The sequence below is a fragment of the Kribbella pratensis genome, assembly GCF_004365355.1.
Lineage (GTDB): Bacteria > Actinomycetota > Actinomycetes > Propionibacteriales > Kribbellaceae > Kribbella.
Map to the genome: position 1 here is coordinate 332,704 of NZ_SODP01000003.1, position 56,095 is coordinate 388,798.

The 56,095-nt window shown below is 68.4% G+C and carries 56 protein-coding genes (2 of these 56 running past the window's edge); 27 read left to right on the forward strand and 29 right to left on the reverse strand.

Features of this window, described 5'->3' with window-relative positions:
• The 3 genes in view from EV653_RS29345 to EV653_RS29355 are tightly spaced (each overlapping or abutting the next) and all read right to left on the reverse strand, a layout consistent with a single transcriptional unit that may run on beyond the window.
• A protein-coding gene (locus tag EV653_RS29345) for a carbohydrate ABC transporter permease (RefSeq protein WP_134107468.1) crosses the window boundary here: on the reverse strand, positions 1–343 show its start. Its footprint begins 545 nt before the window's first position; the window shows 343 of its 888 coding nt (coding positions 1–343); its start codon is at positions 341–343; its stop codon lies off the left edge, out of view.
• Positions 340–1,284: an ABC transporter permease subunit gene (locus EV653_RS29350; RefSeq protein WP_134107470.1), complete on the reverse strand. Its 945-nt coding sequence runs from the start codon at positions 1,282–1,284 to the stop codon at positions 340–342. The genes EV653_RS29345 and EV653_RS29350 overlap by 4 nt, the downstream gene beginning before the upstream one ends.
• Positions 1,284–2,906: an extracellular solute-binding protein gene (locus EV653_RS29355; RefSeq protein ID WP_134107472.1), complete on the reverse strand. Its 1,623-nt coding sequence runs from the start codon at positions 2,904–2,906 to the stop codon at positions 1,284–1,286. Before EV653_RS29355 ends, EV653_RS29350 begins: the two co-directional genes overlap by 1 nt.
• A gap of 47 nt (positions 2,907–2,953) precedes the next feature.
• Between EV653_RS29355 and EV653_RS29360 the strand changes: the two genes are divergently transcribed.
• The 3 genes from EV653_RS29360 to EV653_RS29370 all read left to right on the forward strand — a co-directional run bounded on the left by EV653_RS29360 (position 2,954) and on the right by EV653_RS29370 (position 5,872).
• Positions 2,954–4,018 (forward strand): sialidase family protein, encoded by a 1,065-nt coding sequence (locus tag EV653_RS29360; protein ID WP_134107474.1) that lies wholly within the window; start codon positions 2,954–2,956, stop codon positions 4,016–4,018.
• 14 nt (positions 4,019–4,032) lie between these two features.
• Positions 4,033–4,968, forward strand: coding sequence for a dihydrodipicolinate synthase family protein (locus tag EV653_RS29365; protein WP_134107476.1), 936 nt, complete (start codon positions 4,033–4,035; stop codon positions 4,966–4,968).
• Between the two features lie 193 nt (positions 4,969–5,161).
• Entirely contained in the window at positions 5,162–5,872 is a 711-nt protein-coding gene (locus EV653_RS29370) for a FadR/GntR family transcriptional regulator (RefSeq protein ID WP_238160520.1), read from the forward strand.
• A 322-nt stretch (positions 5,873–6,194) separates the two neighbouring features.
• Here the strand turns inward: EV653_RS29370 and EV653_RS29375 are convergent, their stop codons facing one another.
• The 5 genes from EV653_RS29375 to EV653_RS29395 form a co-directional block, all read right to left on the reverse strand.
• Positions 6,195–7,868 (reverse strand): DNA repair helicase XPB, encoded by a 1,674-nt coding sequence (locus EV653_RS29375; protein ID WP_370358832.1) that lies wholly within the window; start codon positions 7,866–7,868, stop codon positions 6,195–6,197.
• A gap of 18 nt (positions 7,869–7,886) precedes the next feature.
• Complete coding sequence (locus tag EV653_RS29380; RefSeq protein ID WP_166679614.1) at positions 7,887–8,393, reverse strand: AAA family ATPase; 507 nt, start codon at positions 8,391–8,393, stop codon at positions 7,887–7,889.
• A gap of 188 nt (positions 8,394–8,581) precedes the next feature.
• Positions 8,582–10,864 (reverse strand): helicase-associated domain-containing protein, encoded by a 2,283-nt coding sequence (locus EV653_RS29385; protein ID WP_134107484.1) that lies wholly within the window; start codon positions 10,862–10,864, stop codon positions 8,582–8,584.
• 2 nt (positions 10,865–10,866) lie between these two features.
• Positions 10,867–11,400: a kinase gene (locus EV653_RS29390; protein WP_134107487.1), complete on the reverse strand. Its 534-nt coding sequence runs from the start codon at positions 11,398–11,400 to the stop codon at positions 10,867–10,869.
• Complete coding sequence (locus EV653_RS29395; protein WP_134107489.1) at positions 11,397–12,179, reverse strand: GNAT family N-acetyltransferase; 783 nt, start codon at positions 12,177–12,179, stop codon at positions 11,397–11,399. The genes EV653_RS29390 and EV653_RS29395 overlap by 4 nt, the downstream gene beginning before the upstream one ends.
• Before the next feature lie 105 nt (positions 12,180–12,284).
• Between EV653_RS29395 and EV653_RS29400 the strand changes: the two genes are divergently transcribed.
• Complete coding sequence (locus tag EV653_RS29400; protein WP_166679615.1) at positions 12,285–13,052, forward strand: alpha/beta fold hydrolase; 768 nt, start codon at positions 12,285–12,287, stop codon at positions 13,050–13,052.
• On the opposite strand, the gene EV653_RS29405 is transcribed toward EV653_RS29400, so the two are convergent.
• Positions 13,039–13,416, reverse strand: a complete 378-nt coding sequence (locus EV653_RS29405; protein WP_134107493.1) for a DUF427 domain-containing protein — start codon at positions 13,414–13,416, stop codon at positions 13,039–13,041. The genes EV653_RS29400 and EV653_RS29405 overlap by 14 nt on opposite strands.
• A 55-nt stretch (positions 13,417–13,471) precedes the next feature.
• Here EV653_RS29405 and EV653_RS29410 point away from each other — a divergent pair, with 55 nt between their 5' ends.
• Both EV653_RS29410 and dmpI read left to right on the forward strand, forming a co-directional pair.
• On the forward strand, positions 13,472–14,341 hold the full coding sequence (locus EV653_RS29410; protein ID WP_134107495.1) for a LysR family transcriptional regulator: 870 nt from the start codon (positions 13,472–13,474) through the stop codon (positions 14,339–14,341).
• A 45-nt stretch (positions 14,342–14,386) separates the two neighbouring features.
• Complete coding sequence (gene dmpI, locus EV653_RS29415) at positions 14,387–14,608, forward strand: 4-oxalocrotonate tautomerase DmpI (protein WP_255511216.1); 222 nt, start codon at positions 14,387–14,389, stop codon at positions 14,606–14,608.
• Here the strand turns inward: dmpI and EV653_RS29420 are convergent.
• Positions 14,592–15,644, reverse strand: a complete 1,053-nt coding sequence (locus tag EV653_RS29420; protein ID WP_134107499.1) for a saccharopine dehydrogenase NADP-binding domain-containing protein — start codon at positions 15,642–15,644, stop codon at positions 14,592–14,594. The two genes, dmpI and EV653_RS29420, sit on opposite strands and share 17 nt — an antisense overlap.
• A gap of 85 nt (positions 15,645–15,729) precedes the next feature.
• On the opposite strand from EV653_RS29420, the gene EV653_RS29425 reads away from it, so the two are divergent.
• Positions 15,730–16,302, forward strand: coding sequence for a TetR/AcrR family transcriptional regulator (locus tag EV653_RS29425; protein ID WP_134107501.1), 573 nt, complete (start codon positions 15,730–15,732; stop codon positions 16,300–16,302).
• Here EV653_RS29425 and EV653_RS29430 read toward each other — a convergent pair.
• From EV653_RS29430 to EV653_RS29455, 6 genes are read right to left on the reverse strand one after another with little or no spacing between them, the layout of a single operon-like run.
• Entirely contained in the window at positions 16,267–17,043 is a 777-nt protein-coding gene (locus EV653_RS29430; RefSeq protein WP_238160521.1) for a metallophosphoesterase, read from the reverse strand. The two genes, EV653_RS29425 and EV653_RS29430, sit on opposite strands and share 36 nt — an antisense overlap.
• Before the next feature lie 19 nt (positions 17,044–17,062).
• Positions 17,063–18,298 carry an Nramp family divalent metal transporter gene (locus EV653_RS29435; protein ID WP_134107505.1) on the reverse strand — a complete coding sequence of 412 codons (1,236 nt, stop codon included), beginning with the start codon at positions 18,296–18,298 and terminating at the stop codon, positions 17,063–17,065.
• Between the two features lie 60 nt (positions 18,299–18,358).
• Complete coding sequence (locus tag EV653_RS29440) at positions 18,359–18,973, reverse strand: SIMPL domain-containing protein (protein WP_134107507.1); 615 nt, start codon at positions 18,971–18,973, stop codon at positions 18,359–18,361.
• A gap of 41 nt (positions 18,974–19,014) precedes the next feature.
• Positions 19,015–19,392 carry a HEPN domain-containing protein gene (locus EV653_RS29445; RefSeq protein ID WP_134107509.1) on the reverse strand — a complete coding sequence of 126 codons (378 nt, stop codon included), beginning with the start codon at positions 19,390–19,392 and terminating at the stop codon, positions 19,015–19,017.
• Positions 19,392–20,021 (reverse strand): nucleotidyltransferase domain-containing protein, encoded by a 630-nt coding sequence (locus EV653_RS29450; protein WP_166679616.1) that lies wholly within the window; start codon positions 20,019–20,021, stop codon positions 19,392–19,394. Before EV653_RS29450 ends, EV653_RS29445 begins: the two co-directional genes overlap by 1 nt.
• Before the next feature lie 58 nt (positions 20,022–20,079).
• The gene (locus tag EV653_RS29455) at positions 20,080–21,537 is read right to left on the reverse strand and encodes a restriction endonuclease (RefSeq protein ID WP_134107513.1); all 1,458 of its coding nucleotides are present in this window, start codon (positions 21,535–21,537) and stop codon (positions 20,080–20,082) included.
• A gap of 229 nt (positions 21,538–21,766) precedes the next feature.
• Between EV653_RS29455 and EV653_RS29460 the strand changes: the two genes are divergently transcribed.
• Positions 21,767–23,389, forward strand: a complete 1,623-nt coding sequence (locus tag EV653_RS29460; RefSeq protein WP_134107515.1) for an AMP-binding protein — start codon at positions 21,767–21,769, stop codon at positions 23,387–23,389.
• On the opposite strand, the gene EV653_RS29465 is transcribed toward EV653_RS29460, so the two are convergent.
• Positions 23,325–24,482 carry an MFS transporter gene (locus EV653_RS29465; protein WP_134107517.1) on the reverse strand — a complete coding sequence of 386 codons (1,158 nt, stop codon included), beginning with the start codon at positions 24,480–24,482 and terminating at the stop codon, positions 23,325–23,327. The two genes, EV653_RS29460 and EV653_RS29465, sit on opposite strands and share 65 nt — an antisense overlap.
• 49 nt (positions 24,483–24,531) lie before the next feature.
• On the opposite strand from EV653_RS29465, the gene EV653_RS29470 reads away from it, so the two are divergent.
• The 9 genes from EV653_RS29470 (at position 24,532) to EV653_RS29510 (ending at position 32,921) form a co-directional block, all read left to right on the forward strand.
• Positions 24,532–24,957, forward strand: coding sequence for a winged helix-turn-helix transcriptional regulator (locus EV653_RS29470; protein WP_134107519.1), 426 nt, complete (start codon positions 24,532–24,534; stop codon positions 24,955–24,957).
• Positions 24,958–25,086: 129 nt separating this feature from the next.
• Positions 25,087–26,343: an MSMEG_0569 family flavin-dependent oxidoreductase gene (locus EV653_RS29475; protein ID WP_134107521.1), complete on the forward strand. Its 1,257-nt coding sequence runs from the start codon at positions 25,087–25,089 to the stop codon at positions 26,341–26,343.
• A 1-nt stretch (position 26,344) separates the two neighbouring features.
• Entirely contained in the window at positions 26,345–27,163 is an 819-nt protein-coding gene (locus tag EV653_RS29480; protein ID WP_134107523.1) for an amidohydrolase family protein, read from the forward strand.
• Between the two features lie 15 nt (positions 27,164–27,178).
• A complete protein-coding gene (locus EV653_RS29485; RefSeq protein ID WP_131286158.1) occupies positions 27,179–27,700 on the forward strand; it encodes an MSMEG_0572/Sll0783 family nitrogen starvation response protein in 522 nt (173 codons plus the stop codon).
• An 11-nt stretch (positions 27,701–27,711) separates the two neighbouring features.
• Positions 27,712–28,782: an MSMEG_0568 family radical SAM protein gene (locus EV653_RS29490; protein WP_134107525.1), complete on the forward strand. Its 1,071-nt coding sequence runs from the start codon at positions 27,712–27,714 to the stop codon at positions 28,780–28,782.
• Entirely contained in the window at positions 28,752–30,185 is a 1,434-nt protein-coding gene (locus EV653_RS29495) for an MSMEG_0567/sll0787 family protein (protein WP_238160522.1), read from the forward strand. The genes EV653_RS29490 and EV653_RS29495 overlap by 31 nt, the downstream gene beginning before the upstream one ends.
• Before the next feature lie 8 nt (positions 30,186–30,193).
• Positions 30,194–31,009 (forward strand): carbon-nitrogen hydrolase family protein, encoded by an 816-nt coding sequence (locus EV653_RS29500; protein ID WP_134107527.1) that lies wholly within the window; start codon positions 30,194–30,196, stop codon positions 31,007–31,009.
• The gene (locus EV653_RS29505; RefSeq protein ID WP_134107529.1) at positions 31,000–31,818 is read left to right on the forward strand and encodes a carbon-nitrogen hydrolase family protein; all 819 of its coding nucleotides are present in this window, start codon (positions 31,000–31,002) and stop codon (positions 31,816–31,818) included. The genes EV653_RS29500 and EV653_RS29505 overlap by 10 nt, the downstream gene beginning before the upstream one ends.
• On the forward strand, positions 31,818–32,921 hold the full coding sequence (locus tag EV653_RS29510; protein ID WP_134107530.1) for an MSMEG_0565 family glycosyltransferase: 1,104 nt from the start codon (positions 31,818–31,820) through the stop codon (positions 32,919–32,921). Before EV653_RS29505 ends, EV653_RS29510 begins: the two co-directional genes overlap by 1 nt.
• Here EV653_RS29510 and EV653_RS29515 read toward each other — a convergent pair.
• Complete coding sequence (locus tag EV653_RS29515; RefSeq protein WP_202871887.1) at positions 32,903–33,805, reverse strand: LysR family transcriptional regulator; 903 nt, start codon at positions 33,803–33,805, stop codon at positions 32,903–32,905. The genes EV653_RS29510 and EV653_RS29515 overlap by 19 nt on opposite strands.
• A 37-nt stretch (positions 33,806–33,842) precedes the next feature.
• On the opposite strand from EV653_RS29515, the gene EV653_RS29520 reads away from it, so the two are divergent.
• Positions 33,843–35,051, forward strand: a complete 1,209-nt coding sequence (locus EV653_RS29520) for an MFS transporter (RefSeq protein ID WP_238160523.1) — start codon at positions 33,843–33,845, stop codon at positions 35,049–35,051.
• On the opposite strand, the gene EV653_RS29525 is transcribed toward EV653_RS29520, so the two are convergent.
• Genes EV653_RS29525 through EV653_RS29535 form a run of 3 tightly spaced genes read right to left on the reverse strand, consistent with a single transcriptional unit; the run spans position 35,025 to position 37,565 of the window.
• Positions 35,025–35,972, reverse strand: coding sequence for a R2-like ligand-binding oxidase (locus EV653_RS29525; protein WP_134107533.1), 948 nt, complete (start codon positions 35,970–35,972; stop codon positions 35,025–35,027). The two genes, EV653_RS29520 and EV653_RS29525, sit on opposite strands and share 27 nt — an antisense overlap.
• On the reverse strand, positions 35,969–36,580 hold the full coding sequence (locus tag EV653_RS29530; protein ID WP_134107535.1) for a TetR family transcriptional regulator: 612 nt from the start codon (positions 36,578–36,580) through the stop codon (positions 35,969–35,971). The genes EV653_RS29525 and EV653_RS29530 overlap by 4 nt, the downstream gene beginning before the upstream one ends.
• Before the next feature lie 55 nt (positions 36,581–36,635).
• The gene (locus tag EV653_RS29535) at positions 36,636–37,565 is read right to left on the reverse strand and encodes a TauD/TfdA dioxygenase family protein (RefSeq protein WP_134107537.1); all 930 of its coding nucleotides are present in this window, start codon (positions 37,563–37,565) and stop codon (positions 36,636–36,638) included.
• A 112-nt stretch (positions 37,566–37,677) separates the two neighbouring features.
• On the opposite strand from EV653_RS29535, the gene larE reads away from it, so the two are divergent.
• Together larE and EV653_RS29545 are read left to right on the forward strand one after the other, a co-directional pair.
• Positions 37,678–39,153 carry an ATP-dependent sacrificial sulfur transferase LarE gene (gene larE / locus EV653_RS29540; protein ID WP_134107539.1) on the forward strand — a complete coding sequence of 492 codons (1,476 nt, stop codon included), beginning with the start codon at positions 37,678–37,680 and terminating at the stop codon, positions 39,151–39,153.
• 126 nt (positions 39,154–39,279) lie between these two features.
• On the forward strand, positions 39,280–39,663 hold the full coding sequence (locus EV653_RS29545; RefSeq protein ID WP_134107541.1) for a cold-shock protein: 384 nt from the start codon (positions 39,280–39,282) through the stop codon (positions 39,661–39,663).
• On the opposite strand, the gene EV653_RS29550 is transcribed toward EV653_RS29545, so the two are convergent.
• Positions 39,660–40,385, reverse strand: a complete 726-nt coding sequence (locus EV653_RS29550; RefSeq protein ID WP_134107543.1) for a TetR/AcrR family transcriptional regulator — start codon at positions 40,383–40,385, stop codon at positions 39,660–39,662. The two genes, EV653_RS29545 and EV653_RS29550, sit on opposite strands and share 4 nt — an antisense overlap.
• 100 nt (positions 40,386–40,485) lie before the next feature.
• Between EV653_RS29550 and EV653_RS29555 the strand changes: the two genes are divergently transcribed.
• Positions 40,486–42,039 carry an MFS transporter gene (locus tag EV653_RS29555; protein ID WP_134107545.1) on the forward strand — a complete coding sequence of 518 codons (1,554 nt, stop codon included), beginning with the start codon at positions 40,486–40,488 and terminating at the stop codon, positions 42,037–42,039.
• Between the two features lie 214 nt (positions 42,040–42,253).
• Here EV653_RS29555 and EV653_RS29560 read toward each other — a convergent pair whose 3' ends face one another.
• Positions 42,254–44,089 (reverse strand): MFS transporter, encoded by a 1,836-nt coding sequence (locus EV653_RS29560; RefSeq protein WP_238160524.1) that lies wholly within the window; start codon positions 44,087–44,089, stop codon positions 42,254–42,256.
• Positions 44,090–44,622: 533 nt separating this feature from the next.
• On the opposite strand from EV653_RS29560, the gene EV653_RS29565 reads away from it, so the two are divergent.
• Complete coding sequence (locus tag EV653_RS29565; RefSeq protein WP_134107547.1) at positions 44,623–45,444, forward strand: DUF3027 domain-containing protein; 822 nt, start codon at positions 44,623–44,625, stop codon at positions 45,442–45,444.
• 65 nt (positions 45,445–45,509) lie between these two features.
• On the opposite strand, the gene EV653_RS29570 is transcribed toward EV653_RS29565, so the two are convergent.
• On the reverse strand, positions 45,510–46,412 hold the full coding sequence (locus tag EV653_RS29570) for a LysR family transcriptional regulator (RefSeq protein WP_134107549.1): 903 nt from the start codon (positions 46,410–46,412) through the stop codon (positions 45,510–45,512).
• Between the two features lie 120 nt (positions 46,413–46,532).
• On the opposite strand from EV653_RS29570, the gene EV653_RS29575 reads away from it, so the two are divergent.
• Entirely contained in the window at positions 46,533–47,555 is a 1,023-nt protein-coding gene (locus EV653_RS29575; RefSeq protein WP_134107551.1) for a DUF4331 family protein, read from the forward strand.
• A 42-nt stretch (positions 47,556–47,597) separates the two neighbouring features.
• Here the strand turns inward: EV653_RS29575 and EV653_RS29580 are convergent, their stop codons facing one another.
• Entirely contained in the window at positions 47,598–48,137 is a 540-nt protein-coding gene (locus EV653_RS29580; RefSeq protein ID WP_134107553.1) for a class IV adenylate cyclase, read from the reverse strand.
• A gap of 21 nt (positions 48,138–48,158) precedes the next feature.
• Positions 48,159–48,470 (reverse strand): DUF2530 domain-containing protein, encoded by a 312-nt coding sequence (locus EV653_RS29585; protein WP_134107555.1) that lies wholly within the window; start codon positions 48,468–48,470, stop codon positions 48,159–48,161.
• 87 nt (positions 48,471–48,557) lie between these two features.
• Between EV653_RS29585 and EV653_RS29590 the strand changes: the two genes are divergently transcribed.
• On the forward strand, positions 48,558–50,030 hold the full coding sequence (locus EV653_RS29590; protein ID WP_134107557.1) for an NCS2 family permease: 1,473 nt from the start codon (positions 48,558–48,560) through the stop codon (positions 50,028–50,030).
• Here EV653_RS29590 and EV653_RS29595 read toward each other — a convergent pair.
• Positions 49,991–51,097, reverse strand: coding sequence for a hypothetical protein (locus tag EV653_RS29595; RefSeq protein WP_134107559.1), 1,107 nt, complete (start codon positions 51,095–51,097; stop codon positions 49,991–49,993). The genes EV653_RS29590 and EV653_RS29595 overlap by 40 nt on opposite strands.
• 211 nt (positions 51,098–51,308) lie before the next feature.
• On the opposite strand from EV653_RS29595, the gene EV653_RS29600 reads away from it, so the two are divergent.
• Both EV653_RS29600 and EV653_RS29605 read left to right on the forward strand, forming a co-directional pair.
• Positions 51,309–51,758, forward strand: coding sequence for a MarR family winged helix-turn-helix transcriptional regulator (locus EV653_RS29600; RefSeq protein WP_134107561.1), 450 nt, complete (start codon positions 51,309–51,311; stop codon positions 51,756–51,758).
• Positions 51,755–53,101, forward strand: a complete 1,347-nt coding sequence (locus tag EV653_RS29605) for an MFS transporter (protein ID WP_134107563.1) — start codon at positions 51,755–51,757, stop codon at positions 53,099–53,101. Before EV653_RS29600 ends, EV653_RS29605 begins: the two co-directional genes overlap by 4 nt.
• Positions 53,102–53,128: 27 nt before the next feature.
• On the opposite strand, the gene EV653_RS29610 is transcribed toward EV653_RS29605, so the two are convergent.
• Positions 53,129–53,833, reverse strand: coding sequence for a DUF4429 domain-containing protein (locus EV653_RS29610; RefSeq protein ID WP_166679617.1), 705 nt, complete (start codon positions 53,831–53,833; stop codon positions 53,129–53,131).
• A 172-nt stretch (positions 53,834–54,005) separates the two neighbouring features.
• Here EV653_RS29610 and EV653_RS29615 point away from each other — a divergent pair, with 172 nt between their 5' ends.
• Positions 54,006–55,409, forward strand: a complete 1,404-nt coding sequence (locus tag EV653_RS29615) for a mycothione reductase (RefSeq protein ID WP_134107567.1) — start codon at positions 54,006–54,008, stop codon at positions 55,407–55,409.
• Here EV653_RS29615 and EV653_RS29620 read toward each other — a convergent pair.
• On the reverse strand, positions 55,392–56,095 hold the 3' end of the coding sequence (locus EV653_RS29620; protein ID WP_238160525.1) for an LLM class flavin-dependent oxidoreductase. Its footprint extends 745 nt past the window's final position; the window shows 704 of its 1,449 coding nt (coding positions 746–1,449); its start codon lies off the right edge, out of view — the gene reads right to left on this strand; its stop codon occupies positions 55,392–55,394. The two genes, EV653_RS29615 and EV653_RS29620, sit on opposite strands and share 18 nt — an antisense overlap.

Consider the following 56,095-nt stretch of genomic DNA (forward strand, 5'->3'; position numbering starts at 1 on the left):
GCCGCCCGGCCGTGAACGCGGGCCGCGCCAGCGCGTACGCGAGCAGACACGACACGGTCAGACTGAGCAGCGTGCCGACGACGGTGACGAAGATGCTGACGAACAGCGCCTGGGTCACCACGCCGCCGGCGAACAGCGATTCGTACGCCGCGAAGTTCACCGACTTCGGCAACAGCACCAGGCCGCCGGACTCGTTGATCTGCTTGTTCGGCGCCACGCTGGTCGAGATCACGCCGACGAACGGGATGATCACGACCGCGCAGAAGACCAGCAGCACGAGACCCTTGAAGATCCGCATCGGCCAGCCGGGCATCGGCACGCCCTGGACGATCTTGGTACTCATCGCTGGTACACCCCTTGCTCGCCGAAGATGTGCGCGACCTTGTTCGCGGTGAGGACGAGGACGACGCCGACGACGCCCTTGACCAGTCCGACCGCGGCCGCGACACCCCAGGCGCCACCGAGTACGCCGTTGTTGTAGACGTACGTGTCCAGTACTTCGCTGACGTCCCGGCCGACCGCTTGTTGCTGCAAGATGATCTGCTCGAACCCGACGGTCAGCGAGTCACCGAGCCGCAGGATGAACAGCAGGATGATGATCCCGCGCAGTCCGGGCAGCGTGACGTGCCACAGCTGTTTCATCCGGCTCGCGCCGTCCACACTCGCCGCCTCGTACAACTGCGAGTCGATCTGCGACAGCGCGGCCAGGAACAGGATGGTCGCCCACCCGGTGTCCTTCCAGATGATCTGCGACGTCAGCAGCACGTGGAACAGCTCGGAGTTCCCGATGATGTTGATCGTGGCCAGGTCGTGGGAGCGCAGGTAGTTGTTCAGCAACCCGCTGCCGCCGAGCATCTGCTGGAAGAGCGCGACCACGATCACCCAGGACATGAAGTGCGGCAGGTAGAGGATGCTCTGCGCGATCCGTTTGATCCGCTCGGAGAACAGCGAGTTCAGCAGCAGCGCGAGCAGGATCGGCGCCGGGAACACGAAGATCGACTGCAGGCAGGTGAGGATCAGCGTGTTCTTCAGCGCCCGCAGGAACGCCGGGTCGCCGTTGAAGATCACGCTGAAGTTCTCCCAGCCCGACCAGTCGCTGCTGGTGATGCCGAGGAACGGTTGGTAGTCCTTGAACGCGATCACGTTGCCCAGCAGCGGCACGTAGTGGAAGACGATGATCAGCGCGCAGCCGGGCAGTGCGAACAGCAGCAGGACGCGGTCGCGCAGCAGCCGCCGGCCGAGGCTCAGCTGCTGCTGCGGGCCCGTCTTGGATCGTTGCAGCATTACTTCCCGCCTGTCGCGGTGAAGGCGTCCTGCAGCTCGCCGCGGATCTTCTCACCGCCCGAGGACAGGAAGGTCTTGACCGCGGGCGCCCACTCCGACACCTGCTTCTTGCCCTGCACGATCTGGTTCTCCAGGTCGGTCAGTACGCCGGTCAGCTGACCCCACTGCTTCGACATCGTCTCGGAGTACAGGCCGTACGACGCGTCGTACAGCAGCCGGTCCGCGATCTTCTGCTGGATCTTGTGCTGGTTCTGCGGTACGTCGGGCTTGCCGGCCCAGTAGAGCGCCAGCGTCGAGTCGGAGATGTACTGCAGGCCGATACCCGTCTCCACGACACCGGTCTTGGTCGGGACCGGGTCGGTGCCCTGCAGGGTGTAGTGCCGGCCCGCCACGCCGTATTTGCGGAACAGGTACTCCTCCGTGCCGAACGGTGCGGCCATCCAGTTCGCCACCTTGAGCAGCGTCTCGACGGAGTGCTTGGTGGACTTGTTGAACGCGGTGACGTTGTTCAGCGCCGCACCCATCCACACCTTGCCGTCACCACTGCTGAAGCCCGGTACGTCGAGCATGTTGACGCCGAACGCGTCGCCCGCGGTGTTGTCGGAGTAGTACTGGTTCCAGGCCACGAAGCTGTCGTAGTCGAACGCCGCGGTGCCGCCGTTGAACCACTGCTTGCGGGCCGCCGCCTTGGCGCTGAACGTGTCCGGGTTGATCACGCCGGCGGCCACCATCTTGCGGGCCGCCTCGAGCGCGTCCTCGTTGCCGTCCGCCTCGAATACCGAGGTGAACTTGCCGCCCTCCTGCTTCCAGTTGTTCGGCAGCCCGAGCATCATCCGGATGTACGACGTGGGCACCCGCGTCCACGCCCAGCGGTTCTCCTTCGCGGCCGTCATCTCCTTGCAGATGTCGAAGAACTCCTCGAAGTTCTTCGGCGCCGGGTCCTTGATGCCCTTCGCGGCGAGCAGGTCGGTGCGGTACAGCGGCAGCGACGTACGGGACATACCGCGCGGCACCGGGACGCCGTAGATCGCGCCGTTGAAGACGCAGCCCTTCCAGAACTCGGTCGGGATGTTCGCCAGGAACGGGTACTTCTTCACCGCGTCGCCGGACAGGTGCTCGGTCAGGTCCATCGCCTTGGCCTTGAGCAGTCCGGGGATCTGCGGCGTGCCCGGCGGGACGTTGAGGATGTCCGGCAGGTCGCCGCCGGCGATCCGGGTGGCGAACTTGTCGTTGTACTCGTCGTTCGACGCCATGCTGATCTGCAGCTCGGAGCCGAGCCGCTTGTTCAGCTCCTGCCAGAACTGGTTCTTGTCGACCGACGGCGGGATCGCGCCCGGGATGTTGGTCATGAACGTGATCGGCTTGCCGTCGCCGGGCACCTCGGAGATCGCCTTCACCGGGTTGGCCGGGTACTTCAGGAACCCGTCCAGCACCACGTCGGTGCCGGGCAGATCCGGCTTGATCTCGCCGTACTTCGTGTAGGTCGGGAGCTTCACCGCCGAGTTGGCGGCCGCGGTGTTCTTCTTGTCCGACGCGCACCCCGCCAGCAGCGGCGTACCGGTGACCGCGACAGCGGCGGCGGCCAGGCCACCGCCGAGGAAAGATCTTCTGCTGACTGGCATTGGGCCTCACTTCCATCGGAGGGCCACACCATGACATAGTACGTCCTATGTCTTCAAGAGTCGGCGCGATGGAAATCGTCTTCGACCCCGCCGGGAGCGGCTATCACACGTTCCGGATCCCGTCCGTGGTCGCGCGGGATTCACTCCTGCTCGCGTTCTGCGAGGGACGGCTGCACGGGTCCGGCGACGCGGGGGAGATCGAGATCGTCCTGCGGCGTTCGCTGGACGGCGGGCAGACCTGGCTGCCCACGCAGGTGGTGTCGGCGAAGGCCGGCAAGACCTGTGGCAATCCGGTGCCCCTGTCCGACCCCGTGTCCGGCGATGTCGTCCTGGTGACGGTGGAGAACGGCGCGGACGCTGTCGAGATGTCGCTGGCTCGTGGCACCGATCCGGAGTCTGGGCGGCGTGTGTTCGTGCAGCGGTCGTCGGACGACGGCGCGACCTGGAGTCCGGCGGCGGAGATCACGTCGCAGGTGAAGCCGGCGGACTGGGGCTGGTACGCGACCGGGCCGTGTCACGGGATCACGCTGCGCTCGGGGCGTCTCGTCGTACCGGCCAACCACTCGTACGTGCCGTCGGAACCGGTGGAGGATCTGATCCGGCTCAACGGCGGACACTGCATCTACAGCGATGACGGTGGTGTGAACTGGTCCGTCGGCTTCGTCGATCGCAACGACGGCGCGGAGATCAACGCCAACGAGACCACTGTCGCCGAGCTGCCCGACGGACGGCTCTACTTCAACGCCCGCAACCACCAGGGCACCGGACCCGCCCGCGTCCACGCCTGGTCGTCCGACAGCGGTCAGACCCTCGATGCGCCGTACGCCGGGATTCCCGAGATCACCGCACCGGGTATCCAGGGCAGCGTGCTGTGCCTGCCGGACGGACGGTTGCTGCTGTCGACTCCGGTGAACCCGTCTTCGCGGCGGGAGCTGACCGTCTTCGTGTCCGAGGACTCCGGTGCGTCGTGGCAGCTGGCTCTGGTCGTGCACGAGGGCATGGCCGGCTACTCCGATCTCGTGCTGCTGCCGGACGGCTCGGTCGGCATCTTCTACGAGGCCGGTGAGACGTCCTCGTTCGCGACCCTGCGCTTTGCCACATTCGCCCTTTGAGGTTGGGAGACCCCTTGACCGCATCCGCCCGTCTGACCGGCGTCGTACCGCCGCTCGTCACTCCGCTCACCCCGTCGTACGACGTCGACACCGCATCGCTGGCGCGGCTGATCCAGTACCAGCTGGCCGGGGGTGTGAACGGGGTGTTCGTGCTCGGCACCTCCGGTGAGGGCACGTTCCTGACCGACGAGCAGCGGCAGGTCGTGCTGGAGACGACTGTGGCGGAGGTGGCCGGACAAGTGCCGGTGCTGGCCGGCGTCATCGACACGTCAACCAACCGCGTCGCCGCGCACGTCTCCGCCGCTCTGAAGGCAGGTGTCGACGCACTGGTCGCCACAGCGCCCTTCTACGCAGCCACACATCGCGCCGAGATCGAACGCCACTTCGCTCGTCTCGCGGCTCTGGCAGGAGACACCCCGCTCTACGCGTACGACATCCCGTCCCGGGTCGGCACCAAGCTCCCCGCCTCCGTTGTCATGGCTCTGGGCGAGCAGGGCGTGATTGCCGGAGTCAAGGATTCGTCCGGCCAGGAGACGTCGTTGCGTGAGCTGGTGCTGTCCCGCCGCGAGAAGCAGCTGGACGACTTCGCGATCATGACCGGCTCCGAGGTGACGGTCGACTCCGCACTGGCCTTCGGCGTGGACGGCGTCGTACCGGGCCTGGGCAACGTGGACCCGGCCGGCTACGTCCGGCTGTTCAAGGCGGCTGTCGGTGGTGACGCGGCGGCTGCCCGGGCCGAGCAGGACCGTCTGTTCCGCCTCTTCGACATCATCAACGTCGCGGACCGGAAGCGAATGGGCGCGAGCTCGGCCGCACTGGGAGCGTTCAAGGCCGGCCTGCACCTGCTCGGCGTGATCGACTGCCCGGTGACGGCGTACCCCTGCATCCCTTTGAACGACACGGAGATCGCCGCGCTCCGGCCGCTCCTGGACCGCGCCGGATTACACTGAGCGGTTTGAGGGGGTGTCTGATGGCTCCACGCCTACTGCGGGGCACTCGGCACGGCACCTCGCCGCACGGGTGCAAAGGCCACGATGAACCCCGCATCGAGGCCTTCGCCCCCGCGCGCCGATGCACCGCACCGAGCACCTCCTCGCTACGGCGTGGAACCATCAGACACCCCCGAACCAAGGGAGGCCGGCAGTGACGACGGGTGGGCTCAGCCGGGCACGCGGTGCGGCAGGGAACCAGTCCTTCATCCGGGATGCGATGAAGTCGTACATCCTGGAGCGTGGGCTGAAGGCGGGTGACCCGCTGCCCAACGAGCAGGAGCTGATGGCGCAGCTCGGCGTCGGCCGGCACCCGCTGCGCGAGGCGATGAAGGCACTGCAGGCTGTCGGGATCATCGAGATCCGGCACGGGTACGGGACGTACGTCGGCGAGGTGAACCTGCAGTCGCTCGAGGACGGGCTGGCCTTCCGCATGTCACAGTCGATGGCCGGCGACCTCCGCGACGTACAGAACGTGCTGGAGGTCCGCCAGGCCATCGAGGTCGGCCTGGCGGACGACGTGGTCGCACACTTCAAGCAGTACGGGTACGACGCGTTGGAGCCGATCGTCCAGCGCATGGAGGCCAAGGCCGCCGAGGGCCAGTACTTCCCCGACGAGGACTGGGCCTTCCACCAGGCGCTCTATGAGCCGCTGGGGAACGCCTTGGTCATCGACCTACTGTCGGTCTTCTGGCGCACGTTCGCCCAGGTCGACGCCCGCCTCCCCGGCGCCCGCTACACCCCCGCGGACGCCGCAGCCTGGCACCGAGACCTGCTCAACGCCTTGGAGTCCGCCAACCCAGACACCTACGCCCACTCGATGAAAAGCCACTTCAACGGAATCCACACGCGCCTAGGCGAATAGTCCGTCAGGGAAAGAGAAAGACAAACAGAGAAAAGAAGAGATTTAGAGTGGTGGCTGCCTTCGGCGGTTGGCCGGAGGTTCGACTGTGCGACCGCGCACAGCCGTAGGCCTGCGTCATCCCAACCCCACCGAGTCGTGGCGAATGGTTCCAACCCCGAACATCGAGTCGTGGATCACGGCAGATTTTCTGAACCACTCTCCACGACTCGCCGGACGGGGTCGGAGCCGGTTGCCGCGACTGGGAATCTCCGGCCCGCCAACTCGCGGCTGATCACCGAAGCCAGCCGCTGCTCTAAAACTTCTTTTCTCTTCTTTCGTTTGGTCAGGCGAAGAGGTTTTCGGCGTCGACGATGGTGTAGGCATAGCCCTGCTCGGCTAGGAAGCGTTGGCGGTGGGCGGCGAATTCGGCGTCGATGGTGTCTCTGGCGACGATGGAGTAGAAGCGGGCTGTGCGGCCGTCGCCCTTGGGACGGAGGACCCGGCCCAGCCGCTGGGCCTCTTCCTGGCGGGAGCCGAAGGTGCCGGAGACCTGGATGGCGACCGACGCCTCGGGCAGGTCGATGGAGAAGTTCGCGACCTTGCTGACCACCAGCCGGGTGATCTCGCCGTGCCGGAACGCGTCGAACAGCCGCTGGCGTTCGCGGACCGTCGTCTCGCCCTTGATCACCGGGCATTCGAGGCGTTCGCCGAGCTCGTCCAGCTGGTCGATGTACTGACCGATGACGAGCAGCGGTTCACCCGCGTGATGGTCGGCGATCTGTCGTACCAGCCGCGACTTCGCCGGTGTGGACGCGGCCAGGCGGTACCGGTCCTCGGGCTCGGCGGTCGCGTACACGAACCGCTCGGTCTGCTCGAGATCCACCCGTACTTCGATGCAGTCGGCCGGCGCGATCCAGCCCTGCGCCTCGATATCCTTCCACGGAGCGTCGTATCGCTTCGGGCCGATCAGCGAGAACACGTCGCCCTCGCGGCCGTCCTCGCGGACCAGCGTCGCGGTCAGACCGATCCGGCGCCGGGTCTGCAGGTCGGCGGTCATCCGGAAGATCGGCGCGGGTAGCAGGTGCACCTCGTCGTACACGATCAGGCCCCAGTCGCGGGCGTCGAACAGCTCCAGGTGCGTGTAGACGCCCTTCCGGCGCGTCGTCATCACCTGGTACGTCGCGATCGTGACCGGGCGGATCTCCTTGCGCGCACCGGAGTACTCGCCGATCTCCTCCTCGGTCAGGCTGGTCCGCCGGAGCAGCTCGTCCTTCCACTGCCGTGCGGACACGGTGTTCGTGACGAGGATCAGCGTGGTCGCGGACGCCTGTGCCATCGCAGCAGCGCCGACGATCGTCTTGCCGGCTCCACAGGGCAGTACGACGACACCGGAGCCGCCGTGCCAGAACGAGTCGACCGCCTGCTGCTGGTACGGACGCATCTCCCAGCCGTCGAGCGCCAGCTCGATCTTGTGTGCCTCGCCGTCGACGTACCCTGCCAGGTCCTCGGCCGGCCAGCCGAGCTTCAGCAGGGTCTGCTTGAGGTGACCGCGCTCGGACGGGTGCACCAGAACGGTGTCGTCGTCGATGCGCGCGCCCAGCATCGGCTTGACCTTGTTGCTGCGCAGCACCTCCTCCAGCACCGGCCGGTCGGTCGTCACCAGCACCAGTCCGTGCTGCGGGTGCTTCTCCAGCCGCAGACGTCCGTACCGGTCCAGGGTCTCGGCGATGTCGACCAGCAGCGAGTGGGGGACCGGGTAGCGGCTGTAGCGCAGCAGTACGTCGATCACCTGCTCCGCGTCGTGCCCCGCGGCCCGCGCGTTCCACAACCCCAGCGGCGTCAGCCGATAGGTGTGCACATGCTCCGGCGCCCGCTCCAGCTCGGAGAACGGCGCAATAGCCTTCCGACACTCGTTGGCGTCCGCATGTGCGGTCTCCAACAACAACGTCTTGTCCGACTGCACGATCAGTGGACCGTCTGTCACCCGTTGCTCCTCAATCTCGCCCCGACCCTCCATTGTGCCCGAGCGGTCAATTCACAGCCCCGCGGTCACAACCTCGAGCTGCTTCTCAAGACTCCAGCTCGCTTCGAGCACCACCGCACTGCCCTCCGCCGGCGGCTGAAACCGGCGCTGCACGCGCTGCAGCACCTCATCGGAGAGGACGTGTCGATCCGGCCCCGCGACAGCCGCACCGCGCCGCGCATCGAGCAACTCCTGGTCAGCGGCGAGGTACACAACCTGACAACGCATCCCCCGCGCCCCCGCGAAGTCCCGCCACCGCTGCCGATCCCGCTCCGTCGGATTGACCCAACTGAGCACGACAACCTCCGCGCTGCTCTCCGCGATCCGCACCTCCGCCCGCCGAATCGTCTCCCCCCACTCCGCCACCGGCACACCATCCTCGATCCGGAACCCCCGCTCCCGATTAATGCGATCCAACTCGACCACGTCGGCGCCCACCCCTTCGAGCCCCCGCCCCAGGGTGGTCTTCCCGCAGTACGGCAACCCAGTCAGAACAATCAGCAAAGGACTGTCTGTCACCCGCAGCTCCTCGGTCTCGCCCCGACCTTCGATTGTGCCCGAGCACGCCACGAACAACCCGACCGCTGTAGATCCGGGGGCCGAGGTGCTGGCTGCGGGAGCTGCTCGAGCTCTGGCAGAGTGCCGAGCCCGCTGACTACGAGGCCTGGCAGGCAGCGGCAGCTGACTTGCTGACCCGGTTGGGCTGACTACTCCACTGCCCTCGCCGCGGAGATGCGGTGGAGGGCGTAGGTGCGGGGGGTGTTGGTGGTGTCGTCGTAGGCGGTTAGCCAGCCGTCGGCGACGCGGACGGGTTCGACGATGCGTTCGGACGAGGTGCCGTTGTGGTCGACGTACGCGATCCAGGTGCGGCTATGGGACTCCGCGGCGTTGGTGAGTACGGCGATTGTCTCGGCGGGGGCCGCTGGTTCGACCAGGCCCTGGTCGCCGGGGCGTTCGGCGGCGATGCGGTCGCCGGCGCGAACCTTCTCGATGACGGCCTTCACCTGGTCGTCGGTCAGGTCGAACGCGCTCTCGTTGAAGTCCCTGCTGGTACGGCGACGTGGAGCCTCACCGCGTCGCGGCGTACCCGTCACATGCAGCGCTCCGTCGAACGTCTCCGCCAGCGGCGCCAACCCGGCGTCACGCAGTCGGCTCAGCACCATGTCCGGCGGGGACGGCGACACGACCACGGTCGGCGCCAGCCGACGGAAGCGGACACCAGGCAGGTTCGAGTTGATCAGCTGGGTCAGCACGGTCTCGTCGTCACACCGCAGGTACGTCGACGCGGTGCCAATTCGCAGTACACCGTGGCGTCGCGCAACGTCGTCGATGAGGTACGTGAGGGGCTGCGGCACCGGAGTACGCGAATGCTCGGCCAGCCAGGCGTGCAACTGCTCCGCAGTACGTCCGAGGTCGAAGGCACGCCGCACCGAACTCTCACTGAACCGGTAGACACCCGCTCCGCCATCGGACTCGACATCTGCCATTGCGGACAGCTCGTCCTGCACAACGCGTACCAGCGGACCAGGAGCGATTGCGGTGAGGTCTGCCTGCAGCAGCACCTCCGACACCGGCTCCGGCATCAGCGGACTGATCGCCTCGGCCAACTCGTCAGCCGTCGGCTCAGCACCGAGGAGCGGTTGCGCATGACTCGCCAACGCACCCAGACCGGTCAGTCCGAGCAGGGCTGCTTCAGACACGCTCCACTCGACCAGGTCGTCGCGGAACTGCCCGCCACGCCGAGGCCGATGCCACGCGACCCAAGTGACCACAGTCTCCGGAGCAGGCGCAGTGCCAGCACCGGCTCCGGCCAACGCCTGCAACGCGAGTACGCGGATCTCGGGCGCAAGCAACCGCTCCAGATCCGGAGCCAGTGCGTTGATCAGCCGCTCTCGTGCAGCCGCCGTACCAGCGCCACTGTCCCGTCGTCCGATCAGTCCGATCGCTCTGAGTCCGGAGAACCAGGCAATGACGAGCTGGGCCCACCGATGTGCCAGATCGAGCTCCAGCCAGTCGTCGTACGCACCGGTGGGCAACCACAGCTCGCTGGTGCCAACCTCGACCGCTGCAAGGAGCCCAGCGGCGTACGCGATCTCCAGAACCGCTGCGGTGTTGTGCTCCTCCGCACCGATCTTCCCGGCCACGTTGCGCAGCTCACGGACCCCGATGCCACCAGTCCGCAGTACGGGTGGCGGCTCGGTCCCCAGCTGCTCCAACGCTCGGTCAACCAACCGCACGAGGTCGAGCGCGGCGCCAGCGGCAGCCCGGTCGGCGATCGTGGCGGACACCTTCTTGCCGTCCAGCGGAGGCGGCACCGGCCTGGTCGACGCCAGCACGCGTCCACCGCGCAGATGCAGCCCGATCTGCCGCGGGAGGACGACCGTGTTCGCGTCCTTCGGTACGACGAGACCGCGCGCCAGCAACCGCTCTACCGGGGTACGGGCCGATGCGATCGTTACCGGACGCTCGGCCTTCTCCACCGAGCCGGTCGGCGGACCCCAGGTCAGCTTGTCGAGTACGGCCCGCGCATCCGGACCGGCCTCGTCGATCAGCTTGTCCAGATCGCCGAAGTGCCGTGTGGTGATCGGGCCCAGTCCGGCGGGCGTCGGACCGAGTAGCTCGTGCACCGCACGGATCGGCCGCAGGTCGTCCTCGGTGCCCCAGACCAGGGCGAGGTCCAGCAGTTCGGCCACTCGCGGCCGGACTACCTCCACCGGCTGGCCCACACCCCGCGCCAGCGCCTCCAGGTCGACCGGCTCGGGCAGTGCGGACAGCGACTCCAGCAGGTCCACACCGAACTCGTCCAGGCGGTTGACCGCCCGCGCAGCCGACGCATTGCTCGTCGCCCGCGCCGCCAACTGGCCGGTGTCCGCAGGAATCGGCAGCGCCAGATCGGGCCGCCGTCGCAGCAGCTCACCGAGCCCGGCGTCGTCCCAGGTCCGTAGCGCCTCAGCGAGGGTACGGGGGCGGGTCGGCTCGGTAGTGCTCATCCCTACAACGGTACGGCCCCGCTGGTCTCCACCCCAAGGTCGGTCAGGATCTGGCCCACGGTTTTGTCGAGTGCGCTGTCCGGACCGATCACTGTCTGCTCGACACCGTCCAGCAGGTCCCGCTCGCGATACCACTCCCGCATGTCCTCAACACCGAACTCCCGAGCCAGCTCCCGCGTCGCATGCCGGACGGCAGTCTCCTCGAACGGTATGTCGAAGTAGTAGTGCAACGTGATGCCGAGGTGATCGGCCGTGAGCCGGCGGAGCATGTCGCCGTACCGGCCGGCATGCATGATGCCTTCGAGCACGACGTCGTACCCGTGGTCCAGCGCGTAGCGCGCGTTCAGGTCGATCAGTCCGATGTTCACGCCGCCGGGGAGGTCATGCTCGCGGAGCAGGATGCGGCGGAGGTGGTCCTGTTCGATCCAGGCTGTGCCGCGGCCGAGGCGTTCGCGGAGGGCCTTGGCCGTGGTGGATTTGCCGGAGCCCGAGTTTCCGCGCAGTACGACGAGGCGCGAGGTCGAGCTGCCGGTCACTCGGCTGCCCCAGCGCTCCCGATCCGGTGGAAGCCGACCCGCTCGTAGACGGCTGCAACGGCGTCGGACTCGGCCGAGAGCAGCACGAGGTCCACTCCGTTGGAGAAGGCGTGCTCGACCAGCTTCGACGTCACAGCCGCACCCAGACCGCGGCGGCGTGCCGATGGGAGCGTGCCGACGCCGACGATCTCAGTGGTGGAGTCGACCGGCTGATGCGTTCCGCTGGCCACCATGCCATCGTCGGTGAACGCTCCGGCGCTGACTGCGACCCCTCGGAGCGCCCGGTCCCGGAGCGTCGCCACCATCTTGTCCGACGTCTCCGCGGCCGCCACGTCCCGCTCAGCCGGACCGGCCATGCCGACCGCGGTACCCGGCTCGCTGAACGCCAGGTTGGCGACCGCACGACACTGCCGGACCACGTCCTCGTCCGCGGACAGAATCTCCACGCGAGCATCCGCTACGACAGGCCGGAAGTCGTCGCGCTCCAGGACCAGCAACGGATGCTCGACCACAGTCAGGCCCGCAGCAGCCGCAGCCGGTCCCAGCGACGGACAGGTGTCCACGACCCACTCGAAGCTCAGCGGGAGCTCCAGCTCGGCGCAGCGTTCCCGCACGAGCTCGACGTCGTCCGGCTTGATCGTGACGCCCGAGCCCGGCACAGGACGGGCGTAGTACGGCCACACCGTCGTACTGCGGAACAGGGTGAACGGTCCGACCTGTTCGGCGACTGCACCGGACAGCGGGACGCTGTGAAGGTAGGTGTCGACTCTGGTGATCATCGCCAGGCAGTGAATCACCCAGACCGGTCAACCGCCAGTGGATATGTCGAAAGCTGCACAGCGGCTCCGACGTCACATCCGTCGACACCACATTGGAGGACAGACATGGAGACAGCGACGTCTACGGACGGTACGGCGATCGCCTACGACCGGCTGGGCAGGGGGCACCCCTTGGTCCTGGTCGGGGGAGCGTTGTGCGACCGCCAGTCACTCCGGCCGCTGGCCGACGTACTGGCAAGCGACTTCGAGGTGGTGACCTACGACCGCCGCGGCCGCGGTGACTCCGGCGACGGTACGCCGTACGCGGTCGAGCGCGAGGTGGACGACATCGCCGCACTGGTGACGGCCCTCGGTGGTACGGCGGCCATCTACGGCCACTCGTCGGGTGCGGGACTCGCAGCGATCGCGGCGAGCACCAGGCTGCCGTTCACCCACGTCATGCTGCACGAGCCGCCGTACGGGCCGGATGACGTGGATCCGTCGGACGACGGCGAGCAGGTGCTCGAACTGATCCGCGAGGGGCAGAACCGGGAGGCGGTCGAGCTGTTCCTGATGATGACGGGCATGCCGAAGCAGGAGGCGCTCGAGTACGCCCCGAGCCTGGCGAGCCGCGCGCCGACGCTCGCCTACGACTTCGCAGTGATGGGACACGGCCTGACCGACACCGGTATTCCGGTCGAGCTGCTGCGCGCGATCAAGCCGGAGACGCTCGTGCTCGCCGGGACCGCGTCAGCGCCGTTCATGGTCGACGCGGCGCACCGAATCGTGACGATCCTGCCCGCGGCTGAACTCGTCGAGCTCGCGGGCCACCACCACGTCGTACCCCCGGAGCTGCTCGCTCCGGTGCTCACCGACTTCGTCAGTCGGCGATGATCTCGATCGACACCTTGTCGGGGTAGAAGGCGACGTGCTCGCGGATGTCCGCGACCGCGTCGTACGGCTGCTCGTAGGTCCAGACCGCGTTCACCCCGTCCGCCCCGGCGGGGAGAACGCTGTAATACGCCGCGTCGCCCTTGTACGGGCAGTACGACTCGTGGTCGGTCCGCTCGAGCTGGGTGAGGTCGACGTCCTTCCGCGGGATGTACTGCACCGCGGGGTAGTTGGCCTCCTGCAGCGACAGGGCGTCGCGCGTGTCAGCGATCACCTGGTCGCCGACCTTCACGACCACACGGTCCGGATTCTTCCCGACGGTGATCGGGTGGTCCGGCCCAGGAATCTTCACAGTCTTGTCCGCCATACCCGCTCACAACCCCGCCCGCCCCGGGGTCATTCCCAGGTAGATCATGTTCAGCGTGGAGCTACGGCAGATCCAGTACTTCGTAACCGTCGCCGAGGTGCTGAACTTCGGCCGCGCCGCCGAACAGCTCGGCATCGGCCAGCCCGGCGTGAGCCAGCAGATCGCCCGACTGGAACGCGAGCTCGACGTACTCCTCTTCGACCGATCCGCCCGCGCCATCCGCCTCACCGAAGCCGGCCAACGCTTCCTCCCTGCTGCCCGCGCCGTCCTCGCCTCGGTGGAGTCCGCTCGCGCCGCGGCAATCGGTGAGGCCAGAACGCTCCGCCTGGGAACCAGCACAGGCCTGGGAGAACGCCTCGAGACCGTGGTCGCGGAGCTCTCGTCCCAGGACCTGCATGTAGATCTCGTCAGTACCTCGACCCGCGCGAGACTCGACCGAGTCCGCAGCGGCCAACTCGACGCGGCTTTCGTCCGCGGCCTCGACGAAGCAGCCGGTCTGGAATTCGTCCCGGTCTGGGAAGACGATCTGCTGATCTCCCTGCCGGCCACGGTCGCTGAGGGGCCCGAGGTGGAGCTGAAAGACCTCCGGGACCTCCCACTCCGCATCACCCAGCGCCGTACCAATCCACCGCTGGTCGACCTGGTCATGTCGGCCTGCGCCGCCGCTGGCTTCGAGCCCGTCCTCGGCCCCCGCTCCAGCAGCCTCCAGGACACTCACGCCGCCATCGGCGCAGGCAGCCCCAGCTGGACGGTGATCTACGAATCGCACGCCCGGCTGCTCCGCGAAGGACGTGTCGTGTTCCGTCGACCAAGACCGCGGCTCGCGTTGACAACGAGCCTCGCGGTCCCAGCCGGCACCACGGTCGGCGGCGACCTCGCCGTACTGCTCGAAGCCTGCCGGAAGGCGTCCGATCAGTTCGAGTGATGACTGCAGATCGGATGTGCGTCTCGTTCCCGGCAGCGATGACGGCTGGGATGGGCTCAGAACCCCACAGAGAAAGGGAATCAGATGCCCATCGTCACCGTGCTGCAAGGCCCGCGGACCCCGGAGCTCAAGCGCGAACTCGTCCAGAAGGTCACCGACGCGTTCGTCGACAGCCTCGGCGTCCCGGCCGAGAGCGTCCAGGTCTGGATCCAGGAGACGCCGCCGGACAGCTGGGCCATCGGCGGCACGCTCACGGCTGACAAATAACGAACGTCCCGCCGGCGGCTTCCGCGAGCTCGGCGCCGAGGGCCTGGGCCGGCGTGTACGCACCGGCCCGGCCCTCGCCACGCGCCAGCCGTACTGCGGTCTCCGCGGCAGCGCTCGACGTGAAGTCCATGGCGTCCCCGGCCCGCAGCCATCCCTCCCGCGTAGTGCCGTCCGCCCACGTCACGACCGCATGACCCCACGAGTGTTCCCGCGGGCGAGGCGCCGGCTTCGCCTCGATCGCCGCCATCCGGCGTACGGCGAAGCGTCGTAGCGCCGGGATCCGCAGCAAGGACCCGGCCAACGGCAGCACCGCCCGGACGACCCGTGCCGTCGGCATCAAACCGGATGTCGCCACGACGTCGGGGGCACCGCTCGAGAGGTGGGCCGCGAGCAGTTCACCAGTGGGAGCGCCGGCGGACTTCGCGGTCTGGCCGTCCGGCAGCGCGTGCTCTCGCGGATCGGCGGCGAGTCGTGTCGGGATCATCTGCCCGTTCTCGAACCGAAGTCCTCCGCTTGTCAGACCAGACACGATCGACTGTGCCAGGGCCTCGCCCAACCGCCCGCCCTCGATCGCCACCGAGGGCAGCGCATCCACCCGCACCTGGCTCGGGGTCGGCCGGGCGGCGCTGAGGTATGCGACCACCGCCTCGGTCCCCAGCACGCCGAACCCCGCGCCGGTCACGAACGTGCTGCCCGCCGCGACCGCTTCCTCGTGCAGCGCCAGCAGCCGCGGCATCGCGACCAGATCGTTGGCCAGGTCAACGTAATGCCCGCCGGGCAGGCAGGCACGGGCGATCGGTACGGCGGTCTCGGCGTACCCGCCGATGGTGTTGACGACCACCGTCGGCCGGTACTTCGCGATCGCCCCGGGCAGGTCGCCGGTCACGAGCACGTCGTCGAGCCCCAGGTCGGCAGCGGTCTTGCCGAGTCGGTCCGCGTTCCGCCCGACCAGCACCGGCGTACCGCCGCGGGCGGCGACGCGGGTGGCGATCTCGCGGCCGGTCCGGCCGGTCGCGCCAAGAATCCAGATGGTCATCAGCTCTCCAGTGATGTCTCAGGGTGTCATCATTGACCGTAGCACGGTTGATGACACTGTGGGACGTCACGCTAGGCTCGGGTCCATGGCGCGATGGGATCCCGGTGCGGAGGAGCGGCTCCGCAAGGCCGCGCTGGAGCTGTACGCGGCGCACGGGTACGACGCTGTCACCGTGAACCAGATCGCCGAGCACGCCGGCCTGACCCGGCGCTCGTACTTCCGCTACTTCCCGGACAAGCGCGAGGTCCTGTTCGCCGGCTCGGAACGGCTGGCCCCGGCCGTCGTCGAGGCGATCCGGTCCGTGGACCCGGAGGTCGCCCCGTGGCCGGCCGTGCTCCAGGCCGCCGAGGTGATCGGTGCGCAGTTGGCCGAGATCGCCGAGAACTCCGACGTACGGCGTGCCGTCATCGCCGCCAGTCCGGAGCTGCAGGAGCGCGAGCGGACCAAGCTGGCGGCGCTCACTGACGCGCTGCGCGCTGGCCTCGAGGAGCGCGGGTTGTCGGCCGAGGACGCGACTCTGGTCGCACAGGTCGGTTCAGCGGTGTTCCAGAACGCCTTCAACCGTTGGATCGACGGCGGCGGGCAGCGGACCTTCCGGTCCTGCCTGGACGCCGTGGTCGGGTCACTCCGCGGTGAGGTCTTCCAGCTCGACGACTAGGCATGGTCCGCCGTCGAACGCGCCGCCGTCGATGCCGAGCACCAGACCGTCGGCGTACAGGAGCGGCTCGGTCAGGTACTGCGGGTCGATGCCGAGCTGGTCCGCCACGATGCTGTGGCCGTGAACGATCCGCTGACCGCCGAGGTGTTGCAGCATGATGCGGGCGATGTCCGGCCCGCCGGCACCGCGGAACGCGTACCGAGACGTCATCCGGCGCCAGATCTCCCACCACACCTCGATGTCGTCGGAGTGCAGCTCAGTGCTGGCCGCGGCGTTGATGGCGTCGAGCGAATCGCCCCACTCGACGTACTCCGAGGTGTCGGAATGCATCAGCAGATGGCCCACGTCCAGGGCCAGCATCGGCCGGTCGAGCAGCCAGGCGGTTTCGTCGTCGGTGAGCAGTTCCTGGTCGCGGTCCTGCCCGCCGTTCAGGGCCCAGGATCGCTCGAAGCTGCGCAGGGTGAGTCCGTCGTGCGGGACGAACGTGTCGCCGAACTTGCGCATCCCGAGCGCGAGGATCTCGTGGTTGCCGAGCAGCATCTGGATCGCGCCGTCCGGCGCCTGCTCGATCAGCTCGCGGACGTACCGCAGTACGCCGATGCCGTCCGGGCCGCGGTCGAAGAAGTCACCGAGGAACCACAGCCGGGCATCCTCGCCGGCCCAGTTGCCGTCGGCATCGGTGAGGCCGGCGTCGTGCAGGGCGGCGGTCAGTTTCTCCAGGTGGCCGTGGATGTCACTCACGGCGAACACCCGGGTCACGTCATCCCCGAATGGTCAGCACGATCAGTAGGACGTTGAGGGCCGTGACGGCGGTCGCTACCAGGCATGCCGCGAGAGTAGTCGCCCAGCGGTTGACAAGGTTACCCATGACGCGCCGGGATGCGGTCAATCTCACCAACGGCCACAGCGCGCACGGGATGCCGAAGCTCAGGACCACCTGGGAAACAACCAGTGCCCGGCTCGGGTCGATGCCGATCGCGAGGACCAGCAGGGCCGGGACCAGCGTGATCAGGCGGCGGGCCGCCAGCGGGACGCGCCGCTGCCAGAAGCCGTCGAGAATCACGGATCCGGCGTACGTCCCGACCGAGGATGACGCGAATCCACTGGCCAGCAGGGCGAGTGCGAACAGCAGTGCAGGCAGCTGGCCGAGGCGGTCGCCGATCGCGATATGGGCCGCATCGAGCGAGTCGGCGCCGGTGCCCTTCAGCGCGGCCGCGGCCAGGACGACCATCGCCAGGTTGACCGCGCCGGCCAACGCCATCGCGATCGCGACGTCCACGCGGGTGGCACGCAGTACCCGGGATTTGCCTTCCTGGGAGCGGATGCTCTTCCAATGGCGGTCGGTGACCAGGGCGCCGTGCAACCAGATCGCGTGCGGCATCACGGTCGCGCCGAGCATGCCGGCCGCGAGCACGAGCGACTGCGTCCCGTCCAGGCGGGGCACGAGGCCGCCGACCACGGCGGTCGCGGACGGGTCCGACTTGGCCGTCGACACGACGAAGCCGATCAGTACGACGGCGAGCAGGCCGATGATCGCTGCCTCGAACGGGCGTTGACCGCGTTTCGACTGGTAGATCAGCAAGGCGAAGGAGACTGCGCCGGTGATCGCACCGCCGAGCAGCAGGGGAATCCCGAAGAGCAGGTTGAGCGCGATCGCACCGCCGACGACCTCGGCCAGGTCGGTCGCGATGGCGACCACCTCGGCCTGCGCCCACAGCCCGGTCGAGGTCGACCGCCGGAAGTGGTCACGGCACAGCTGCGGCAGGGTCCGCCCGGTCGCGATGCTCGCCTTGGCCGCGAGATATTGCACCAGAACGGCCATCAGGTTGGCGCCGACGACGACCCAGCAGAGCAGGTAACCGTACGTAGCGCCGGCCGCGATGTTGGTCGCGAAGTTGCCGGGGTCGACGTACGCAACGGCCGCAACGAAGGCCGGCCCGAGCAGTAACAGCCCGGACCGACTCAGTTGCCGCCGAAGCGGCGCCGGTGCGTACATGAGAGAAGTCTCTACGAAGCCACCGACAACGCAACACCTGTTCTGCTTTTGAGACGCGCCTTACGCCCAGGCGAAGTGCACTTCCAGTGTGACCTCGACGCTGCTGTCCCCTGGAACGACGTTGATCGCGGAGTCGAAGGCGGCCTTGCTGGCGCTATACGCCCGGTGGATCGGGAACTGGTTCTGGTTCTCCGAGATCGCGGAGACCGAGCCGAGCGAGAAGCCGGCCAGTCCGGCCAGGTGCTCGGCCTTCGCGCGCGCCTGCTGGAAAGCGAGTTCCCTCGCCTGCGTCAGGAGCTCGGACTTGTCCTCGATGTCGAACTGCATTCCGTTCAGAGTCAGATTGTTGCCCGCAGCATCAACTGCCGCGTTCAGCAGCGCCCCGAACCGACTCAGGTCCTTCGACTCGACCTGGATCGTGTGCGACGCCTGATACCCGACGTCAGTGCCAGGCTCCCGGTAATGCTGGAACACGTTGACCGCACTCGTCCCCAGCTGCGACTCCTCGATCCCGTGCGCACGCAGGGCCGCGATCACCGTGTCCGTCCTGTCGCCGACGCGGGCGACCGCCGACGCGACATCCGGCGCAAAATGCTCAACCCCGAACGTAACCCGCAAGACATCCGGCGCCCCACTAACCCGCCCCGACCCGACAACCGTCACCCCTGTATCCATAACCGCCAGTCTGGCATTACCTAGAAGTCATTCGGGCGCGGCTAACCGGAGGCGACAGTCTGGGCTGTCTCGAACAATCGAGCGGCCCAGTCGATGCTCTTGGCGGCGTCCGCGGCAGACACCGAGGCGGCCTGGCACTGCGACTTGGACTTGAGCCTCAACAACCGGGACAGCGTCGTACTGCTGTCCCGGCCGGCCGATCCGGCGCCCTTCAATTCCGCGATCGCCTCGGCGTGGTTGTCAGACTTCTTGGTCCGGCCGGTGAGGGCGAGACAAATGGCGTCCTTGGAGTTGATGCCTGAGGTGACGGCGTTGGATGCTGCCGCGTTGTAGAGCTGGAGGTCGTACGTCAGATCGGCGGCTTCGAGGAACTCGCGAGCCTTTGCCAAATGCGCTCGGGCTTCGTCGAGTGCGGTCACTAGCCGGCCTTTCGGTTGAGGGTTTGTTGTGGTGTGCGGCCTGCGATGGGAAGTGCGTCACGGCGTAGCTCGGTCACGATGCGCTCGCCGTGGCTGATGAGGTCGCGGATCTCTTGGGCGCTGTACTCAACGACTTCACATGAGTTGCCGGACCACAGACTTGCGTGCGCTGACAGGGTTTCGACTTGCTCGAGCCAGCCCGGCTCCGAGTCGTCGACGTCATCCGGCCGGACGATCAGCAGATCGAGGTCGCTGTCGGCATCCCCCTGTCCACGAGCCGTCGATCCGAACAGCCAGATCGCCTTCGCTGGTATCGTCCACGACTCGGCTTCGGCCTTGATCCGTTCGAGCAGTACGTCGCGGAGTCGCGCGAGCTGGTCGATTGCCGCAGCGGCCACGTGATCCCGGTTGAGCGTGTAGAGCCGAGCACGACCAGCCGGCTCGGCGATCACAACACCGTTGCTCACAAGGTCATCCAGTACCTTCTGCACCCCGCTCGGACTTGCCGGCGAATGCAGTAGCGCGGCGACGGAGCGCCCGGTCAAGGCACGATCGGTCCGCGCGAGGACGCCGAGGACCCGGCCGTGCAGCCCGGGAACGACACTGGACATCGGCTCTGAGAACCGCATGGACACCCCACCTCCAGTGCCCACTATATCAGGCATATGCCCACTTTTTAGAGCATAGTCAGCTCGCTCGGGGGATGATGCGGGCGGGGATGTTGTGGAGGTGGCAGAGGGAGAGTAGGGCTGTGCCGTCTATTAGTTGGAGGGGTTTGCCGTTGGCGAATTGGTAGCTGGTGGGGCCGAAGCCGGAGGTGGTGATGAGGATGCCTTTGGTGGCGCCGGCGTCTATTACGGTGCCGAAGAGGTCGCGGACGGCGGACGGGGGGACGGTGCGGGTCCAGAGCTTCGCCTGTACGACGAATTTGCCGCCGGTGATCGGCCTCGGGTCGTACGCGACGCAGTCGATGCCTCCGTCCGTGCCGCGGCGGAACAGGCGGGTCTCCAGGCCCATGCGGGTGAGCAGGTTGTGCACCAGGTGCTCGAAGGACTCCGGGGTCAGGTCCAGCAAGTTGGGGCGGGCGTCGATCTCGCTGATCACGTCGACTGCCTCGATGGTGCGTGGATCGGCCAGGTCGAACTCCAGCACCGGCTCCACTGGCTGCAGCTCCTCCGGGTGTCGTGACACCTCCGCAGCGAAGTAGTGCCGGACGCAGGCCACCGGATCGAGCTGGTCGAGCACCAGCGCCTCGAACTGCTCCCGCGTTGCGCGCAAGGTGATAAGGCACGGCCGCACGGTCTGCCCGGTGGTGGGGTCTACCGACTCCACCATCCCGTTGAACACGACGGTGTCGACCACGCCGTACCTGTCACTGCCGAAAACGAGGTGCAGAGCCCGCAACGCCAACTGCGCCACCAGCTGCTGATACAGCCGCCGTAGCTCGACAGGATCGCGCGGTACGGCGAGCACCGCGTCGACAGCACGGTCATAGCGGTACGACGCCTCGGCCGGCACCACGCTGACGTCGGGGAGGTCCCACTCCACCGCCAGCAGCGTCGACTCGGGCACGTACCCGACCTTGCGCCGGCGCGGGAAGTCCAGCGGTTCCGGCACGCGGTCCAGCGCCTTGGTGAAGTAGCGCGTCACTGCCGCGCGGCCGCGGTTCTGCACTGCGCGCTCGTACGCGTCGATCCGTGCATGCTGTTCCGCGGTCGCCTCGTCGAGCCGGCGCTGGTGCTCGACCTGCTCCCGCAGCGCCTTGGCGACCCGCTCGCGACGGGTCTCCTCGGCGGCCCGGTGCCGTTCGATCGCCTCCGCGAACCGGTCCTCCGCGTCGGCGAGTCGCCGCGCGAACCGGCGCTGGGCGCCCCACCAGCGAAAGGGCGGGTGGGGCACGAACGCATCCCAGACAGGTCCGGGATGCGCTTCGAGATCGGCCGGCGACACGGTCGGTGGAGCCCGGCGGGGAGCACGTTTGAGGGTCTGCAGATCGGTGCCGTTGACATCGACAGCCAGCGCGTCGGCCAGGACGTTGCCCAGGAGCTGGACGCGTTCCTGTACCGCAGCGGTACGTTGGGCCGCCTCGGCGGTTCGCCCGGGCGGACGGTCGCTGCGGGCGTGACCTTCCATCGATCGGCCCATCGCCTCACACCTCTCCTCACCACTGTAACGGTCCAACCACACAGCGCGACCGGTGTGACGGAGAGTTGGTAAGGACATTGCTTGCCGTCCACCCCCTGTTTCCTGCTGCACGTGCATCTTCCCGTGACTCGTCTTCAAGGAAGAAAAGAAGAAAGGAGGAGGTAGGAGACCCCTGTTTCCTGCTGCACGTGCACTTGCAGAGCCTTCTGAGCGAGGTGACGATGAGCAGATGAGCCTTTCGTCGTACGCGTCCGGGGTGTCCGAGGTTCCGTTGCTGGGTGAAACGATCGGGGCCAACCTGAGACGGACGATCAGCGAGTACGGCGATCGCGAGGCCCTGGTGGAGGTCCAGACCGGAAGGCGCTGGACGTACGACGAGTTCGGCGCGGAGGTCGAACTCGTCGCCCGCGGCCTGATGGCGCGGGGGATCGCGAAGGGCGACCGGGTCGGCATCTGGGCGCCGAACCAGGCGGAGTGGACGATCACGCAGTACGCGACCGCGTTGATGGGCGCGATCCTGGTGAACATCAACCCGGCGTACCGGACCCACGAACTGTCCTATGCCTTGAACCAGTCCGGCGTCCGGTTGCTTGTCTCCGCGACCGAGTTCAAGACCAGCAACTATCGCGACATGGTCGAGGAGGTCCGGCCGAAATGCCCCGCGCTCGAGGAGACGATCTACCTCGGCACCGGCGACTGGGACGCCCTCCGCGACGATGCAAGCCGGATACCGGTGCAGGACCTGCACGCCCGCGAAGCCGAGCTGTCCTTCGACGATCCGATCAACATCCAGTACACCAGCGGCACGACGGGATTCCCTAAGGGCGCGACGCTCAGCCACCACAACATCCTCAACAACGGCTTCTTCGTCACCGAGACGATCGCGTTCACCGCCGACGACCGGCTGTGCATCCCGGTGCCCTTCTATCACTGCTTCGGCATGGTGATGGGCAATCTCGGCTGCACCACTCATGGCGCCTGCATGGTGATCCCGGGCCCGGCGTTCGATCCGGCGGCGACCCTGAAGGCGGTGCAGGACGAGCGCTGCACGGGGCTGTACGGCGTACCGACGATGTTCATCGCGGAGCTCGGTCTGCCGGACTTCGCGGAGTACGACCTGAGCAGCCTGCGTACGGGCGTGATGGCCGGATCGCCGTGCCCCGTCGAGGTGATGAAGCGTTGCGTCGCCGACATGCACATGGGCGAGGTCGCGATCTGCTACGGGATGACCGAGACGTCCCCGGTGTCCACGCAGACCAGGCGCGACGACGACCTCGACCGTCGTACGTCGACAGTCGGCCGCGTGATGCCGCACGTCGAGGTGAAGCTCGTCGACCCGGCCACCGGTCTCGTCGTACCGCGGAACGAGCCGGGGGAGCTGTGCACCCGCGGGTACTCCGTGATGCTCGGCTACTGGGACGAGCCGGAGAAGACCGCGGAGGCGATCGACCAGGCCCGCTGGATGCACACGGGCGATCTCGCGACGATGCGCGAGGACGGGTACGTGAACATCGTCGGCCGGATCAAGGACATGGTCATCCGCGGCGGCGAGAACGTTTATCCACGGGAGATCGAGGAGTTCCTGTACACCCATCCGTCGATCGCCGACGTCCAGGTGATCGGCGTGCCGGACGAGCGGTACGGCGAGGAGCTCTGCGCGTGGATCAAGCTCAAGCCGGGCGCCGATCCGCTCGATGCCGAAGCGGTCAAGGCGTTCGCGACCGGCAAGCTCGCACACTTCAAGATCCCGAAGTACGTGCTGCTCGTCGACGACTTCCCGATGACCGTCACGGGCAAGATTCGCAAGGTCGAGATGCGCGAGCGCTCCGTCGATATCCTCGGACTGACGTGACCAGGCTGCTGGCGCCGAAGGCCGCGCCGAGCAGGCAGACAGCGCTCCAGCCGGCGCGTTCGTAGAGCGCGGTCGACGCGATCGCGCCCAGTCCGCTGCCCAACGAGTAGAACACCATGTAGCCGCCGATCAACCGGCTCCCGAGCTCCGGCCGATAGATCATGCTCTGATTGGTGACGTGGATGGCCTGTACGGCGAGATCGAGCAGGATCGCCCCGATCGCCAACCCCACCAAGGATCCGGATGCGATCACCGCCCAACTCGTTGCCAAGAGCACCGAAGCGGCAATAGTGACGGGCCGGCCGCGACCACGGTCGGCCAATCGGCCGGCCGGACCTGCGGCGAGTGCGCCGGCCGCACCGATCAGCCCGAAAGCGCCGATCTCCGTGTGCGACAACGAATGCGAGGTCAGCGGCAGCGCGATCGAGCTCCACAGCGTGCTGAACGACCCGAAGATGAAGAACGCCCGCAGAGCGCTTTCGCGGAACAGCGGCTCCCGGCCGAGGCTGACGGTCGAGCGGAGTAGCGCGCCATAGGTCAGCTGCGTCTGGAGTTGTGGTGTCGCGCGAGCCAGACAGCACGCGATTGCGAGACAAGCGACGCAAGCCATCAGATAGACCGCTCGCCATCCCACGAGATCGGTGACGATTCCGGAGACCGTGCGGGCGAGCAGGATGCCCAGCACGATCCCGCTGGTGATCGTGCCGACCGTTCGCCCGCGATCGGCCGGCGCGCTCAGCGCAGCGCCGTACGCGACCAGGGACTGGGTGACGACGGCGAGGGCGCCTACCGCGGCGAGGCCGGCCAGCAGCATCGCGGCGTTCTGGGCGATCCCGGTCAGCAGCAGGGCGGTTGCCAGCAGCAAGAACTGCAGGCGGATCAGCCGGCGGCGGTCGAGCAGGTCGCCGAGCGGGACCAGGAAGAACAGGCCCGCGGCGTACCCGAGTTGGGTGACGGTGACAAACAGCCCGACGCTGCCCGGCGCGATCTCGAGATCAGCGCCGATCGTGACCAGGAGCGGCTGCGCGGCGTAGACCGTCGAGACCGCGACCCCGGCCGCGACGGCGAGGAACACGCGCTGCCTTGGTTGCATGTTGCTACCGTAGAGAAGTTGGTAGCATGTTGCAACCAGGAGGTGAGCGATGGTCAAGCGGACCCGGTTCGACGAGGAGAGTTGCCCGGTCGCGCGCTCGGTGGACGCGGTCGGCGACTGGTGGTCGCTGCTGATCGTGCGGGACGCGTTCGACGGCAGCCGGCGGTTCGGCGAGTTCCAGCGCAGCCTCGGCGTGGCGAAGAACATCCTCAGCGCCCGCCTGCGCGCGCTGGTCGAGAACGGCATCCTCGAACAGGTGCCGAGCGGATACGAACTGACCGCCAAGGGCGAGGCGCTGTTCCCGGTGATCGTTGCCCTTCGCCAGTGGGGCGAGGCGTTCGCCTTCGCTCCCGGCGAGCCCCACTCACAACTCCTCGACCGCCGCGACCAGCGGCCATTGAAGCCGCTGGAGGTCCACGCGGCCGACGGTCGCCTCCTCGCCCCGGCCGACACCGAGGTCCACAAAGTCACCTGACGCGGTTACCCACCCGAAACACTGGCCGCCGATCTGGAAACGTGAGTTTGTTCCGGGGGCAACAGCGCGGCAATCGGGCGGTCCTTCACTGGAACACATCCAGGACCGACCGAGACCCCGGGAGCCGGCATGCAACTCACCGACGGTGCGCACCATTCCGTCGTCGTGATCGGCGGCGGCCAGGCGGGCCTCGCGACCAGTTGGCAGCTGTCCAGGCATGGCGTGGATCACCTTGTCCTGGAGGCCGATCGCGTCGGCAGCGAGTGGCGGAACCGCCGTTGGGACTCGTTCTGCCTGGTCACCCCGAACTGGCAATGCCGCCTGCCGGGCTTTCCGTACGACGGTCCCGACCCGGACGGCTTCATGGTCCGCGACGAGATCGTCGGCTACCTGGAGAACTACCGCCAGGCGTTCGATGTCCCGATCGTCGAGGGTGTCCGCGCGACCCGGCTCGACGCCGGGTTCCGCATCGTCACCACGGCCGGGACGATCACGGCCGGGCAAGTAGTGGTCGCGACCGGTCCGTACCAGTCGCCGAGGATCCCGCGGCTGGCAGAACGGCTCTCGGTGACACAGCTGCATTCCTCGCAGTACAAGCGTCCTGAGCAACTCCCCGAGGGCGATGTCGTCGTGGTCGGCACCGGGCAGTCCGGCTGCCAGATCGCCGAGGACCTGCATCTGGCCGGGCGGACCGTGCACCTGGCCACTGGCAGCGCGCCGCGGGTGGCGCGGTTCTACCGCGGCCTCGACGTGGTCACCTGGCTGGACCGGATGGGCTACTACCGCAAGGGGATCGAGGAATTCGACGACGCGGATGCCGTCCGGCTGCGAGCGAACCATTACGTCACCGGTCGCGACGGCGGCCGCGACATCGACCTGCGGAAGTTCGCGCTGGAAGGGATGCGGCTCTACGGCCGGCTGATCGACGCGGACGGCGACACGCTGCGCTTCGCGGACGACCTCGAGCGGAACCTCGACCACGCCGACGCCGTGTCCGAAGGGATCAAGGACTCGATCGACGCTTTCATCGCCGCCGAGCGGATCGATGCTCCCGATGAGGCGCGGTACGAACCGGTCTGGCGGCCGGCCGCCGTTCCGGAATCCCTGTCCCTGCAGGGAATCGCGGCAGTCATCTGGAGCACCGGGTTCCGCCGGGACGACGGATGGATCCGGGTGCCGGTCTTCGACGGCCAGGGCTATCCGACCCACCGGCGCGGGGTAACGAACGTCCCCGGCCTGTACTTCATCGGTCTGCCCTGGCAGCACACGTGGGGCTCGGGCCGCTTCGGCGGCGTCGCGGACGACGCGCAGTACGTCGCCGAACGGATCGTCGAGCGGCGGGCCGGCGTGCACTGGATCGCGGGCCTGCATCGGACGGTGGCGTGAGATGGACGTCTGCGATGCCCACCGCCATCTCGGCGTACTCCCGGCCTATCCCTTCTACGGCGGCCCTCCGGTCAACCCCGACATCACCGCGCGCGCGACGATCGACGAGCTGATCGCCGACCTCGACGCCGAGCGGACGGACCGGGCGCTGGTGATTCCCAACTACGGCGTACCGGATGTCGCCGTCTCGTTCGGGTTCAATGAGCTCGTGGTCGAAGCGGCCACGCGGGACGACCGGATCCGCGCCGGCCTCTGGGTCTCACCCCGGCCGCAGGACGCGGAGCTCACCGCGAAGGCGCTCACGCTGGCCGCGGAGCCCGGCGTCCGGGTGCTCAAGCTCAGCTTCCTGCTCGGTGGTCATCCGGCCGACGAGGCCGTCAGGCCACAACTCGACGAGATCTTCAGGACCGCACGGGACAACCGCCTCGTCGTCCACGTGCACACCTCTCCCGGCGCCGCGTCCGACATCGACCACATCGGTCACCTGGTCGAGACGTACGCCGACGACGTACCGCTGCATCTGGTCCACTTCGGCGGCGGGATGAGCGGTCACATCAAGCTGATCGGCTCGCGGTTCTTCGACTGGATCGAAGCCGGCAAGCAGATCTACACCGACCTGTCCTGGGCGATCGGCTTCGCCCCGGGCTGGCTGGCCGCCGAGATCGAGCGCCGCGGCGTCGGACACGACCGGGTGCTGTTCGCCAGCGACCAGCCGTGGGGCGACCACGCCGGCGAGCTCGCCCGGATGCGCGCCGCGATGGGCGACGGCGAACTCGCCGGCCACGTGTTCCACCGCACCTTCTCCCACCTGTACGACTGATCAAGGAGCAACGACATGCCCGAAACCGCCGAACTGACCGAGCTCGAGACCAAGAGCCTGGAGGAGATCCCGCACCCGTCGCTGCCGCAGGGCTCCAGCATCTACGGCGGCACCAAGGTGTTCCCGGACTACCAGGCCGAGGACGGCGAGACCTACTTCACCCTGGTGCACGGCATCGCGCACGAGTCCTCGGTGAGCTTCGTCGCGATCCTGCAGGCGACCCGGGCACAGCGGAAGGGGTTCGAGTCCGCGATCTACTTCTACGGTCCGGGTTCGCTGAACTGCCTGGCCACCCGCGGTTTCCCGACCACCGGCAACTCGGCCTTCCCCGGCGAGCACAACATCAACGAGTCGCTGAAGACGTTCATCGCCGAGGGCGGCAAGGTGTACTGCTGCCGGTTCGGCCTGTCGCTGCACGGCGCCCGCGAGGAAGACCTGATCGAGGGCGTCATCCCGACGCACCCGCTGGACGTACAGGACGCGCTGATCCACTACGCCCGCAAGGGCGCCATCATCAACTCGACCTACATGTTCTGAGGCGGTCCGCAATGAGTGTTGGCACCGAGGAAGCCTTGGCCGTCCGGGCCGAGATGGCCGTGTACGGCGTGCAGGTGGACGCACCCGTCCGTCGCAGCAAGGGCGCCGGGCCGAGCGACGACGGGCACCTGGTCGTCGACGGTGCCAACGCCACCCTCCCTATCGTTGCCGATAGCCCCTATCAGGTGCGTGACGGCGCGGTGTTCCGCAACGGGCTGGATCTCGGGCTGTCGGTCGAGCCCGTCCGCCGGCCGCGGTTCTACGACCTGACCACGGCCGACGGCGTCCCATACCGTCAGATCGCCTTGCTGCACGGCAAGGACGTGCTCGCGACCACAGTCGTCCAGACCTGCATCCGGTACGACGAGTCGACCCGCTGCCGGTTCTGCTCGATCGAGGAGTCGCTGCGCGCCGGTGCGACGATTGCCGCGAAGACGCCGGCGCAGTTGGCAGAGGTCGCCGAGGCTGCGGTCCGGCTCGACGGTGTCAAGCAGATGGTGATGACGACGGGTACGACGACCGGCCGGGACCGGGGCGCGCGGAATCTGGTCCGGTCGGTGAAGGCCGTGCTGGCCGCCGTACCGGGGCTGCCGATCCAGGTGCAGATCGAGCCGCCCGGCGAGCTGTCCGTGCTGACCGAGTTGCGCGACGCGGGGGCGACGTCGATCGGGATTCACATCGAGTCGCTCGACGACGCCGTACGACGGAAGTGGATGCCCGGGAAGTCGACCGTCAGCCTGGCCGAATACGAGACGGCGTGGGACGAGGCTGTCCGGGTGTTCGGGCGCAACCGCGTGTCGACGTACCTGCTGATCGGCATGGGGGAGGACCCCGACGAGCTGGTCGCCGGTGCGGGGCGGTTGATCGAGCGCGGAGTCTACCCGTTCGTCGTACCGCTGCGACCGATGCTCGGGACGCTCGCCCGGGCCGATGGGGTGACAGCGCCGGATCCCGCCGTGGTTCGTGACGTGACGGCCCGGGTTGCCGCGCTGCTCGCGGACGCGGACATGCGCGGCGCGGACCAAGGCGCCGGCTGCGCTGCGTGCGGTGCGTGCAGCCTGTTGTCGGCGGCCGGTTCATGAGTACGACGGTGGTGCAGACCGCCGGCGTGATGCGGGCGGCCGACGTCCGCGCGCTGCTGGGCGACCCGCCGCCGGCGTTCCTCATCGAGGAAGCTGATGCCGCCGCCCGGCAGGCATATCACCGGCTGAGGTATGCCACGTTCGTCGAGCAACAGGGGCTGTTCGAGCGGACCGACCTCGACGAGCGCGACGAGGACCCGCGCACGGTGGTCCTAGTGGCCCGCGATGTCGAGGGAGAGGTGATCGGTGGCGTGCGGCTCGGCCCGGCTGCCGCCGGACCGGACATCGGCTGGTGGCAGGGCGGCCGCCTGGTCGTCGCCCCAGCCCGCGGCGGCTCTGTCACCACGAGGGTGGCGGGTGCCGGCGCTGCGTTGGTCCGGGCGGCTTGTGCCCGGGCCGAGGCAGCCGGCGCCCTACGGTTCGACGCGACTGTGCAGCTCGGGACCCAGAGGTTCTTCGAGCGGCTTGGCTGGGAGACCGTCAGGCCGGTGACGGTTGCCCAGAGCCCGCATGTGTTGATGCGGTGGCCGATCGGGCGGATCGCCCGGCTCGCCGCGGCGACCAAGAGTGCGCTCGGCCCTTTGCTGCAAGGGATCGGGCCCGCCGGGTACGTCGGCGACGACGGCGCGCCGGTGCCGGGCAGCGACCTCGTCGCGGCGTGTGACGCGATCCTGCCGGCGATGGTCGAGCGGGACCCGGAGTGGGCCGGCTGGTGTTCGGTCCTGGTGAACGTGAACGATCTCGCCGCGATGGGCGCCGTACCGGTCGGTCTGCTGGATGCGCTCGGCGCCCGGGACGCGGCCGCCGCGGAGCGCGTTCTGCAGGGGCTGAAACGAGCGTCGACGGCCTTCGGCGTACCGATTCTCGGCGGGCACACGCAGTTGGGCGTACCAGCGGCTCTGAGCGTGACCGCGTTCGGGCGGACGGCTCAGCCGGTGGCCGGTGGCGGCGGACGTCCGGGCGACCGGGTCTGGTTGACGGCCGACCTCGGCGGCGGTTGGCGACCCGGGTACGCCGGCAGGCAATGGGATTCGACCAGTCATCGCGCGCCGGACGAACTGCACACGATGGTGACTGCGGTAGGCCGGGCGCGGCCGCCAGCAGCCAAGGACGTGTCGATGGCCGGAGTGGTCGGCACGCTGGGGATGCTCGCCGAGGCCTCCGGCTGCGCGGCGGTCCTGGACGTTGCCGCCGTACCGAAGCCGGAGACAGCATCGATGGGGGACTGGCTCACCTGCTTCCCAGGTTTCGCGATGCTCACCACCGGTCCACTCGATGCGGGGCCGGCGACCAGCGCCAGCTGCGGTGAGCTGACCACAGGACAGGGCGTCGTACTGCGCTGGCCGGACGGCGATGTCACCCAGGCGCTGGCCGCCGGAGTAACCGGGATGGGAGCAGCATGATGCTCAGAATGGCGGCAGTGGCCGCAAACTTCGACCGCGACCTCGAAGCCGACTTCGCGCAGGTGGAGCGATTGATCGACCAGGCCCGTGCCGCCGGCGTGAAACTGCTCGCGCTACCCGAAGGCGCCCTCGGCGGATACCTGCTCAGCCTCGACGGTACGGCGGAACCCCCGCCTGCGTTCACCGTCGACAGCCCCGAGATCCGCCGGCTCGCCGGGTTGGCCGGCGACCTGGTCGTCACCGCGGGGTACGCCGAGGCGGTGGACGGACTGATCTACAACAGCGCGGTCTGCGTCACCGGTGACGGCGTACTCGGACATCACCGCAAGGTGCACCAGCCGTTGCACGAGGACGCGCATTTCGCGGCCGGGGACCGGTTCGAGGCATTCGACACACCGGTCGGGCGACTCGGTCTGATGATCTGTTACGACAAGGCGTTTCCGGAGGCGGCACGGACGCTCGCCCTGGACGGTGCGCAGATCATTGTCTGCGTCTCGGCCTGGCCGGGTGCGCGGACGAACCCGGACCCGGACCTCGCGAAGGACCGGTGGAAGCGGCGGTTCGACCTGTTCGACCGGGCCAGAGCACTGGAGAACCAGGTGGTCTGGGTCTCGGCCAACCAGTCCGGCACCTTCGGCTCGCTGCGGTTCGTGGCGAGCGCCAAGGTGGTCGACCCCGGTGGCGAGGTCCTGGCGGACACCGGGGTGACCGAGGGGATGGCGATCGCCGAGCTGGACGTCGAGCAGGCGCTGGAATTGGCCCGCCGGTCGATGGGACATCTTCGGGACCGGCGGCCGGAGGCGTACGAGCTGGCATGGGTCTGAAGATCGGTGCGGTCGCGGCGGGGTTCACCCGGGATCTGGAATTCGATCTGTCCCGGGTCGAGGCGCTGATCCGGCACGGCCGACGCGAGGAGGTCGAGTTGCTCGTGCTGCCGGACGCGGTGCTCGGCGGGTACCTCAACGACCTCAGCAATCCCGCGCTCGACGATCTCCCGCCCGCACTCACCCTCGACGATCCGCTGATCTCCAAGGTGATCGCGATGGCCGGCGAGATGGTGGTCTGCTTCGGCTTCTGCGAGGCGGACGGCCCGGACCGCTACAACACCGCGCTGTGCGTCACCGGTGACGGCGTCCTCGGCAGGCATCGCAAGGTGCACCAGCCGCCGGGCGAACGCACGATCTATGCCGCAGGCAACAAGTTCGCCGGGTTCGACACCCCGGTCGGCCGGATCGGGATGATGATCGACTACGACAAGACATTCCCGGAGGCGGCCCGGGCGCTCGCCGTGGACGGCGCCGACGTGATCGCCTGCCTGTGCGCGTGGCCGACCAGCATCACGAACCGCGCGGCGCGGATGAACGAGGACCGCCAGTCCCGGCTGTTCGACCTCTACGACCGGTCCAGGGCGGCCGAAAACCAGGTCGTGCTGGTCTCGTCCAACCTGACCGGATCGATCGGCGGCCTGCGGTTCCTCGGCCAGTCCAAGGTGGTCGGCCCGGGTGGCGACATCGTCGCCCGCACCTGGTCGAAGGCCGGGATCGCGATCGCGGAGGTCGACGTACGCGCCGAGATCGAGACCGCCCGCCGGGTGCTGCACCATCTCGGCGAACGCCGACCGGAGGTCTACTGATGCGGATCGCGCTGCTGAGCTATTCCACCAAACCGCGTGGCGGCGTCGTGCACACGCTCTATCTGGCCGAAGCGCTGGCAGCGGCCGGAGCCGACGTGACCGTCTGGTCGCTCGCCCGCGGTGGCGACGAGGGCTTCTTCCGGCCGGTCGACCCCCGCGTGCGGTTGTCGCTGATCCCGTTCCCTGACGTGCCCGGTGAAGGTGTCGGCGCGCGCATCCTCCGGTCGATCGCCGTACTGCGTGATGCGTTCGACGGAACGCAGTACGACGTCGTGCACGCGCAGGACTGCATCAGCGCCAACGCTGCCGGCCGCTGTGTCCGGACCGTGCATCACCTCGACCACTTCACCACCCCCGAGCTGGCGGCCTGTCACGAACGCGCGATCGTCGATCCGTACGCGCACATCTGCGTGTCCGCGGCGGTCGCCGGCGAGCTGCTCGACGGTTGGGGGCTCAAGGCAACAGTCATCCCGAACGGCGTCGACGCCGACCGCTTCGCGGCGGCCGCGTCGGATGACCCGGCCGCTGCGGCCCGGCGAGACGAATGGCGCCGGCAGTTGGGCCGGTATGTACTGACCGTTGGCGGTATCGAGCCGCGCAAGGGCTCACTCGAGCTGCTCGAGGCCTACGCCCGGCTGACTTCGGCGTCCGTCGCCGGGTTCGATCGCCAGAAGCTGCGGTTGGTGATCGCCGGCGGTGAGACGCTCTTCGACTACCGCTCGTACCGTGCTGCTTGGGACGAACGCGCCGCCGAGCTTGGTGTCGCACCAGTCGTACTCGGCCCCGTCGACGACGCCAACCTGCCGGCTCTGGTGGCGGGTGCCGAGGCCTTCGCTTTCCCTTCGATCAAGGAGGGTTTCGGACTCGCGCCGCTGGAGGCGCTCGCCGCCGGCGTCCCGCTCGTCGTCTCCGATCTCCCGGTCTTCCGCGGGATCTTCGGCGACGCCGCGACCTACGCGACCGGCCCGGCCGCTCTCGCGAACGCCCTGCGCGACGCGTTGACGGACCACAGCCGCGCCGATCTCGGCCGCAAGGTCGCCGCCACCTACACCTGGACGGCAGCCGCCGAGGCACACCTGGAGTTCTACGGCTCCTTGAGGTGATCGCCGGACTTGAGGTGGTCGGCGAAAGCCTTCAAGGCAGGAGTGTCCTCGCCGCGGCGCCAGACCAGGCCGAGCGCCGACTCGGGTATGCCGGTCAGCGGGATGCTGACGATTCCGTCCCAGTGCTGGTTGCGCTCGGCGGTGGGGCGGCACACGAGCATTCCACCGCGACCTGCGGCGATGAGCGAGAGGCCTTCCTGCAGGGTCCGGACATCCGGACCGCGGTGGATCAGCGCACCGGCGGGCGTCTGGGTCGGTGCCTGGGCCTGCCGCCAGTAACCGGGCGCGGGCCCGGCGATCGAGATCAGGGTCTCGTCGGCCAGCTCCTCGGCATCGATGGACGACCGGGCGGCGAGCCGGTGGCTCGAACCGACCGTCAGGGTCTGCTGCTGCCGGGAGAAGACCGGGCCCAGGACGAGGTCGTCCTCGGCCACCGGCAGCATGACGACGGCGGCGTCGACGGCACCCCGGCGAACCGCGCCGAAGGGGTCGTTGAGCGGCAGTTCACAGACGTCGATCAGACAGTCGGGGTGATGGGACTGGAACTCCGAGACCGCGCCGAGAACCGTGTCGTTGGCGGCACCCTGGAAGCCGATCCGGAGCTTGCCTTTCACGTTGGCGGCGTACTCGAGGGCGTCGGCAACGACCCGCTCCAAGGCCGCGTACGCCGGGCGCAGGGAGGTCAGGAACTCCTTGCCGAGCGGCGTCAGCGCGACCCGGCGGCTCGTACGCTCGAACAGCGGGCCGCCGATGCGGCGCTCCAGTGACTGGAGCAGTTGGCTGACCCGGCTCTGCGAGAGGTACAGACGTTCCGCCGTACGGCCGAAATGGAGCTCGTCCGCGAGCACCAGGAAGCACTCCAGTTCGCGGATCTCGACGGCCATGATTCCACCTTCATCGATTAGCTCAGCTAATACAAGCATGACTACATCGCCGTTGTTCCAGGTGGCCGTGCGGCCGCTCACTGGAGGTATGACGACGATCTGCGCGGACGAGGTGGAGACCCGGGGCTGGGCGGCATCCATCGCTATGGCGGCGACGGTGTTCACGGTCGTGACCGCCGAAATGCTCCCGGTCGGTCTGCTGACTCCGATGGCAACCACCTTGCACATCACCGAAGGAACCGCCGGGCTCAGCCTGACTGTCACCGGCGTGGTCTCCGCCCTCGCAGCCCCCGTCCTCCCGCTCGTGCTGGGGACGCTGGACCGCCGGACAGTTCTGGGCGGGCTGATGGTGCTGCTCGCTTTCGCGGCATTCGTGGCCGCACTCGCGCCGGTCTACTGGGTCTTCATCGCGGCGCGAGTCCTGATGGGCATTTCCATCGGCGGTGTCTGGCTACTGACGATCGGCCTCGCGCGTCGCGTCGTACCCGAGCATGCCGCCGGCCCGGCGACCTCGCTCATCTTCAGCGGCATCGGAATCGCTTCTGTGCTTGGCATCCCGGCCGGTGCGTACGTCGGTGAACTTGCCGGCTGGCGCTGGGCCTTCGCAGGCGTCGGGCTGCTGTCCCTGGCGCTGGCCGGCGCGCTGAGCTACCACCTTCCGTCCCTCGCACCCGAGAAGGCTGTGCGCTGGATCGACGTACGAGAAGTCCTGCACATCAAGGATGTTCGCGTCGGTCTGGTCCTCGTCGCGTTGATCGTGACCGGCCACTTCGCGGCATACACCTATGTCCGCCCGCTCCTCGAGCCGCACACCGGCCCGGCACTGATCGGCTCATTGCTGCTCGCGTACGGCGTGGCCGGTGTCATCGGCAACTTCCTCGCCGGCGCCCTCCACCCGCCCCGTGCCCTCGCCGTCATCACCTCCGGCATAGCGCTCGCCACGCTCGCGATGCCCGTCCTCGGCACAACCGTCGCCGGATCCCTTGCTCTGCTGGTGATCTGGGGCCTCGCGTACGGCGGAACGAGCGTCAGCACCCAAGCATGGGGACACGCCGCAGCGCCCGATGCCCCGGAATCTTCGTCCGCCGTCCTGGTGGGCGTCTACAACGGATCGATTGCCCTCGGCGCCTTCACCGGCGGCCAGATCGCCGACCACCTCGGTACGACGACGGTCACCTGGCTTCCCGCAGTACTGGCGACTGCGGCGCTGGTTGTTCTCCTAGCGAACCGCCGCGAGCGCGGCTGAGTCCTCGGCGCCGAAGTCGTCCTCGAGTTTCTCGGGGGAGTAGTCGAGGTCGATCCCGGCCACGTCCGCGCCGACGGCGGACTCGATCGCGCTGAGTCGACGCGTGGCGCGGTCGCCGGCGTACGTCATCAAGGCGGTTGGGTTGATCTCCGGTGGGAGCGCGGCGGTGTTGTCCATCGCCCACTGGATCTGCGTCAGCGCGTGGGGAAGGAGCTCCTCCATCGTGTCGGTGACGACCTTCCAGTTCCCCTCGTCCGCGGCGACGTGCCGACGGCAGGTGAACGTGCCCCACGCCATGTGCCGGCGCTCGTCGTCGCCGATCCGGCGGATCAGCTCCTGCATGCCGGGCAGGACGCCGCGCGCCGTACAGAGCAGGTTCCACGCGTGGTAGCCGGTGAGGGCCAGAGTGCCTTCCACCACGTGGTTGTAGGTGACGGACGCGCGGACCTGGTTGGCCGGTGACGGATCGTCGGCCAGCGACTTCAGCGCCACGGGCAGGGCCTCGTAGAAGATCGCGCGGTACCCCGGATTGTTCTCGACGTAGTGGTGCAGGTCCTCGGTGACGCCGACAGCGTCCAGCCAGAGCCGGAAGACCGCGGTGTGCTTGGCCTCCTCGAAGCAGAACTGGGTCAGATACATCTCGTCGCCGAACCGGCCCTCGGCAGCCATCGCCTGCAGGAACGGCTGCAGGTCCTCGGTCACCGCCTCCTCGCCTGCGATGAACTGCGAGCAGAGCATCAACGCGTTGTCCTTGTCGTCCGCGCTCAGCTCCTGCCAGTCCTTCGCGTCCTGGCTGAAGTCGATGTCACGCGGGTTCCAGAACTTGCGGTTGCCCTTGTCGAACAGGCGCAACGGCAGCGCGTCCCAGTTGAGTCCGCCGGCCTTCAGCGTGGTGAAGCCTTGCCTGTGCAGCTCGTTCATACGTGCGACCTCCTGGACTCGGCGAGACCACGCTTTTCGGTGAGGAAGGGTGAGAGGACGCGAGCCAGCTGATCGGCCACCGCAGCCGGGGGAGGGCCCGGCGTGACGATGTGGCTGATGACGACGCGCAAGGCGACGTCCACGCAGCTGGTCGCGTCCTCTGCGGGAACCTCCGGCCAGTGCTCCCTGACATGGGCACCGAGCCGGAGGTGGGCCAGTTCAAGTACCTGCTGCCCCCGTGTGGTCAGCAGTTGACTGGCCTGGTCGGATCCCGGCTGGCTCAGCGCTGCCTTGATCAGCGGGTTCTCGCCGGCCAGGATGAGCGCCCGCTCGACCGCGGCCCGGAGGCCGTCGATCGGGTCGGGCTGCTCGGCGATCGCCGTGTTGACATCCACCAGGAACCGTTCGGTCTCGCGGGCCGCGACCGCTTCCAGCAGGCCCCACTTGTCCCCGAACTCGTTGTAGACGGTCTGCCGCGAGACCCCGGTACGGCGAGCCACCTCGGCCATCCGGAGTCCGTCGTACCCGCCGGCAACGACCGCCTCTTGGGCCGCGTCGAGCAGCTCGTCACGCAGCCGGCGTTTGGTCCGATCGGCGAACGAGGTCATGGGGACGAGGGTTTACAAAAGTGCTCCCGATGTCAAGTACTCGGACAGAGCGTCCTCAATTGTCAAGTGACGAGTAGTGGGACGCGTCACCCGTTCGAGGCGTACTACGGACGCCGTCGACGCTCACCGGGACGTCGCCGGCCAGCGTGATCCGGTGCAGCCGGCGCGGCTGGTCGTCGTAGTCGGCGACGCCGAAGTGCTGGGTTGCGCGGTTGTCCCAGATCGCCAGGTCACCCGGCTGCCACTGCCAGCGGACGGTGTTGTCGAGGTGGGTCACCCGGTTCTGCAAGAGCTGGAACAAGGCGGTCGTCTCCGCGCTGGTCAGCCCGACGAACCGCCGGACGAAGTGGCCGAGCACGAGTGAACGCTCGCCGGTCTCCGGGTGGACGCGAACCACCGGATGTTCGGTCTCGAAGCGCTTGGACTCGAACTGCTTGTGGTGCTCCTCGAACTTCACATCGACGCCGCCGATCCGCCCCTCGTCGGCGTGGCCCGCGTAGTCGTACACGTTGCTGTGCACGGCCCACAGCCGGTCGACCAGGGCTTGCAGCGCCTGCGGCAGCTTCGCGTACGCCGCAACGGTGTTCGCCCACGAGGTCGCACCGCCGTACGCGGGCAGGGTGACGGCGCGCAGCAGGCTGATCGCGGGGATCCGGTCGACGAACGTGACATCGGTGTGCCAGCTGTTCGCCTTGCTGTAATCGGAATCGATCGGCAGCACGTTCGCCGCGCCGTCGAGGCTCTTCGACGTCGGATGCGCGAGCGTCGGCGTACCGAGAAGCCGGGCGAAGGCGAGCTGGCCAGCGTCGTCGAGGTGGTGCTGCTCACGGAAGAAGATCACCTTGTGGTCGAGCAGCGCCTGCCGGATCGCGGCCACCGTCTCCGGTGCCAGGTCACCGCCGAGCGCGACGTTGCCGATCACGGCGCCGAGCGCGCCGCCGGCCTTCGTGACGGTGATCTGCGGTGCTTGGAGTTGCGTGGTCATGGTTGCTCCCTCACGGTCGGTTATCATCCATAATCCGACTGAATTAGTAGACTTATCGGCCGTTTCGGGATGCGAGACCACTCGGCCGGCCGGAGCACGTAGGGTTGGGGACGTGTCAACCGCCGAGATCCAGCCCGCCCCGACCGCCGCCGATGTGCCGGAGCTCGTGGTCGGATTCGACCTGGACATGACGCTGATCGACTCCCGGCCGGGGATCCAGGCCGTCTGGGATCTGCTTGCCGCCGAGACCGGGGTGGCCATCGACACCGACCTGGTGGTGAGCCGGCTCGGGCCGCCGCTGACCTGGGAGATGGCCAACTGGTTCCCGCCGGAGCAGGTCGACGCGATGGTCGCGCGGTACCGCGAGCACTACCCGTCGCACGCGATCACGGGCAGCCTGCCGCTGCCGGGCGTCGCGGAGTCTCTCGCCGCGATCCGGGCGTTGGGCGGGCGGACGATGGTCGTCTCCGCGAAGTACACCCCGTCGGTCCGGCTGCACCTCGAGCACCTCGGACTGGACGTCGACGAGCCGGTCGGCGATCTGCACGGCGCCGAGAAGGGTACGGCGCTGCGCGAGCACGAGGCGACGATCTACGTCGGCGATCACACCGCCGACATCGACGGCGCACACGCCGCGGGTGCCCTGGCGGTATCGGTCGCGACCGGTCCGTTCAGCGCGGACGAGCTGCGGGCGTACGGCGCCGACGTCGTACTCAATGACCTCACGGAGTTCCCGGCCTGGCTCGACGAGTACGTGCTCGAGCAGCGGCTGGAAGCGTTGATGAAGCGGCTTTCGTCGTACGACAAGATGGTCGTCGCGTTCAGCGGTGGCGCCGACTCGGCGTTCCTGCTCGCGGCCGCCGCCCGCGCGATCGGGCCGGCCAACGTGGTCGCGGCGACCGCGATCTCGCCCTCACTCCCGGCGGCGGAGCTCGAGCCGGCGGCGCGGTTCGCCGACACCATCGGCGTCCGGCACGTCACCCCGCACACGCACGAGATGGAGCGCGAGGGGTACCAGGCCAACTCGGGCGCCCGGTGCTACTTCTGCAAGGCCGAGCTGATCGAGACGCTGCAGCCGATCGCGGACGAGTTCGGTATCACCGCGATCGCCACCGGGACGAACGCCGACGACGCGATCGCCGGCTTCCGGCCGGGTATCCGCGCCGCGTTCGAGCGCGGCGCGCTGACGCCCCTGCGGGACGCGCGGTTGACCAAGGAGCAGATCCGGACAGCGTCGCGCAGTTGGGGGCTCGAGACCTCGGACAAGCCGGCCGCGGCGTGTCTGTCGAGCCGGATCGCGTACGGGATCCGGATCACGCCCAACCTGCTCGCGCGGGTCGACCGCGCCGAGCTGACGGTCCGCGCGCGGCTTGCGTCGTACGACGTGCAGAACGTGCGGGTGCGTGATCTCGGTGAGAGTGCCTCGATCGAGATCGACGCCGCGCTCCTCGATCGGGTCGACCACCAGGAGCTGGTGGATGCGGTCATGGCCGAAGGGTTCGCGGCGGCCCAGGTGGACCCGCGCGGATTCCGGTCCGGGTCGATGAACGAGCGGCTCGCGGATCCCGAAAAGTATCGGGCTTTGTGAGGTGCGGGAAGACTGCCGGATCAGGTAGTTTCCCGGAGGCGCCGTTGCGCCGAGTCACGTAGGCTGGGTTTCCTGACCGGGCCTCACGGCTCGTTCGCTTCCGACGATACTGATGAAGAGGTTCCCGTGCCCGTTGGCAAGGTGAAGTGGTACGACTCCGACAAGGGGTTCGGTTTCCTCAGCAAGGAGGAGGGCGGGGACGTGTACGTCCGCGCCGAGGCCCTGCCGTCCGGTGTCACCAACCTGAAGCCCGGGCAGAAGGTCGAGTTCGGCGTCGTCGAGGGACGCAAGGGCGAGCAGGCCCTGCAGGTCCGGCTGATCGACCCGCCGCCGTCGGTCGCGAAGGCGATGCGCCCGAAGCCGGAAGAGATGCAGGTCGTCATCGAGGACCTGATCAAACTCCTCGACCGAATCGGCGAGAACTACCGCCGCGGCCGCCAGCCCGACAACAAGTCGGCCAAGCAGGTGGCCACGGTGCTGCGCGGCGTCGCGGACAAGCTCGACTTCTAGTTCCGTCTGCTGATCAGGGTCTGGATGCCGTCGAGGACCGTGGTCAGGCCGAAGGAGAACTCGGACGGGTCGTTGTCGATGTAGTCCTGCGGCTCGTCGAGCCCGGCTGCAATGGTCGGGAACCGGTCCGGGGTGGCCAGGCTGCGCAGCCGGCGGAGGTACTGCTTGCCGGCCGCCGCGGCCTCCTCCGGCGGCATGCTCAGCATGCTGGCGCTCAGCCCGGTCGTGCCGCGGACGTAGATGTTCACCAGCAGCATCGCCGACATCCTGTCGGTCGGCGTCAAGGGCGTGTGCTCGAATGCGCGCAGGCCCTCCTCCATCCAGACCAGTTGGTTGGGTGACAGCGGCGGCTCGACCACCGGCACCTGCAGGATCCACGGGTGCTTCTGCAACGCCGCCTGGAACGCCTCCGCCCAGGTGGTGATCCGTTCGCGCCAATCCGCCGCTTCGTCGACCTGCGGCGGTAGCCCGAACGCCTGGTCGAGCATGACGACGTACAGGTCGTCCTTCGCCTCGACGTACCGGTAGAGCGCCATCGTGGTGACTCCGAGTTCGGCCGCGACCTTGCTCATCGACACCGCGCCCAGCCCGCCGGCGTCCGCGAGCTTGATCGCCGCATCGCCGATGTCCTGCACCTGGAAGGCCGGCTTCGGCCCCGGCCGGCTGCGCCCCTCGATCCCCCAGAGCTGCTGAAGCACCCGGGGCAGTTCGTTCTCGTCCATAGCCCACCACCTTATCTGTTTACATCATAGACAGTCTCGGTTATGGTCTGTCTATGCCGTACACAGTGTGCGGCATAGACAGATCCCCCGGGAGGGTGTCATGAGTGCAGAACGAGCGGGACGCAAGGAGTGGATCGCGCTCGGCGTGCTCGCACTGCCGTTGCTGCTGGTCTCGATGGACGTGTCGGTGCTGTACTTCGCGGTCCCGTTCATCAGCGCGGACCTCGGCGTGTCGGCGACCGAGCAGCTGTGGATCTTCGACATCTACGGGTTCGTCCTGGCCGGCCTGCTGATCACCATGGGCTCGCTCGGCGACCGGATCGGGCGCCGCCGGCTGCTGATCTTCGGCGCCGTCGGCTTCGGGCTCGCCTCGGTCGCGGCGGCGTACGCGCAGAACCCGGAGCAACTGATCGCGGCCCGCGCCATCCTCGGGATCGGGGGAGCGACGCTGATGCCGTCGACCCTGGCGTTGATCCGCAACATGTTCCACGACGCGAAGCAGCGGTCGAAGGCGATCGCGTTCTGGAGCGCGGTGATGATGGGCGGGATCACCCTCGGGCCGGTGCTCGGCGGGTTCCTGCTGGAGCACTTCTGGTGGGGTTCGGTGTTCCTGATCAACACCCCGGCGATGATCCTGCTGCTGGTGCTCGCGCCGATCCTGCTGCCTGAGTTCAAGACCCCCGCCGGTGGACGGTTTGATCTGCCGGGCTCGCTGCTCTCGCTGGCGGCCGTGCTGCCGGTCATCTGGGGTATCAAGGAGGTCGCGGCGAACGGTGGGTCGGTGCTGCCGGTGGTGGCGATCGCGGCCGGGCTGGTGTTCGGGGTGCTGTTCGTGCAGCGGCAGCGGACCGCGGCGTACCCGATGGTCGACCTGTCGATGTTCCGCAACCGGGCGTTCAGCGGTTCGCTGGCTGCCAACACTGTTGGGACCCTGGCGCTGGTGGGCAACGCGGTGTTCCTGACCCAGTACCTGCAGCTGGTCCACGGCCTGAGCCCGCTGAAGGCGGCGTTGTGGTCGCTCGCTCCGTCGGTGCTCGTCGGCGGCGCGGCTCCGTTGGCTACTGCGCTGGCCAACAAGATGGACCGTGCGTACGTGATCGGTGGAGCGTTCGTGCTCGCGGCGTCCGGGTACGCCGTACTCACCCAGGTGCACGTCGACTCGTCGCTGGCGGTGCCGCTGGTGGGTGCAGGTCTGCTGGCTGCCGGTCTGGTGATGGTGATGACTCTGGTCACCGAGGCGGTTGTCGGTTCGGTCGCCCCGGAGCGCGCAGGTTCGGCGTCCGCGGTGATGGAGACCTGCTCGGAGTTCGGCGGGGCGCTCGGGATCGCCATCCTGGGTTCGATCGCTACCGCGGCGTACCGCTCCGACCTCCCGTCCAACCTGCCTGCGGAGATTGCCGGTCCCGTCCGTGAGGGTCTGCCGGCTGCGACCGCCGCGGCCGCGCACCTCCCGGGTCAGCTGGCCGACACCGTCCTGACCACCGCCCGCCACGCCTTCACCCACAGCATGAACGTGGTCGCCGTCGTCGGCACGGTCCTGCTACTGGCCACCGCCGTAGCCGCCACCCTCACCCTCCGCGGCACCACCCACGCAACCCCCACCGAAGCCCCCGAACCGGCCACCGAGGAGGCCGACCTAGCCATCACCCTCTAGCCCCAACCCCCCGACGGCGGCCGGCGTGAACCCACCCGGCCGCCGTTCCCATGCCCAGCCGCCGTTCCCATGCCCAGCCCTCTGCCCCCGAACCTGCGGCGGCCGGCGTGAATCCCACCCCGGTCGCCGCTTTCGCTGGCAGGTTGTTGCGCTGCTGGCGGTTTACAACCCGGCAGTCGGCACATAACCCGCCAGCGGGCCTGTCAGGCGGGTGTCAGCGGGGTGGGTGGCGGTGGTTGTCGGTGCCGGGGCGGCGTTTGAAGAGGCTGCCTCGGTTGCGTTCCTCGGTTGGCTCTTCGGCCCAGGCGGCCTGGTTCTGGGTGTCCTCGTCCTCGTCCGGCTGGCCGCTCCACCACTTGCCGGCCGGCGGCTGGGGACGCCTACCGGGCTCGGCGCTCCGACCGGGCTCGGGCCGCCTGCCGGGCTCCGAACGGGTGTCGGGCGCGGGGCGGGTGCCGGGCTCTGGGTGGCGGGTCGGGCCTGGGTGCTGGTCTGTTGGGCGGTCGGCGGGCGGCTGATCGCCGCCGCGCCATTCGATGGTCGGCTCCTCGCCGGAGTCCGAGCGGCGCGCGCGGTTCGCCCGCTGCTCGGCGACGCTTGTGGTGAGGATCGTCCGGGTCGTGCTCTCCGAGCGTCCGCCGTACGACGTGGTGTCGTGCTCGTGCGGGTGCGCGCCCGCGCGTGGTCCGCCGAGACCGCCCGGGCGCAGTGGGCCTTCGGTCGGGCGAGGCGCCGGGCGCATCCGCAGTACGAGGAAGACCACGACCACCAGCACGGCCGCCAGGAACCCGAACCCGAGCCGCGGGATCAACGGCATCACGATCCCGCACCCGCCGCCGATCACCCAGGCCAGTTGCAGGACGGTCTCCGAGCGCGCGAAGACCGACGTACGCACGGACTCCGGGACGTCGCGCTGGATCATCGCGTCCAGCGACAGCTTGCCGAGCGCACTGCACAACCCGGCCACCAGGCCGAGCGCCACCAGGATCGGCAGGCCGTAGAGGACCGCGACCGCGACCGCGACGATCGCGTCCGCCAGCAGCACCGCGAGCACGACAGCTTCCGGTTTACGTGCCTTGAGCAACGATCCGAGCAGGGTGCCGAGACTGTTCCCGATGCCGGCCGCGGCGATCACCGCACCGGCGGCGACCGCGCCCTTCACACCGCTGATCGGCTGGTCGCGCAGCAGGAACGCCAGATACATGGTCAGGAATCCGGATACGAACCGCAGTCCGAGGTTGCAGCGGATCCCGCGTGAGACCGCGGCGGTGATTGCGCGCCGGCGTGCCGCGCGTCCCGCCGTACCCGTGACTTCTTCGTCGGCGGGGGAGTCGACCGCGCTCGGCAGGCGGATCGCGAGGATCAGGCCGATGATGTACACCAGCGCGGCCCAACGCAGCGACCATTGCGGGCCGATCGCGGCGAACGCGGCCGCGATCCCGGCGCCGATCGTCGCGCCGGCGACACCGGCCAGCGAGATGCGTGAGTTGGCCGTGACGAGCGTGATCTGCTTCGGGAGCAGACGCGGTACGGCGGAAGCGCGGGTGACGCCGTACGCCTTGGACGCGACGAGACAGCCGAGGGCGGCCGGGTACAACCAGGCGGAGCCGTGGCCGGCGATCGAGGACGCGAGACTCCAGACCAGGAACGCGCGTACGCCGAGTGTCGCGCCGATCGCCCAGCGTCGGCCGTGCCGGAACCGGTCGAGGATCGGGCCGATCAGCGGCGCCATCAAGGCGAACGGCGCCATCGTCAGCAGCAGGAACAAGGCCACCCGGTCGCGCGCCTGGTCGCTGGGCACGGTGAAGAACACCGTCCCGGCGAGCGACACCGCGAACGCCGTATCACCCGCTGCGTTCACCGCGCCGAGCTCGATCAGCCGCGAAAGCCCGGACTCCCCAGCACCTTGCGCGCTGGTCAGCCCGCGGATCCGGCGTCCGGTAGCCCGCCCCACCTTCCCACTGACCTCAGCGGCCTTCTTGGACGCCGAAGCAACACCCTCGGCGCCGACCTTGGAGGCGTGCCCGACCTTCTTGCCCGCAGACCCCACCCGCTCCCGAGCATCACTCAGCCGCTCCCCAGCCGCCTTCCCCGACCCCCCGGTCGGCCCAGGCCCGTTTGTGCCGGGGCGTTCTGCTCGGCCGTTTGCGCTAGAGCTGCCGGACCGGCCGCCGGGCCCTCCTGTGTTGTCCCCCATGCCACCACCCGCCTGCTCGTGCGCAGCCAACCGGTTCGAAGCCTGCTCGGCGCCCCGCTGGCCACCATTCTCCTCCCGCCCCCGGCCCGCGTCGCCCCGTGCCTGGCCCGCGTTGCCCGGCGCCCGGCCTGTGTCGCCTCGCGTCTGCCCTGCGTCGCTCCGGGACCGGCCCGCGTTGCCCCGCGACGGCGTGGCGGCATCGCCGCCCGGGCCGGGCTTGGGGGTGTCGGGGTCGGGGGAGTGCATGGAACCATCCTGCCTCGCGCCGCGGACAGGACGCAGTCACCGCGCGTACCAGTAGTGCGGCCACGGGCGCAGCCCGGAGTACGAGCGGTTGACCGACGGCGGTTCGGAGTACTACCACGGGCGTGCGACAATGGGCGATTGTGACTCCCGTCAGAGCTCCGGAACCGGTCCGCGCCAAGCCCGACGCCATTGCCGTCGCGGCGGTCGAACCGGCCCGTGAAGCTGCGATCGCCGAGGCAGGCGCCGCGCAGGTCGGTGAGCACCTCGGTCATCTGGTCGAGGGCGAGCGCCTCGTCACCCACTACTTCGCGTCCACCCACCCCGGGTACCGCGGCTGGCGCTGGGCGGTCACCGTCACGCGCGCCTCCCGCGCCAAGACCGTCACGATCAACGAGGTCGTGATGCTGCCCGGGGACGTCGCGATCGTCGCCCCCGAGTGGGTCCCGTGGTCGGACCGCGTCCAGCCCGGCGACCTCCGTCCCGGCGACCTGTTCCCGACCCTCCCCGACGACCCGCGCCTCGAGCCGGGTTTCACCGACACCTCGGACGCGCCTGAGGACGTCCTCACGGTCGTCGAGGAGCTGGGCCTCGGCCGTGAGCGGGTGCTGTCGCCGTTCGGGCGCGAGGAAGCGGCCGAGCGTTGGTACGCCGGTGACTTCGGTCCGTCGTCGCCGATCGCGCAGGCCGTTCCGTACAAGTGCTACTCCTGCGGCTACTGGATCCGCCTCGCCGACAGCCTCGGCCAGGCCTTCGGCGTCTGCGCCAACGAGATGGCTCCCGGCGAGGCCCACGTCGTCGCCTACGACTACGGCTGCGGCGCCCACTCCGACGCCACCATCGACATCTCCGAGCCCCCAACCCCCGACCACGCCTTCGACACCACCGGCTACGACACCCTCGAACTCACCGAGGCCGAGGTCTCCGTAACCCCCCGCGTCGCCGAAGAACTCGCCGAGGACTAGCCCCGCAAAGGACACGGCCTAACGGCCGCGACGCCTTGGGTGGGGTTGGGGAACCGCGGTCACGGTCAGCGGGGGCTGCGGGCTATTTGGAGCAACGTCTCGGCGGCCGGTGGTAGCGGGCGGGTTTTTGGCCAGACGGCGCGGAGCTTGCGGTGAAGGTCGGCGCCGGCGAGGCGGATCTCGACCAGGTGGCCGAGGGCCAGGTCGTCCTCGACTGTGGCGGCGCTCAGGACGGCGGGGCCGATGCTCGCGGCCGCCGCGCTTCGTACAGCGGCGTTGACGTCGAGCACCATCAGCGGCTCCACCGGCCGGAGACCGGCGCGCGCGAAGACCCGCTCCAGGGTCTCGCGGGTCCCGGAGCCCGGCTCGCGCACGATGAGCGGGGTGTCCGCCAGTTCGGACAGTTGTACCGGCTGACGGCGTCGCGCCCAGGGATGTGCCCGGGTGACCACGACGACGAGCCGGTCGGTGGCGACTGTCCGTGAGCTGAGTCCGTGCGGCACGGCAGGCCCCTCGACGAACCCGATGCTGATCTCGTGGCGCGCCGCCAACGCGGCGACCTGCTCGGAGTTGGTCACCTTCAAGCTGAGCTGGACAGCGGGCGACTGCCGCTGGAGTTCGGCGACCCAGCCCGGGAGGAAGCTCTCGGCGAGCGTCATGCTGGTGGCCACTCGCAGGTCACGGCCCCGCTCGGCGCGAAGAGCCGCGGCACCGGCCAGCAGGTTCGCGGCCTCGGCAAGTACCTGCTCGGACCAGTGACACACGGCCTTGCCTTCGGTGGTCAGAGCGGAGCCACGAGTGTCGCGCTCGGCAAGTTGCAGCCCGAGCCGGCGCTCCAGCATGCCGAGACGTTTGCTGGCGGCAGGCTGGCTGATCCGCATCCGCTCCGCAGCCTGGCCGAGGCTGCCGAGTTCGGCGACCAGTGTCAGCAGTCGCAGGCTGTCGAGGTCCAGCGATGTTTCGCTCATAACCATTCATTATGAGGAGTTACTGCATTGGCGGGTACTCCCGTTCGCCGCGCCCGTTGATGCTCGGTGGCAAGGCCGACAACCACGCCGACCGCCACCGAACGAAGGGAAGCACCGACCATGTCGCACCACCTCGACACACCACTCGCCAGGCAGAACGGACAGCTCTACATCGACGACCTCTACGTCTTCTCCGGGGACGACAGCACGGTGTTCGTCATGGACGTCAACTCGACGATCACCGGAGACGACGTCCAGCCGGGGTTCCACCACGAGGCCCGCTACGAGTTCAAGGTGCACGTCGACGACGCGGAGTACGAGTCGCTCACCTACCGGATCTCCTTCGGCGAGCACGATGCGGCCGGTCGGCAGCCCCTCGCTGTACGCGTGCTGACCGGCGACGAGGCCCGGGAGGACAGCGCCGATGGAGAGCTCGTCCTCGAGGGCAAGACCGGCGAGCCGGCCGAGGGTGCGGGCCTGCGGGTGTGGGCCGGCCGGATCCACGACTCGTTCTACATCGACCTGTCGCTGCTGTCCCGGGTGAACGCCGCTGTACACGACGGCACTGCGGTGGCCCTGTCCGGATGGCGGCCCGAGGAGGCGCGCAACAGCTTCGCGGGTACCACTGTCGAGTCGATCGTGCTGGAGGTGTCGCACCAGCACCCGGTGCTCACGCCGGGCGCGCGCACCGGCGTGTGGTGCACCACGAAGCTGGCGACCGACGCCGGAGGCTGGCGGCAGATCAACCGGGCCGGCAATCCGATGATGTGGCCGATCTTCTGGCCGGACGACACCCGGTTCACGTACCCGGCCAACACCCGCCACCCGTCGCAGGACTTCACTGCCGACGGCAAGAACCTGGCGGACAGGGTCGCCGCGGTGGTCGCGGCCGGCGGTACGGCGGCCGACTCACACGGCTACGGTGAGACAGTCGCCCGCGAACTGCTGCCCGACGTTCTCCCGTACGTCGTCGGCACACCGTCGAGCTTTGGATTCGCGATCCGCAACGGACGCGGTCTGGCCGACAACGCCCCGGAGCTCATGCTCTCGATGGTTGCCGGCACCGCCGTACCGTCCGGTCTGCATCCGTCGTCCAACGAAAACCTGCGCCGACCGGTCTTCCCGTACGTCGTTCCCGCCTGACTTCCCCGCTCGGCCCCGGCGGCAACTGGAACTGGCTGGGTGTCAGGTTGGAGTGAATCTGAGGTCTGAGATGTCGGACAGGTCGATGCCGTAGCGGGCGTACACCTTGGTGGTGTTCTCGCCGGTGAGCTCGTGTTCGAGGTAGCCGAGGGTGGTGGCGACTTCTACGACGTGTTCGCGGGAGTGGCTCTCGATCTCGAGGTACGGCGGGATGTGTGGCCAGCGGTCGATCTCGAGTTGAGCGCCGTACAGCTCGAAGCTCGTCCGACGGTTCTCCTGGTAGGACTTCGCCTCGAAGCCCATCCGGCGGAGCAGCTCGCCGGTGGTGTCGAAGGAGCTGACGACGACCTCGGTCTCCGTCGTACCGTCGATTCCGTCGTGGGCGATCTCCTTCACGGTGAGGGTCACCTCGGAGCCGCTGTCCCGTAACCGGATCCACCGCGATCCGTCGCCCGGCACGACGTCGTACACGAGCCGTCGCATCACCCGATCCGCAACCTGACGCCCGCCCAGGCCCAGGACCTTGCCCTCGACGACGTCCGGATCGATCCCCAGGACTTTCGCCTCGTACTCGATCGGCATCCGCCGGACCGCGGCCTTGACTCAGTCTTCGGTGATGGAGCGGTGGCCGGCCTGGATGGCGGCCCAGCGGCGTTTGCAGTACCAGAGGCCGATCAGGCCCAGGCCGAAGCCGGCGACCGGGACCCAGAGCCACCAGTCGAGGCCGTCGGCCTTCAGCTGGTCGCGGAAGATCAGCAGGACGACGAAGGCGACCGCCCACAGGGCGATGCCGGTGATGACGCTGGGGATGCCGGACAGGTCCAGGGGTTTGACCTCGGCGTGCACCAACTCCCCACGCGCCAGTTGGCTCGTGGGATCACTGCGCTTCTTGGTCCCGCCCTGCTCCTCCGTCACGCCCCTACCCTAGGCCACGTCGGCCGACCCGCAACGGATTGGTGTAAGTGCTCGCAACCGGCCGGTAGGAACTGGCACGATGCGGGCATGAGCTCGTCCCAGGCCTCGACGGCCCGCTCCGGTACCAGTCCCCTCGACTCCTTCTTCAAGATCACTGAACGTGGGTCCACGCTTGGTCGGGAGATCCGCGGCGGCCTGGTCACGTTCTTCACGATGGCCTACATCGTTGTGCTGAACCCGCTGATCATCGGCACCGTCAAGGACGGCTCCGGGCAGTTCGTCGGCGGCGGCACCGATCCGGCGGTGGCGATCGCGAAGGTCGCGGTCGCGACCGCGCTGGTCGCGGGCGTGGTCACGATCCTGATGGGCGTGGTCGCGAACTTCCCGCTCGCACTCGCCACCGGGCTCGGCCTGAACGCGTTCATCGCGTTCTCGGTCGCGACGAAGATGACCTGGGCGGACGCGATGGGCCTGGTCGTGCTCGAGGGCCTGATCATCCTGCTCCTGGTGCTGACCGGGTTCCGCAAAGCGGTCTTCGAGGCCGTTCCACTCCAGCTGAAGATCGCGATCAGTGTCGGTATCGGCCTGTTCATCGCGTTCATCGGCGTGATCGACGCGGGCTTCGTACGCCGTCCCGCCGCGCTCACCGGTCCGCCGGTGGAACTGGGTGTCGGCGGCACGCTCCGCGGCTGGCCGGTGCTGGTGTTCGTGGTCGGCCTGATCCTGATCGTCACGCTGTACGCGCGGAAGGTGAAGGGCGCGATCCTGATCGGCATCCTGGCCGCGACCGTGCTGGCGATCATCATCGAGGCGGTCGCGAACGTCGGCGCCCGGACCGCGGACAACCCCGACGGCTGGGGCCTGAGCGTGCCGAAGCTGCCGGACCAGTGGTTCACGAAACCGAACCTGGACACGATCGGCGAGTTCAGCCTGTTCGGCTCGTTCGAGAAGATCGGCGTGGTGTCGGCGATCCTGCTGATCTTCACGCTGATGCTGGCCGACTTCTTCGACACGATGGGCACGATGACCGCGATCGGCGCCGAGGCCGGCCTGCTCGACAAGGACGGCAACCCGCCGAACTCGCAGCGCATCCTGATCGTCGACAGCGTCGCTGCCGCCGCCGGTGGCGCCGCCTCCGTGTCCAGCAACACGTCGTACATCGAATCGGCGGCGGGTGTCGGTGAAGGCGCGCGGACCGGCCTGGCGAGCGTGATCACCGGGATCTGCTTCCTGATCTCGATGGTGGTGGCGCCGCTGGTCACGCTGGTCCCGTACGAGGCGGCGACGCCCGCGCTGATCCTGGTCGGCTTCCTGATGATGACCCAGGTGAAGGGCATCGACTTCGACGACATCGAGGTCGCGTTCCCGGCGTTCCTGACGATCATCCTGATGCCGTTCACGTACTCGATCTCGGCCGGCATCGGCGCCGGCTTCGTCATGTACGTCATCCTCAAGTCCGTCCGCGGCAAGGCCCGCCAGATCCACCCGCTGATGTGGGTGGTAGCGGCGCTCTTCGTCGTCTACTTCGTCATCGGCCCGCTGACCGACTGGCTCACCTGAGCCGATCGCAGCCGCACGTACTCCGTCCTGGCCGAGAAGAGCTCGCGGAGTTCGGTGGTGAGGCTTTCGAGGAAGTCGGCGCGGTACGTCGCGTCCGTCAGCAGCGCGATCGAGTAGTACAGGCCGGTGAAGGTTGCGATGCCGACGGCAACCTTCACCAGGGACGAACTGATCACCACCGGATGCTCGAGTACGAGCACCGTGTGCGACCAGCTGCCGTGGTCGATGCCCCACTGCTGGTAGATGTGGTCGCTGATCGCGAGCATGCCGAAGGCAACGAAGAACAGGCCTACTCCGGTGCTGACCACCAGGACCTGCATCCATTGGCGGATCACCAGGCTGAGGCTGAGGTTCATCCGCTGGACGCGGCGCAGCGGCGGCCCGGAGCTGACCTCGCGCTCGATCGCCTCCAGCTCGCGTGGAAGCCGGAGCATCAGGAACAGATTGCTGAGTACGGCGAAACCGGCCGCCAGCAGGACCAGGAAGGCGATCGGCATGCCCGCGAACACCTGCCATGTGTCCGCGGTGATGAACAGCACCAGCGAGAAGATCAGCAGCAGCGGTAGCGCCCGGACCAGGCTGGCCACGGAGTTCGCCAGCTCACCTGCGAGTCGGCGCAGGCCCCACAGCGTCGTACCGACGAGGCCGTAGCCGACCACGGCGTACACGAGGCCGACCAGCAGCAGGTTGCCGGCGGCGATCCCGAAGAACTGCCGGACCTGCTCCTGAGTGACCACCGGCAACAGCGCGGGCAGCAGGACGAAGACCGCGAGCTCCGGGATGCCGAAACGCGTCGGCAACGACCAGAACGGCCGCCCGCGCAGCCGGTTCAGCAGCCCGAACCCGGCCACCAGCGCGATCAGGCCGCCGAGCGCGGCCAGCAGGTTCTGCCACCAGTGCCAGTCCAGGGACGTTGCCCCGAGCATCTCGGCCAGGAACACCAGGACCAGCAGCGGCGTGGCCCGGGTGAAGATGTCGTGCGTCGGCGAGAAGTCCTCGATGAACAGCGGCAGCCCGGCCCGCCGGAACCGCTGCTCGTACCGCTCCAGCTCGGCGCTCGTCCTCATGCCCGCGAACCCTAGTACGGACCCGCTCCGACCTCCCCATCCCGCAGCTCCTCTGAGGGGTCAACCCCCGAGCTTGCCGGCTGCGGAGTCAGTTTCGGGGTGCAAGCGGCAAGCTCCGGGGTTGACCCCTCAGACGTGCGCGGCGGGTCCGGGAATACCATCCCCCGGTCGCGGGTTTTAGTTAGCAAAGGTAATGAGTTAAGGTAAAGACATGCCCGAAGTCGTAGCCCAGCAGGTGAAGAGTGACGTCGGGCTGGCGAGCGCCCTCAGGTCCTCGACGCTCAGGTTGTCCCGGCAGATCCGGCGCCAGCGTGAGCCCGGCCACGACCTCACCGCGAACCAGCTCAGCGTGCTCGGCGCGCTGTCCAAGCACGAGTCGATGACGATCGGCGAGCTGGCTTCCCACGAACAGGTGAAGCCGCCGTCGATGACACGGATCGTGACGAACATGGAGGAGGCGGGGCTGGTGATCCGCCGCCCGCATCCGACCGACAAGCGTCAGATCGTCGTCGAGCTGACTGCCCGCGCCGACGAGCTGATCCTGGCGAACCGCCGACGCCGCGACGAGTGGCTGCAGACCAAGCTGAAGCAATTGACCCCCGAGGAGCGCGACATCCTGCGCAAGGCAGCACCTGTTCTCGAACGCCTGGCGGCCCAGTGAGCCCGACCTTCCGCGCGTTCAAAGTCCGTAACTTCCGTCTCTACGCCTCCGGCGCGATCGTCTCGAACGTCGGCACCTGGATGCAGCGCGTCGCCCAGGACTGGCTGGTCCTGGAGCTGACCCACTCCGGTACGGCGCTCGGTATCGTCACCGGACTCCAGTTCCTGCCTGCCCTCCTGCTCGGTCCGTACGCCGGGCTCGTCGCCGACCGCTTCCCGAAGCGGCAGGTGCTGACGATGACCCAGATCTTCATGGCCACCGTCGCGTTGACGCTCGGTGGTCTGACGATCGCCGGCGTCGTGCAGACCTGGCACGTCTACCTGCTGGCCCTGCTGTTCGGCGTCGGCACCGCGTTCGACGCCCCGACCCGGCAGTCGTTCGTCGTCGAGATGGTCGGCCGCGACGAGCTCTCCAACGCCGTCGGGCTCAACTCGGCGTCGTTCAACGCGGCCCGGCTGCTCGGCCCGGCACTGGCCGGCCTGTTGATCAACTGGATCGGCACCGGTCCGGTGATCCTGGTCAACGGCTTCACGTACGCCGCGGTGATCGTCTCGCTGCGGCTGATGCGCGTCTCCGAGCTGCACACCCCGAAGCCCGCCGGCCGCGAGAAGGGCATGATCCGCGACGGCATGCGCTACCTGTGGCGCCGCCCGGACCTGATGATGGTCCTGGTCGCGGTGTTCTTCGCCGGCACCTTCGGCCTGAACTTCCAACTCACCTCGGCGCTGATGGCGACGAGTGTGTTCCACAAGGGCGCGGGGGAGTACGGCATCCTCGGCTCGGTGCTCGCGATCGGCTCGCTGGCCGGCGCGTTGCTCGCCGCCCGCCGGGTCCGGATCCGGGCTCGCCTGGTGATCGGCGCCGCGCTCGCGTTCGGTATCGCCGAGATCGTCAGCGCCGTCATGCCGACGTACCTGACCTTCGCGCTGGTGCTGCCGATCGTCGGCCTGGCCTCGCTGACCATGCTGACCTCGGCGAACGCGACCATGCAGCTGAGCATCGAACCGACCATGCGCGGCCGCGTGATGGCGCTGTACATGACGGTCCTGATGGGCGGTACGCCGATCGGCTCGCCGTTCATCGGCTGGATCGGACAGGTGCTCGGCGCGCGGTACTCGCTGATCGTCGGCGGTGGGCTGACGGTGCTCGGGACCGTGGCCTCGGTGCTGTACTTCTCGCGCCGGCGCGGTCTCGCGATCCGGCCGCGGCTGCTGCCGCGCCCGCATCTCGAGGTGCTGCCGCAGACCGAACTGCTCGGCGACAAGGCGGTCCTGGAGACTGTCCCGCTGCAAGATGAGCCTGAACCTGCGACGAAGCAGGACGTCGGACCGAAAGTCGCTTGAGGTCCTGGCTGGTAATCCAGCCAGGATCTAGGGCCGGATCCGGGTCAGCAGGCGGGCGGCGAAGAACAGGGCATCGACGTCGGCGCCCCCCTCGATGAGCATCGCCGCCGGGTCGTGCTTCGGCTTGGGGCGCTCGACCGGCGTACTGTCCGTCGCGACCCGGAGGAAGCCGCGGGCGCCAAGCCATCCCTGGTTCGGCGTCCACTCGACGTCGACGATCTCACCCAGCGGCACGGACCACTGCTGGCCCAGGGACTTCTTCTTCCGGCCCGCGGACCGCTTGTAAGCGAACGTGAGCCGCCCGTTCGCCACCGACAGGATCGCGTCCCGGCCCTCGAGCCGGTCCGGCGCGGCCGGTGGCGCGAGCAGCCAGCGAGCCGAAGGCGTCGCCGGTACGTCGCGGCGGACGAGGGTACTGCGGATGTCGCGGGCGATCTGCTCCGCGAGCGCAGGATCGACCTGTGGGAAGTCGTACGGATCCATCAGGACCTGACCGCCCGTCACGGACTGCAGCGGGTCGGCGCCGTCGCGCAGGACGAGCTTGAGTCCCGTCGAGCTGACCTCGACCGCCCTGAGGGCCTCGACCGGCAGGACCCGCTCGCCCAACCGGGTCCGCAATGAGCTGGTCAGCGCATCCAGTCCGGCCTGCGTTCCGTCGTACCGGAGCCGGAGGATCCCGATGCCGTCCCAGACGACAGTGCCGTTCGTGCTTGTCAGCTCACCACTTGCCACCCTGCCCATCTTCCCCGCTGACCGGGTCCACCGCAGGTCCCTGCGGGTAAGTACCTTTTTCCCGCCCTGACCCAAGCCGACTTGCCTGTGTGGGCCACCCGCCCTCAAGCCTTCTTCATTTCTTTCCTTGCCCTGACCCGAGCCGACTTGCGTGTCAGGGCCACAATGAGATGTGACCCATTACGACTTGGTAGTCATCGGGACAGGATCCGGCAATACGATCGTGAACAGGCGGTTCGCCGACCGGAAGGTCGCGATCGTCGAGCGCGGCACCTTCGGCGGCACCTGCCTGAACGTCGGTTGCATCCCGACCAAGATGTTCGTGCACGCCGCCGACGTCGCCGCGACCCCGTCGGAGAGCGCACGCTACGGCATCGACGAGGAACTGCTCGGCGTCCGCTGGCCCGACGTCCGGGACCGGATCTTCGGCCGGATCGATCCGATCGCGGCCGGCGGGTCGGAGTACCGGCACCACGACCCGGACAACGCGAACGTCACCGTGTACGACGGGACCGGCCGGTTCACCGGGTTCAAGGAGCTGACCGTCGACAACAAGGACGGGTCGATGAGCGTGTTCAGCGCCGACCAGTTCGTGCTCGCGACCGGCAGCCGGCCGATCGTGCCGCCGATCCCTGGGCTCGAGGAGACCGGGTTCCACACCTCGAACACGGTCATGCGGCTGGAGGAGTTGCCACGCCGGCTCGCGATCATCGGCAGCGGGTTCGTCGCGGCCGAGTTCGCGCACGTGTTCGCGTCGTTCGGGGTCGAGGTCACGATCGTCGCCCGCTCGAACTTACTGCTCCGGCACGAGGACAGCGAGCTCGCGGCGGCGTACACGAAGATCGCCCAGGAGCTGTACGACGTACGCCTGAACCACGAGACCATCCGGGTGGAGCGACGCAACGACGGCTCGATCCTGGTCGGGATGCTGAACCCCGACGGCGCCGACGAGCTGATCGTCGACGAGCTGCTGATCGCGGTCGGCCGGGAACCGAACTCGGACCTGCTGAACCTGGCCGCCACCGGCGTCGAGGTCGACAGCGAGGCGCGGGTCGTCGTCGACGAATACCAGCAGACCACTGTCGACGGCATCTACGCGCTCGGGGACGTCACGACGCCCCACCAGCTGAAGCATGTCGCGAACCACGAGGCGCGGGTCGTGAAGCACAACCTGCTCAACCCCGACGACCGGATCGAGGCCGACCACCGCTTCGTCCCGCATGCGGTCTTCAGCGCGCCGCAGATCGCCTCCGTCGGCCTCACCGAGGAGGAGGCGAAAGAGCGCGGGATCCCTTATGTCAAAGCGGTCGAGCGGTACGCCGATATCGCGTACGGCTGGGCGATGGAGGACACGACCGGATTCGCGAAGATCCTCGCCGACCCGAAGACCGGCCAGATCATCGGCGCGCACATCATGGGCCCGCAGGCGCCGACCCTGATCCAGCCGATCATCCAGGCGATGAGCTTCGAGCTCGACGCCTACGCAATGGCCCGCGGCCAGTACTGGATCCACCCCGCCATGCCTGAACTGATCGAGAACGCCCTGCTCAAGCTGGACCTACACCCGGAAGGCTGAGATCACGTCGGCGACCGTGTCGAGCGTCTCGAGGTCGGGGAGGCTGATCATCACCTCGGCCACACCGGCCTCGGACAGCTCGCGAAACCGGCCGATCTGGTCGTCGACCGTGCCCGCGTTCACCAAGGCGGCGTACCGCGCCGGGTTCACGTTGCGAGGCCGCAGCTTCTGGACGAGCTGGTCGAGCTCCTGAGAGTCCTTGCCCACAAGCGTTGTCGAGAGGTGCGTCAACTCGACGGGTCTGTCTCCGAGGAGCCCGGAGGCCTTCCGTACTGCGGTGACATCCCCGAACACATTCACCGCATCCGCATACCGAGCTGCAAGCCGGAGCGTGCGGGGCCCACTCCCGCCGACCAGCACCGGCAGGTGTTCCTGCAGCGGTCGTGGGTAGCACGTGGTGTCCGGTACGTCGAGAACCTTGCCGTGGAACGGTTTGTTGCCTGGTCCCCATAAGACCGGCAGCAGCTGCAGCGCGTCCTCGAGCAGCGCATACCGCTCAGCCACCGGCGGGAACGACCACCCATAAGCCTTGTGCTCCGCCTCGAACCACGCGAGCCCGACCCCACACACCGCCCGCCCGCCACTCAACACGTCGAGCGTCGCCGCGATCTTCCCCAGGTGCGCGACGTTCCGGTACGTGATCCCCGAAACCAACGTCCCGAGCCGCACACGCGTCGTACAGGCAG

Excerpts from the sequence above, each read along its gene's own strand:
- EV653_RS29350 (WP_134107470.1), bottom strand. The coding sequence starts at position 1,284 with ATGCTGCAACGATCCAAGACGGGCCCGCAGCAGCAGCTGAGCCTCGGC.
- EV653_RS29355 (WP_134107472.1), bottom strand. The coding sequence starts at position 2,906 with ATGCCAGTCAGCAGAAGATCTTTCCTCGGCGGTGGCCTGGCCGCCGCC.
- EV653_RS29360 (WP_134107474.1), top strand. The coding sequence starts at position 2,954 with ATGTCTTCAAGAGTCGGCGCGATGGAAATCGTCTTCGACCCCGCCGGG.
- EV653_RS29375 (WP_370358832.1), bottom strand. The coding sequence starts at position 7,868 with ATGGAGGGTCGGGGCGAGATTGAGGAGCAACGGGTGACAGACGGTCCA.
- EV653_RS29385 (WP_134107484.1), bottom strand. The coding sequence starts at position 10,864 with ATGAGCACTACCGAGCCGACCCGCCCCCGTACCCTCGCTGAGGCGCTA.
- EV653_RS29395 (WP_134107489.1), bottom strand. The coding sequence starts at position 12,179 with ATGATCACCAGAGTCGACACCTACCTTCACAGCGTCCCGCTGTCCGGT.
- EV653_RS29400 (WP_166679615.1), top strand. The coding sequence starts at position 12,285 with ATGGAGACAGCGACGTCTACGGACGGTACGGCGATCGCCTACGACCGG.
- EV653_RS29405 (WP_134107493.1), bottom strand. The coding sequence starts at position 13,416 with ATGGCGGACAAGACTGTGAAGATTCCTGGGCCGGACCACCCGATCACC.
- EV653_RS29420 (WP_134107499.1), bottom strand. The coding sequence starts at position 15,644 with ATGACCATCTGGATTCTTGGCGCGACCGGCCGGACCGGCCGCGAGATC.
- EV653_RS29425 (WP_134107501.1), top strand. The coding sequence starts at position 15,730 with ATGGCGCGATGGGATCCCGGTGCGGAGGAGCGGCTCCGCAAGGCCGCG.
- EV653_RS29435 (WP_134107505.1), bottom strand. The coding sequence starts at position 18,298 with ATGTACGCACCGGCGCCGCTTCGGCGGCAACTGAGTCGGTCCGGGCTG.
- EV653_RS29440 (WP_134107507.1), bottom strand. The coding sequence starts at position 18,973 with ATGGATACAGGGGTGACGGTTGTCGGGTCGGGGCGGGTTAGTGGGGCG.
- EV653_RS29450 (WP_166679616.1), bottom strand. The coding sequence starts at position 20,021 with ATGCGGTTCTCAGAGCCGATGTCCAGTGTCGTTCCCGGGCTGCACGGC.
- EV653_RS29455 (WP_134107513.1), bottom strand. The coding sequence starts at position 21,537 with ATGGGCCGATCGATGGAAGGTCACGCCCGCAGCGACCGTCCGCCCGGG.
- EV653_RS29460 (WP_134107515.1), top strand. The coding sequence starts at position 21,767 with ATGAGCCTTTCGTCGTACGCGTCCGGGGTGTCCGAGGTTCCGTTGCTG.
- EV653_RS29465 (WP_134107517.1), bottom strand. The coding sequence starts at position 24,482 with ATGCAACCAAGGCAGCGCGTGTTCCTCGCCGTCGCGGCCGGGGTCGCG.
- EV653_RS29470 (WP_134107519.1), top strand. The coding sequence starts at position 24,532 with ATGGTCAAGCGGACCCGGTTCGACGAGGAGAGTTGCCCGGTCGCGCGC.
- EV653_RS29475 (WP_134107521.1), top strand. The coding sequence starts at position 25,087 with ATGCAACTCACCGACGGTGCGCACCATTCCGTCGTCGTGATCGGCGGC.
- EV653_RS29480 (WP_134107523.1), top strand. The coding sequence starts at position 26,345 with ATGGACGTCTGCGATGCCCACCGCCATCTCGGCGTACTCCCGGCCTAT.
- EV653_RS29485 (WP_131286158.1), top strand. The coding sequence starts at position 27,179 with ATGCCCGAAACCGCCGAACTGACCGAGCTCGAGACCAAGAGCCTGGAG.
- EV653_RS29490 (WP_134107525.1), top strand. The coding sequence starts at position 27,712 with ATGAGTGTTGGCACCGAGGAAGCCTTGGCCGTCCGGGCCGAGATGGCC.
- EV653_RS29500 (WP_134107527.1), top strand. The coding sequence starts at position 30,194 with ATGGCGGCAGTGGCCGCAAACTTCGACCGCGACCTCGAAGCCGACTTC.
- EV653_RS29505 (WP_134107529.1), top strand. The coding sequence starts at position 31,000 with ATGGGTCTGAAGATCGGTGCGGTCGCGGCGGGGTTCACCCGGGATCTG.
- EV653_RS29510 (WP_134107530.1), top strand. The coding sequence starts at position 31,818 with ATGCGGATCGCGCTGCTGAGCTATTCCACCAAACCGCGTGGCGGCGTC.
- EV653_RS29515 (WP_202871887.1), bottom strand. The coding sequence starts at position 33,805 with ATGGCCGTCGAGATCCGCGAACTGGAGTGCTTCCTGGTGCTCGCGGAC.
- EV653_RS29520 (WP_238160523.1), top strand. The coding sequence starts at position 33,843 with ATGACTACATCGCCGTTGTTCCAGGTGGCCGTGCGGCCGCTCACTGGA.
- EV653_RS29525 (WP_134107533.1), bottom strand. The coding sequence starts at position 35,972 with ATGAACGAGCTGCACAGGCAAGGCTTCACCACGCTGAAGGCCGGCGGA.
- EV653_RS29530 (WP_134107535.1), bottom strand. The coding sequence starts at position 36,580 with ATGACCTCGTTCGCCGATCGGACCAAACGCCGGCTGCGTGACGAGCTG.
- EV653_RS29535 (WP_134107537.1), bottom strand. The coding sequence starts at position 37,565 with ATGACCACGCAACTCCAAGCACCGCAGATCACCGTCACGAAGGCCGGC.
- EV653_RS29550 (WP_134107543.1), bottom strand. The coding sequence starts at position 40,385 with ATGGACGAGAACGAACTGCCCCGGGTGCTTCAGCAGCTCTGGGGGATC.
- EV653_RS29555 (WP_134107545.1), top strand. The coding sequence starts at position 40,486 with ATGAGTGCAGAACGAGCGGGACGCAAGGAGTGGATCGCGCTCGGCGTG.
- EV653_RS29570 (WP_134107549.1), bottom strand. The coding sequence starts at position 46,412 with ATGAGCGAAACATCGCTGGACCTCGACAGCCTGCGACTGCTGACACTG.
- EV653_RS29575 (WP_134107551.1), top strand. The coding sequence starts at position 46,533 with ATGTCGCACCACCTCGACACACCACTCGCCAGGCAGAACGGACAGCTC.
- EV653_RS29580 (WP_134107553.1), bottom strand. The coding sequence starts at position 48,137 with ATGCCGATCGAGTACGAGGCGAAAGTCCTGGGGATCGATCCGGACGTC.
- EV653_RS29590 (WP_134107557.1), top strand. The coding sequence starts at position 48,558 with ATGAGCTCGTCCCAGGCCTCGACGGCCCGCTCCGGTACCAGTCCCCTC.
- EV653_RS29595 (WP_134107559.1), bottom strand. The coding sequence starts at position 51,097 with ATGAGGACGAGCGCCGAGCTGGAGCGGTACGAGCAGCGGTTCCGGCGG.
- EV653_RS29600 (WP_134107561.1), top strand. The coding sequence starts at position 51,309 with ATGCCCGAAGTCGTAGCCCAGCAGGTGAAGAGTGACGTCGGGCTGGCG.